This window comes from Lacisediminimonas profundi (genome assembly GCF_008831265.1).
Lineage (GTDB): Bacteria > Pseudomonadota > Gammaproteobacteria > Burkholderiales > Burkholderiaceae_D > Lacisediminimonas > Lacisediminimonas profundi.
In genome coordinates this window covers 401162-458457 of record NZ_VTTH01000001.1, presented here as the reverse complement: position 1 = coordinate 458457, position 57296 = coordinate 401162, and the positions used below count along the sequence as shown (strand labels likewise).

Here is a 57296-nt window from a genome sequence, read left to right as displayed (position 1 = left end):
AAGGCACGCGCAACGAAGTCGTAGGCGCCGCCGGGAGGGGCGGATGCAATGATCTTGATCGGCTTGGACGGGTAAGCATCCTGTGCCAGGGTGGATACAGGGATACTGGTGACGGCCAGGAAGGCCGCCGCCATGGTGACGAAGCGGGGTGCTCGGTGTCGCATGGTGTCTCCTCTATTGGATTTTTCGCTTTTGTGCTGCAATCCTTTCTTGTCCCTGGCTATGGCTGGCAGGTCCTGACCCGCACCACGGCAGAGCATGTTGGCGAGTGTAAGACTTGTCGCACAAATGTGCTAGAAAAATTGTTTTCCCGTGCGAGAGTCGCTGGCTGCGGGGGCGGATCGGCAGCACGATTGCTGCCCGGCTGCAGCGATTGCAGGAAGGGTATTCGATGCGGGCGCCCGTTTAAACCCGGGAGGGGAATCCGGGATCGGGATGGCGGTGGTGATGGAGTGGTTTGGTGGTTTGGTGGTCTGTGGCTTACGGGTGGTGTGGCTGGGTTTGATGGCTGTGGTTGTGAAGCCGGGAGACACCCCGGCGGGTGTGTTCCTTTCTTTTAGAAAAAGAAAGGAACCAAAGAAAAAACGTCAAAACCCACTTGGCCAACGCCCGCCTCGATAGGCAACCAGACTCGGATGTTTGGGCTAATCCAGTGCGACGTTCGCGAGAGATGATCCCTCGGCTGTGGGCCGCTTACCTAATCAGCCAACCCCATGAAGTGTCTTATACCGATGCCCAGCGCACCGTTGACTCTTAATGGTTTTCGAAGCTTCAAATTGGCGATGGAGGGGATCTGTTCAGGGATGGCAGAGAACGCCAGAGAATCGCAAAAAATCCCCTGAAAATGCCACTCCCGCTGACAATCGAACCTCAAGCGCCAATTAGCGGCTTCGAAAACAATTGGGAGTCAACGAGCGGTGGTGTGCGGTCGGCGGCATTGAAGCGGGTTGGCTGATCCCGGTCAGAAGCGAACGTGCGGCAGGACCTTCCTCTCGAACGTCGCAATGGTTCGGCCCAGACATCCGAGTCTGGTTGCCTATCGAAGCGGGCGTTGGCCAAGTGGGTTTTGACGTTTTTTCTTTGGTTCCTTTCTTTTTTTAAAAGAAAGGAACACACCCGCCGGGGTGTCTCCCGGCTTCACAACGACAACCATCAAACCCAGCCAAACCACCCGTAAGCCAAAAGCCGCAAAACCACCAAACCACGGCCATTGCTCATCAATCGCATATGCGCATATGGGGTCCGCATATGGGGTCAGGTCTTGATATGTACCGAACAGTTGTGCAGTAAAAGCAAGACCTGACCCCACCATTGCGATACGGCTAATGACCAGCCTTCAGGTGGGAGCCACCTGGCCTCACTTGATCAGATACTGTTCCTTGTCTTTCCCTGCAATCCAGCGCGGTGGCTTGCCACGGCCAGTCCATGTGTCGCCGCTCTCCGGATTGCGATATTTCGGCTTGACGGTCCCGGTAGCGCCAGGCTTGCGCGCTTTCCTTGATGGCGAAAGGTCGTCCATCGTAATGCCGTACTGGCTCATCTTTTCTTTGATTTCATCGATGGCGCTTTGAATCTCCGACTGGCGCACTTGCTCCGCCTCGGCCTGGAGTTTCTTGATCTCGGCTTGAAGTTCGTTGTAGCTTTTCATTGGTTTTTCTCCAGTGTGTTTCTAAAAGGAAATTACAACATCCCAGCATTGGATATTTGATATATATCGATACGATCGCTGATATCGTGCACGGCTTACCTTGTATCAGGATTGGATGGCGGAGAGTATAAGCATTAATACTGATGGGAAGCTGAATAAGTATCAATATACAAACGGCCGAATACCGCCCCGATGATTTAAACACGGAGCAAGTACGGGAATCAAGTTTGAATGCAGGGCGAGTCAGCGCAGAGCAGGCGGCTACTTGGCTGGATGAATCAATGCAGTTTGTTTTACCGGAATCGTTCCAGCAACGCGGGCTGATTCACCCGGCCGTCGAATCTTTCCTTGGCACGTTTCAGATAGAGCGCCTTATCCTCGCTACTGACCGCCTTGCCGTCCTTTTCCCAGTCGACCTCGACCAGCACGCTCTCGGGCGCATAAACCAGGCCCTGCTCCTGCAGCGCCAGCACGGTCAATTCGACGTCAGCGTAATGCCGGCCATATCCGGGAAAAAAGAAATCGCCGCCGTAGAGTTTCGTGGCCCAGTCGCGCCGTGCCAGGCCGAATGCGGCCAGATGGCCGTGCCATTTGCCGTCGTTGAACGACGCCAGCACGCCACCCTTTTTTTCCAGCGCGGCCAATGCGATCGACAGCCATTGACGGCCGGGAAAGGCATCCTGCGCCACATAGCAGAACCATGGGCTGGAACTGTTGCGAAACGCGGCGTTGACCAAGGCCACGAAGCCGGCCCGGTCGCTACCGCTGTCCTCGCCGTCACCGCCGTCCTTGTCCGCCCCAGTCGTGCCGCCTTTCTTGCGCTGCGCCGGCAGGCGCTGGTCCATGCCCTCGTCATATACGCCCAGCAGCAAGCCCTCGGTGCCAGCGCGTTTCGACATCAGTTGCGCCGTGCGACGCGCCTCCGCCGGCTTGGTGAACGGCATCACCACCAGCACGCCGTCCGTCTCCCAGCGCCCGGTGCGCAAGGCATGGGAGGAGACGAACTCGATGCGCATCAGCCGAACTTGATGTCGGTAGGCGTGATCGCGCGCAGGTACTTCTGGCACCAGGCCTTGCCGTTCATCTGCGACAGGTAGAGATTGCGGTAGTTGACCCAGCAAGCGGCCAGCCAAGGCGATTTGGTGCGGTGGGCGACATCCTTCATTTCGCGCAGCAGCTTCAGGTGGACGTTCATTTCGCGCTCGCGCTCGGGCAGCGCGATCTTGAAGCCCTTCAGCCCTTTCCCTTCCGTCTTCATGAACACCGGGAACAGCCGTTCCACGATGAACGGCAAATAAGTTGCACCGCGATGCAGGCCGCGGTCGTCGGCCATGGTCGAATGCAGCAGGCTGCGCGCCTCGGGCGACAGCTTCCTTTCTGCCAGCGTCAGCACCTTGCGCACGAAGGTCAGGTACTTGCTCCAGAACGCCGGCGACGCGATGAAATAATTCGCAGCCGAACAGGAGTTGGAGGTGGAGATGCTGCTCAGCTCGTCTTCCGGCAGTCCCACCGCCTGGAACAGGGCCCGCGACAATGCCAGGAAACGCGGATGGGTGGTTTCACCCTGGGTCCACATGTTGTGGTACAGCGCCTCGTTGTGAGGATAGGGATTGCAGTAGTAGACATCCATGCCCGGATTTGCCTGCACCGCCTTGATCAGGTCGGCGCCGCTCATGCCGGTCTTTTCGGAGAATCGCCAGGAGAGCGCGCCCCACAAGGTGGCGCCCTTTACGTGCTCCGAGCGCGCCAGCCGCTCGAAGACGTCGAACTCCATCGCCTCGGACTTGACGCCGGAATTGTTCAGCGCGGCGAATGCCGGATCCAGCAACTCCTTCTGCCAGGCTTCGAAGTAGATCTGGAAAATCCGGATCGGCGATTGCAGGGAATTTGCTGGCCGGGCGGCGAGGTTTTTTTCCAGCTTGCTGCCCGCCTTGGGCGGCGTAGCGGATGGCGGTATTTCGGTGGCCGGAGGCAAGGACGCTGCCTTGCCTGAGGCTGGCTTGCGCGCAGGCTTCGCGACAGCCTTTGCTGCGGGCTTTGCTGCCGCCGTGGCGACCGGGCCTGGACCGGCCGTAACGCCGGTGGCAGACTTCTTCGCCGCAGGCTTTGCCGCGGGTTTCGCGATGGCTTTCCCTGCCGGCTTACCGGCTGGCGCAATGACTGTCTCAACTGCTGGCTTCGCTGCCGGCTTTGCGGGCTTCTGTGCGGGCTTCACTGCGGACTTTGCAGCAGCCTTGGGTGCAGCCTTCGCTGCCGGTGCAGGGGATGCCGCATCGTTGGCCGCCGCCGTTGCGGCCGGAGGCAGGGAACGCGCTGCCACGCTCTTCTTGACAGCTGCCTTCTTCGCTGCCGCCGCTGGCGCCTCTGCTGCCGCCATCACCTCCTTCGGCGCCTCGGGCACCGGGGACAAGGGTGCTTTGGCGGTTCTCTTTGCAACTGGCGCTTGCGGCTTTCGCAAAGCGACCACGTTGGAAGCAGGTGGCGGCGATTTCTTGCTCATGAAGGATCCGAAAAGTGAATGATTACCAACGTGGGATCATACCCGATCGGATTCGGGAATTGGAGGCATCCGGTGCCGGCGTACTTCAATGGCGGCGTCCGTTCGTGCTTAACGCACTTGCGGCGTCGATTGCCGCGTCGATTGCGCCAGCCTCAATCCGGTGAATTGCCAGCGCGCGCCCGCCGGAAAAAAATTGCGGTAGCTCCTGCGCGCATGTCCCGGCGGCGTCGCGCAGGACGAGCCCCGCAGGACATACTGGTTCACCATGAACTTGCCGTTGTACTCGCCGATTGCGCCCCCGGCCGGCCGATAGCCGGGGTAAGGCGCATAGCTGCTGCTGGTCCACTGCCAGCGGCTGCCGTACAGGTCCTGGAACGACGGTTCATGCAGCGCGGCCGCATGCTCCCACTCGGCTTCCGTCGGCAAGCGTGCGCCGCACCACCGCGCGCAAGCATCGGCTTCGTAATACGAGAGGTGATTTACCGGCGCGTCCGGTTCCAGTAGCTGCAGTCCACGCAGCGTGAATTCATTCCATCCGCCCGCCTCGTCACGGCGCCAGTAGAACGGCGCATGCACACCGAGCGAGCAGCGCCATTCCCAGCCCTCGGATAGCCAATGCCGGGGGTCGTCGTAGCCGCCGGCCGCGATGAATTCCAGATACCTGGCATTGCTCACCAGCCCACGTGCCAGCATGAAAGGCTCGACGAATACACGATGGCGCGGCCCTTCATTGTCGAAGCCGAAGCCCCGGCCGTCATGGCCCATTTGCGACACCCCACCTTCGAAGCACAGCCACCCCGGCTGCGAGCTGGCTGGCGGCAGCGGCTTGCGCTCGTCGCTGGCTGGATCGAAGGCTGGAGGACCGGCTGAAGGAGCGGCTGAATACAGGGCAGGATACAAGGGACTCATCGAGAACAGGTGCTTGACGTCGGTGAGCAGCAATTCCTGATGCTGCTGTTCGTGATGCAGGCCCAGCTCGACCAGCGCCGCAAGCCGGGCCGCCCGGCCCGCTTGCACGCCCCCGATCAATCCTGCCATCCGCCGGTCGACGTTGTCGCGATAAGCCAGCACTTCGCGCAATGCCGGACGCGTCAGCAAGCCGCGCTGGGCGCGCGCATGGCGGTCGCCGACGCCGTTGTAATAGGAGTTGAACAACATGCGAAAGGCGGGATGAAAGGGCCTGAAATCCTGTTCGAGTTCTTCGAGAATGAAAATCTCGAAAAACCAGGTCACATGCGCCAGGTGCCACTTGACGGGACTGGCGTCCGGCATCGATTGCGCACAGCAGTCCTCCTCGGACAAGCCTGCGGCAAGCGCGACGCTGTGGCCGCGCACGGCCTGGTACCGCGCAAGCAACTGGTCCGGCGTGTGGATTGGGTGATCGCTTTCAGCCATGTGTGATCGTCCGCATTGAATTTCGGCCTTGATTTCAGCCTGCCGCAGGTGACGCTTCGCCGTTCAGCCGGCGCGCGCGTGGCACACCATGAACCATTCGCGCGGGTCGGTCCAGCACTGCACGCTGGAAAATCCAGCCTCGTGCAGCAAGGCCACGAACGCCTCGCGGCTGTATTTGTAGCTGTTCTCGGTGTGAATCCGTTCGCCGCGATCGAAACGGCGCAAACCGCCATTCCAGCGCACGATCAGATTGTCCTTCGCTTCCAGATGCATCTCGATCCGGCCCTGCCCTTCATTGAACAGCGCGCGATGCTGCCAGTCATTCACGTGAAAATCGGCGTCGAGCAAGCGGTTCACGTTGTTGAGCACGTTCAGGTTGAAACAGGCGGTCACGCCGAGTGCATCGTCGTACGCAGCCCGCAAAACCGTGCTCTCCTTCAGCAGGTCGACACCGATCAGCAGGCTGCCATTGCCGGAACAGGCCCGCCGCACGCGAGACAGGAAAGCCACTGCCTCCTGCGGCGTGAAATTGCCGATCGACGAACCGGGATAGAAGAACAGACGTGGCCCTGGAGGCACCTCCGCCGGCAGCTCCAGCGTGGATGAAAAATCGATGCCGACGCCGAGCATCGCGGTCGACGGGAACTGCAATTGCAGGCGCCCTACCGCCTGCTTCAGGAAACTTGTGGAAATATCGACCGGCACATAGCACGAAGGCTGCAGAACGCCGAACAAGGATGCCGCTTTCTCGCAATTGCCAGCGCCAAGGTCAACCAGCACGCGGCCGCTTCCAGCCGCTTCGGCGATTTCGTCGCGCCAGCCCTTGAAGATTCCGGCCTCGGTGCGGGTCGGGTAATACTCGGGAAGTTCGCAGATCGCGTCGAACAGCTTCGATCCGAGCAAGTCGTAGAAATGCTTGGGCGCGATGACGGCGGACTGCGCGGACAGGCCGGCGGCCAGCTCATCCCGTATTGCAGCTTGGTCCTGTACTGCTATCTGGATGAATCGGGCCATAGGCATGATTATTTAAGTAGTTCCAGTATCGGGGCCTGCATCGCCGCATCGTCCCACTCGGCTTCACCGACCAGCTGATAGCGCAGCTTGCCGTTGCGGTCGATCAGGAAGCTGGCTGGCAGCACCCTGACCCGCCATGCCTTCGAAACCGCGGAGTCGTCATCGCGCAGGATGGCAAAATCGACCGGCGTGGTGCGCAGGAACTGTTCGATGCGCTGCCTGCCCTCGCCGAGGTTGACGCCAATGACCTTGAATCCACGCGCTGCGAGCTTTTTCTGCAGGCGGTTCATGGACGGCATTTCTTCCCTGCACGGCTCGCACCAGGTCGCCCAGAAATTCAACAGGACGACCTGACCCCGCAAGGAATCCAGATTGACCGTGCGACCGGCAAGATCGTTCAGCGAGAGTGGCAACGGCGCCTGACCACCTGGGGTCGAATAGGCCTTCCATTCGGAGCCTGCCAGCGCCGGCAATGCCATGCTGCAAGCAAATGCCGCCAGCATCGCGCGCGCCAGTAAAGCCTTCATCCAATCACCCGTCATGAACTTTGTGCTGCGCTTACGCAAGGATCTCGCGCGCGCTCATCTTGTAGATGAAGTGGTCCGGATCGAGGCTGTCGAGGCGCATCAGATTGCCCTGCTCCAAGGCTTCGGCGTTGGGATACATCAGGAAGCCCACCGGGCCTTTGACCGCGCCCGGCAATTTCAGGTCATGCGCGTAGTTGTATGCCAGCCAGTTCATTTCCCACGAGCCGAACAGGCGCTTGCGCGCAGCTTCGACCTTGGCATCGCCCAGTGGCAGGCCGCCATTTTCTTCCAGCACCACCTTGCGCACGTCGGCCGGATCAACCGGCACCCAGCCCGTTCCCTCCAGGTAAAACTCGGCGCGGCAATGCTGGGCGCGGGTGATGTCGCCCGACTTGCCAAGCGATTTGTAGCCCAGCTTCGAATCGGCCACGCGCACGCCATACACGTCCCGTGCCGGGATGCCGGCTGCGCGGGCAAGACCGACGAACAGCGCATTCAGGTCAGCGCACTTGCCTCCCAGGCTGCGGTTCTCCAGCATGAATTTGATATCGCCAACGCCGCAGCCGCGCACCTTGGCGTCGCGGTAGGTGTTGTCGACGATCCACTCGTAGATCGCGTGTGCGCGGTCGAGGTCATTCTTCTGGCCCTTGGTGATATCCATCGCCGTTTGCTTGACGATGCCGTCCAGCGGCAACAATTCGGTGGCGGACAGGTACAGGCTGCGTTCCGCCTTGCCGAGCTTCTCGCCGGTTGGCTTGCCGGGCGTCACGGCGCGGTCGCGGGTGCTGAAGCGCGAGACCAGTTCGACGACCGGCGTGTCGGATTTGCCGAACTCGGCCACCAGGATGCCGGCGCCGTAACGCGCATCCTTGACGATGCTGGCACGGCCGCTGCCTGCCTCGAAACGGTTGGAAATCACTTTCTGGTAGCCGGCATTTACCGAGGGAACCGGCAACCATACGCGTGCCGGGCCGGTGCCGACCAGCTCAACCCGCGTGCTCACTTCGAAAGTGCGCCATCCCAGCTCCTGTGCGCGCGCAAATGGAACTATCGATGCGGCCGACAGCGCGGCGCCTGTTTTCAGGAAGGAACGACGATCCATATTCATCTCTTTATTTGGGGGCGGAGGAAGGCAAGGAAGTCAAACGGCGGGAAGCGAAGCCGGACTTCCACTAAACTGGCGAAGTTTACTCCATCCCCCGCGCCCTCACACGGCACCCCGCTTACTCCATGCAAGCTTCCCCGCCGCCCAATCCGGCCATGACGCCCACACTGCCCGCCCTGCAATGCACAGGCCTGCGCAAGCAATACGGCCAGCGAACCGTTCTGGCGCATCTCGATTTCAAGCTGATGCCCGGCGAATACGTGGCGATCATGGGCGAATCGGGCGTGGGCAAGTCGACGCTGCTGAACCTGATCGCAGGCCTCGACGCACCGGATGCCGGCCAGCTGCTGGTGGACGGTGTCGACCTGGCGGCAAGCGACGACGACAGTGCCACGCTGCTGCGACGGCAGAAGCTGGGATTCATTTTCCAGGCCTTCCATATCCTGCCCCATCTGACGCTCCAGCAAAACGTCGCCTTGCCGCTGGTGCTCAATGGATTGCCGACCGGGCGCGCGGCAGAGATGCTGGCGGCAGTGGGCCTGGCTGGAAGGGAACATGATTTTCCGCGCTCCTTGTCCGGTGGCGAGCTGCAGCGCGTGGCGATCGCCCGCGGGCTGGTGCACCGGCCGCGCCTGCTGCTGGCCGACGAACCGACCGGCAACCTCGATCCCGATACCGCGCACGACATACTTTCGCTGCTGCGCGACGAAATTCGCGCCAGCGGCGCCTCGGCCATCATCGTCACCCATTCCCCGGCTGCGGCCAGCACGGCCGACCGCGTGCTGGTATTGCGCCGCGACGGGCTGCACCAGCAAACCCCGGCATGAAGGCATGAAGGCATCATTGCTCACCCGCTGGCTGCTGCTGGGCGAACTGCGCGCCCATCCGGTGCGCTCGCTGGTGGCGCTCGCCGCCATCGCGCTGGGCGTGGCGCTTGGATTTGCGATCCACCTGATCAATGCTGCCGCATTCAATGAATTCAGCGCGGCCATCAAGACCGTGTCCGGCACGGCCGATTTGCAGGTGCGCGGGGCGCAGCCATTTTTCGATGAGCAGGCCTACCCGCGCCTGGCTCGCATGGCCGGCATCGGCCAGGCCAGCCCGGTGCTGGAAGTGGATGCCGCGCTGGCAGATGCCAAGGGCACGCTGAAGATCGTCGCCACCGACATCTTTCGCAGTGCCGCCATTGCGCCGGACCTGATCGGCGTGCCGGCCGCGGACCGGCCTTTCGACGGCTTGATGGATGACACCGTCTTCCTTTCTCCCGCTGCGCTGGAATGGCTGCAGCGCGGCACCGGCGATTCGCTGGCGCTGCGGGTGGGAAGCGAAACCGTGACGCTGCGCATAGCCGGCACGCTGACCCGTGCGCGCGCCGGCCAGCGGCTGGCGGTGATGGACCTCGGCGCCGCGCAATGGCGGCTGGGACGGCTCGGCCAGTTGTCGCGCATCGATCTCAGGCTGGAACCAGGTGTGGATCGCGAACAGTTTCGCGCCCGGCTCCAGCGCGAGCTGGGGAACAAACTGGGGAACGAGCCGGGCAACACGCTGCTGGTAACCGAGGCCAAAGACCAGGAGGACCGCACTGCCCGCATGTCGCGCGCCTACCGCGTCAACCTGAACGTGCTGGCGCTGGTGGCCTTGTTCACCGGCGCTTTCCTGGTGTTCTCGACGCAGGCGCTGTCGGTCATCCGCCGTCGCAGCAACTTCGCCCTGCTGCGGGTGATGGGCTGGACGCGCCGCCAGCTGATCCGGCAAGTGCTGCTGGAAGGCGCGTTGCTCGGCGTCGCCGGTTCGCTGCTCGGGCTGGCCGCCGGATACGCCATGGCGGCAGCGGCCCTGCATTTTTTCGGCGGCGATCTTGGCGGCGGCTATTTTCCGGGCGTGCGTCCGCAGCCAGTATTCAGCATCGCCGCGGCACTGGTGTTTTTCTGCGCCGGCACCGGGGTTGCCCTGCTCGGCAGCGCGGCGCCGGCATGGGAAGCGGCGCGCGCCCGGCTGGCGCCGGCGCTCAAGGCCGGCAGCGAGGACAGTGCGCTGGCCCGCCTTGCCACCCCCTGGCCCGGCCTGGCTTGCCTGCTGGCCGGCGCGCTGCTGACGCAAATGCCACCGGTCGCCGACTTGCCGATTTACGGCTACCTGGCGGTGGCGCTGCTGCTGATCGGCGCGATCGCATTGATGCCGAGGATGGCGGCGGCCGTGTTTGCCCGCCTTGCCGCGTGGCCTCGGCGCGCAGTACCCATGCTGGCGCTGAACCGCTTGGCGAACGCGCCCAACCAGGCGTCGATTGCCTTGGGCGGCGTGCTGTCGAGCTTCTCGCTGATGGTGGCGATGGCAATCATGGTCTCCAGCTTCCGGGTATCGGTGGACGACTGGCTGCGCCATCTGCTGGCGGCCGACCTGTACGTGCGCTCTTCCGGCGGCGAAAGCGCCCTGCTCGGCCCACAGCAGCAAAAGCTGATAGCCGGCGTGCCGGGCATCGCGCAGGCCGGATTCCAGCGGGTGACGCAGCTGGTGCTCGATCCTGCGCGCCCTTCGGTGGCTGTGATCGCGCGCCTGATCGACGATGCCGACCCGGGCAAGTCACTGCCGCTGACCGGCAAGCAGCTGGACGGGTTGGCGCCAGGCGCCGTGCCGATCTGGGCGTCGGAGGCGATGGTCGACCTGTACGGATATCAAGTCGGGCAGAGCGTGACCCTGCCGCTGGGCCAGGGCAATGAAAAATTCGTGGTGGCAGGAATATGGCGCGACTACGCGCGGCAAACCGGCGCCATCCAGATGCGGCTGCCGGATTACCAGCGCATTACGGGCGAACAGCAAGTCAACGACGCCGCACTCTGGCTGCTACGCGACGCAAAGATGGAGGCAGTCCAGGCCGGCCTGCGCGCGCTGCCTTTCGGCGCCACGCTGGAGTTGACAGCGCCGGCAGAAATCCGCGCCATCAGCCTGCGGATTTTCGACCGCAGCTTTGCCGTAACCTATCTGCTGGAAGCGGTCGCGATCATGATCGGCCTGTTCGGCATCGCCGCCACCTTCAGCGCCCAGGCCCTGGCACGCGCCCGTGAGTTCGGCATGCTGCGGCACATCGGTTTCACCCGCCGGCAGATATTGCATCTGCTGGCGGCGGAGGGCCTGCTGCTGACCGCAATCGGCGTGACGGTCGGCTTCGTTCTCGGCTGGTGCATCAGCCTGATCCTGATTTTCATCGTCAATCCGCAATCTTTCCACTGGACCATGCAGTTGCACATGCCGTGGGGCTTGCTGGGCGCCGTGACCGCGGTGCTGCTCGCCAGCGCCGCAGTCACGGCACTGGCGTCAGGGCGGCTGGCAGTGGCCGGCAGTGCAGTGCGCGCGGTGCGGGAAGACTGGTAAGCGCAAAATGGGCAGCATGAACACAATCAGGATGAACACCTCGAAGGCATTGGCAGCGGTACTGGTGCTTGGGCTGAATTTGTGGCCCGGCCTTCCCGGCCCCCTGGCCGGCGCCCTTGCCGCGCCGGTCGAATTTGCGGCGGTAACACCGGGCAAGCCGCTGCAGTTCCCGGCGGATTTCGGCGCCCACCCGGATTTCCGCACCGAGTGGTGGTACGCCACCGGCTGGCTCAAGTTGCCGGATGGCACACCGATCGGTTTCCAGGTCACCTTTTTCCGCTCCCGCACCGAACACGCGCCGGAGAATCCCAGCAAATTCGCGCCGAAACAGTTGATCATCGCCCATGCCGCGATCTCCGATCCGCGCACCGGCAAGCTGCTGCATGACCAGAAAAGCGGCCGCGAAGGCTGGGGGCTGGCCTACGCCAGGACCGGCAATACGGATGTGCGCGTGGATGACTGGAGCTTCGTGCGGCAGGACGACGGGCAGTATCAGGCCCTGATCAAGGGTCGGGAATTCAGCTTTGCGCTCAAGCTCGCGCCGACGCAAAGCGTGATGCTGCAGGGGGAACAGGGATACTCCCGGAAGGGTCCGCAGACGGCCCAGGCCAGCTACTACTACAGCAAGCCGCAACTACGCGTAACGGGCACGCTTACCCGCGCCGGACAGGCGGTGAGCGTCAGCGGCGATGCCTGGCTTGACCACGAATGGTCGAGCACGGTGCTGGACGAGCGCGCTGCCGGCTGGGACTGGGTCGGCGCCAACCTCGACGACGGCAGCGCACTGATGATGTTTCGCATCCGTGGCAAGAATGAGGGCAAAAGCGGTGACAAGAATGGTGGAAAAAACCGTCCCAAAGGTGCCGGGAAAAACGGTCCCAAAGACGGCGAGCAAATCTGGGCGCATGCCGTGCTGCGCGACGCTGCGGGCCGGGTGACCCGTTTCGATCCGGGGCAAGTCAGCTTTACGCCGCTGCGCAACTGGCGCTCGCCGCGCACCGGCGCAAGCTATCCCGTTTCCGCAGTTTTCCGTACCGGCGACACCGAATGGCGGCTGAACCCGCTGCAGGACGACCAGGAACTGGATTCGCGCGCGTCGACCGGCTCGGTGTACTGGGAAGGCGCTGTAACAATCGAAAAGAATGGCAAGCCGGCTGGCCACGGCTATCTGGAACTGACTGGTTATGAAAAGGCGATGAAGCTATGACAAGCGGGACAGGCGGGACAGGCGGGGCAAGCGGAACAAGGGGCACTACGGGCACTACGGGCACTACGGGCACTACGGCCACTACGGCCACTACGGCCACTACGGCCACTGCGAACAATATAGCCGCCATGGACGCTGGCGGAGCTGGCGGCACTGGCGGCAGCCGCCCGAAGGCCGCACTGGGCACGCTTGCCGGGCTGTTGCCTTTCCTGCGGCCCTACCGACGCCAGTTCGTGCTGGCCGGCATCGCGCTGCTGCTCGCAGCCGCAGCCACATTGAGCATCCCGGTCGCGTTCCGGCAGATGATCGACCTGGGCTTCGGCGATGCCGCGCGCCGCAACGCCGGGCATATCGACCTGTATTTCATCGCGCTGTTCGGCCTGGCTGCGCTGCTGGCAATCGCCACCGCTGCACGGTTTTACATGGTGTCGTGGCTAGGCGAACGGGTCACGGCCGATATCCGCAGTGCGGTGTACGGGCATGTAATCACCCAAAGCCCGGTGTATTTCGAAACCACGCAGACCGGCGAAGTGCTGTCGCGCCTGACCGCGGACACGACGCTGATACAGGCAGTGGTCGGCACCAGCATTTCGATGGCGCTACGCAATGCGCTGTTGTTTGCCGGCGGCATGGTGATGCTGTTCATCACCAGCGTGAAGCTGTCGTCCATCATCCTGGTGCTGCTGCTGGCGGTAGTGCTGCCTATCGTGATGTTCGGCCGCCGGGTGCGCAAGCTGTCGCGCGATTCGCAGGACCGGATTGCGGATGCGTCGGCGCTGGCCGGTGAAATGCTGAATGCGATGCCGACCGTCCAGGCCTTCACCAGGGAACGGGCCGAGTCGCAACGTTTCTCGCGTGCGGTGGAGCAGGCTTTCACCACGGCGATCGAACGCATCCGCGCGCGCTCCATGCTGACCGTGATCGCGATCCTGCTGGTATTTGGCGCCATCGTGTTCGTGCTGTGGCTGGGTGCCCATGCGGTATTGCAAGGAACGATGACAGCCGGCGAACTCGGCCAGTTCATCCTCTACGCCACCATCGTGGCCGGGGCAATCGGCGCACTGTCCGAGGTGGTGGGCGAGGCGCAGCGCGCGGCCGGCGCCACCGAACGCCTGCTCGAATTGCTGCATGCGCAGTCGGCCATCACATCGCCGTCACAACCCGCGGCGCTGCCCAGCGCCACCGAGCGCGGCTCGTCGCTGGCGCTGGAGCAACTCAGCTTCCACTACCCCTCGCGGCCCTTGCAAGCGTCACTGTCGGCGCTTTCGCTGGAGATCGCCGCCGGCGAAACAATCGCGATCGTCGGACCTTCCGGTGCCGGCAAGACCACGCTGTTCCAGTTGCTGCTGCGTTTCTACGACCCGCAGCAGGGCCGGATCCTGCTCAACGGCACCGACATCCGCAGCCTGGCGCTGCATGACCTGCGCTCAGCCATCGGCGTGGTGCCGCAAGACACCGTGGTGTTTGCTGCCAGCGCAATGGAAAACATCCGCTATGGCCGCGCCGGCGCCAGCGACGCCGAGGTGATAGAGGCCGCAAAAATGGCGGCCGCGCATGAATTCATTGAGCGCCTGCCGGAGGGCTATCAATCCTTCCTGGGCGAGCGCGGGGTGCGGCTGTCCGGCGGCCAGCGGCAGCGCATTGCAATTGCCCGCGCGCTGCTGAAAAATCCGCCGCTGCTGCTGCTCGACGAAGCAACCAGCGCGCTCGACGCGGAATCGGAGCGGCTGGTACAGGCTGCGCTGGAAGCGGCAATGGTCGGACGCACCACCCTGGTCATCGCCCACCGGCTGGCAACGGTGCAGCGCGCCGACCGTATCGTCGTGATGGACGACGGGCGCATCGTGGAAACCGGAACCCATGCCGAACTGGTCGCGCGCGGCGGCCTGTACGCAAATCTCGCCAGCCTGCAGTTCGGCACGCACGCCTAGCAGCCTGCCAAGGCGCGACCGGCGCTTGCATCAAACGCTACAATACGCGCTACTTCAGGAATTACTCATGCGCCAATACCTCGACCTCGTCCGCACCATCCTGGATACCGGCAGCTGGCAAGACAACCGCACCGGCATCCGCACCATCAGCATGCCGGGCGCGGCCATGCGCTTCGACCTGCAAGCCGGTTTTCCGGCCGTCACCACCAAGCGGCTGGCCTTCAAGTCAGTGGTCGGCGAACTGGCCGGCTTCCTGCGCGCGTCGCGCAGCGCGGCCGACTTCCGCGCGCTGGGCTGCAAGGTGTGGGACCAGAACGCGAACGAGAATCCCGACTGGCTGGCCAACCCATACCGCGAGGGCCTGGACGACCTCGGGCCGGTGTACGGCGTGCAATGGCGGCAATGGCCAGGCTACAAACTGATTCCGCAGACGCAATCAGCACGCATTGTCGATGCTGAAAATCGCGGTTACCGGGTGATTGGGCCGGTGGTGGACAATGGCGAGCAGAAGGTCCTGCTGTACAAATCGATCGACCAGTTGCGCGAGTGCCTGGACACGATCATGAAGAACCCGTCCAGCCGGCGCATCCTGTTCCATGGCTGGAACTGCGCGGTGCTGGACGAGATCGCGCTGCCGGCCTGCCATCTGCTCTACCAGTTCCTGCCCAACGCCACCACCCGCGAAATCTCGCTCTGCCTCTACATTCGCAGCAACGACATCGGCCTGGGCGCGCCCTTCAATCTGGCCGAAGCGGCGGCACTGCTGCACCTGGTCGGCCGCCTGACCGGCTACACGCCGCGCTGGTTCAGCTATTTCATTGGTGACGCGCACATCTACGAGAATCATCTCGACATGCTGAACGAGCAACTGACGCGCGATCCCCTCCCCTTGCCGCGCCTGCAGATTGATGCGCGGGTGCCGGATTATCGGGAGACGGGAGTGTATGCGCCGGAATGGCTGGAGCAAATCGAGCCGGGCGACTTTTCGCTGGTGGATTACCAGCACCATGCGGCGCTGACTGCGCCGATGGCGGTGTAGGGGGAGCCACGAATGTCGCTCCCCCATCCCCACCCTCCTCTTTGAAGGGAGAGTGGGGCCTGCGACGAATTAACCGCCGCTGGCGTCGATCTTGATGCCCTGCTTCTTCACCACGTCCTGCGCACGCTGCAGTTCGCCACGCATCTCGGCGGCAAATTCAGCCGGTGTATTGCCAACGATCTCCGATCCGCTTGCTTTCACGCGCGCTTGCACCTCGGGCGAATTCAATGCCTTCACGGCGGCGTCATGAATCTTGCGTACGATGTCTTCCGGCGTCTTGGCCGGCGCGATCAAGCCGTACCATGCAGGGTCGTTGACCATTTTCAGGCCCAGTTCGGCGAAGGTCGGCACATTCGGCAGGCTTTCCAGGCGCTTGGGCCATGCGACCGCGATCGGACGCAGGCGGTTGTTCTGGATGAAGCCGAACGATGATGGCAGGTTGTCGAACATGACTTCGACCTGGCCACCCAGCACGTCATTGAGCGCAGGACCGGCGCCACGGTACGGGATGTGGACCATGAAGGTGCCGGTCGAGGCCTTGAACTTCTCGCCCATCAGGTGGCCGATGCCGCAGGTGCCCGAGGTTGCATAACCATACTTGCCGGGGTTCTTCTTTAGTACCGCGAGGAGCTGCTTGTAGTCCTGCGCCGGAAATTTGGGATTGACGACCATCACGTTCGGCGTGCGGGCCAGATTGGTGATCGCCACGAAATCCTTGACCGGGTCATAGGGCAGCTTGGGATTGCATGCAGGGTTCACCGCTTGCGTGGAAACGGTTGCCATGCCGATGGTGTAACCGTCCGGATCAGCCTTGGCGATCGCCACGGCGCCGATGCTGCCGCCACCGCCGCCGCGGTTGTCGATGATCACCGGCTGGCCGAGTTCGCGGGACAGGCGATCGCCCACCGCGCGGCCAATGATGTCAGTCGTACCACCCGGCGGAAAAGGAATGATCAACCGGATCGGCTTGGTCGGATAGGATTGGGCAGATGCCGCGGTCGTCGCCATGATGCCGGCGAGAAACGAAGCAAGGAGAAGTGCGGCTTTCAAGATAAAACCTCCATAAAAAATCGGGCTAAGCAAAAACGGGCTCTACAATACGCACGCATCCATCACTTAACAATATCGGTTATCACGTGTTATCCGATAGTTAGCGAAAAATCAGCATGACAGCGCCCCCACTGACCATTGTCGTTGCCGTCGACAAACAAAACGGCATCGGAATCAACAACCAGCTGCCGTGGCACCTGCCCGAAGACCTTGCCCATTTCAAACGCCTGACCAGCGGTCACGCGATCCTGATGGGCCGCAAAACCTTCGAGTCGATTGGACGGCCGCTGCCCAACCGGCGCAATATTGTCATTACCCGCAATCCGGACTGGCGGCATGAAGGCGTGGAACGGGCGGACTCGGTCGAACAGGCGATTGCGCTGTGCGGGCAGGACGGCGGCTTCGTCATCGGCGGCGCGGAAATTTTTACCGATTCGCTGCCACTGGTACAGCGCCTGGTTGTCACCGAGATCGACGCATCGTTCGATTGCGATACATTTTTCCCGCCTATCGACCAGGCGCAATGGAAAGAAACGGCGCGCGAGCGCCAGCATTCCGAAAAGAGCGGACTCGATTTCGCCATCGTCACTTATCAAAGAATCTAAAACCAAAGAATCTGAAAGGGAGAAGCGCTATGTCAGGAGCAGGATTTCACGTGCACGGACCGCATGACCACGCGGTCGAGCACGCAGGCCACACGACCGACAGTTTCTCCGGCAAGATCGCGGTCATCACCGCGGTGCTGGCCACCGTTGGCGCCACTTTCGGATACATGGCCGGGCTGACCCAGAACGACGCTGCCATGTTCAAGAACAATGCCGCCATCAAGAAAACCGAGGCGTCCAACCAGTGGAACTACTACCAGGCCAAGTCAAACAAGCAAAACCTTGCCGAACTGGCCATGGCGTTGCCGGGTGTAGACGTCGAGAAATACCGGCGCGAGGTAACGCGCTACAAGGAAGAGAAGGAGGGCATCAAGAAAGATGCCGAAAAACTGGAAGCGGTTTCGCTGGACTGGGACCGCAAATCCGATGGGGCAATGCATCTGCATCATCGCTGGGCGCTGGCGACAACGGCCGAACAGGTTTCGATCGCGCTGGCGGCAATCACCCTGCTGACCCGCAAGCGCTGGCTCGAATATGCCGCATATGCCGTGGCCCTCGTTGGCATTGGACTGGGCGTGGCCGCCTGGCTGCACCTGTAGTGAATTGACTACCGCCGGCCGGTTCAAGCGGCCGGCGGAACGCACCTGCCCACAGCACCCCCGATATCTGCGAAAATCCCGCTTTCCTCAATTTTTGGCGCGCAAGCGGTTGGTGGCGACACGACTGTCCCAGGCGTCTCCCGTCCTGCCTTTTCAGGAGACCTCATGAAATTCCGCTTCCCCATCGTCATCATCGACGAGGACTTCCGCTCCGAAAACACATCCGGCCTGGGCATACGTGCGCTCGCCTCCGCCATGGAGGAGGAAGGCATGGAGGTGCTGGGCGTGACCAGCTATGTCGACCTGTCGCAGTTCGCCCAGCAGCAGTCGCGCGCATCCGCTTTCATCCTGTCCATCGACGATGAAGAATTCGGCGGCGGTTCGCCCGAGGAAACCGAGTCCGCGCTGAAATCGCTGCGCGCCTTCGTTGCGGAGATCCGGCACAAGAACGCCGACATACCGATCTACCTGTATGGCGAGACCCGCACCTCGCGCCATATTCCCAACGACATCCTGCGCGAACTGCATGGTTTCATCCACATGTTCGAGGACACGCCGGAGTTCGTGGCGCGCCACATCATCCGCGAAGCCCGCTCCTACCTGGACGGACTGGCGCCGCCCTTTTTCCGCGCGCTGGTCCATTACGCGCAGGACGGTTCCTACTCCTGGCATTGCCCGGGACACTCGGGCGGCGTGGCCTTCCTGAAATCGCCGATCGGACAAATGTTCCACCAGTTCTTTGGCGAGAACATGCTGCGCGCAGACGTCTGCAACGCGGTGGAAGAACTGGGCCAGTTGCTCGACCATACCGGGCCGGTCGCGGCCACCGAGCGCAATGCGGCACGCATCTTCAATGCCGACCATTGCTATTTCGTCACCAACGGCACCTCGACCTCGAACAAGATGGTGTGGCATTCGACGGTGGCGCCGGGCGACATCGTCGTGGTCGACCGCAACTGCCACAAGTCGATCCTGCACGCGATCATCATGACCGGCGCGATACCGGTATTCCTGATGCCGACTCGCAATCATCTCGGCATCATCGGCCCGATCCCGCTGGAAGAATTCAGCATGGAGAACATCCGCCGCAAGATCGAGGCCAATCCGTTCGCCCGCGAAGCGGCCAACAAGAAGCCGCGCATCCTGACCATCACGCAATCGACTTATGACGGCGTGGTCTACAACGTCGAGACTCTCAAGGACATGCTGGACGGCGAGATCGACACCCTGCATTTCGACGAAGCCTGGCTGCCGCACGCGACTTTCCACGACTTCTACAAGGACTTCCACGCGATCGGCAAGGACCGGCCGCGCGCCAAGAAGTCGATGATTTTCTCGACCCAGTCGACCCACAAGCTGCTGGCCGGCCTGTCGCAGGCGTCGCAGATCCTGGTGCGCGAGTCGGAGACCGTCAAGCTCGACCAGGACACCTTCAACGAGGCCTACCTGATGCACACCTCGACCTCGCCGCAGTACGCGATCATCGCCTCATGCGACGTGGCGGCGGCGATGATGGAACCGCCCGGCGGCACGGCGCTGGTGGAGGAAAGCATTTTCGAGGCCCTCGATTTCCGCCGCGCGATGCGCAAGGTCGACGAGGAGTGGGGCAAGGACTGGTGGTTCCAGGTCTGGGGGCCGGATACGCTGTGCGAAGACGGCATCGGTTCGCGCGAGGACTGGATGATCCGCGCCGAGGACAACTGGCACGGCTTCGGCAAGGTGGCGCCCGGCTTCAACATGCTGGATCCGATCAAGGCCACCATCGTCACGCCGGGCCTGTCGCTCGACGGTCATTTCGGCGAGACCGGCATACCGGCGTCGATCGTCACCAAATACCTTGCCGAACACGGCGTCATCGTCGAAAAAGCCGGCCTGTATTCCTTCTTCATCATGTTCACCATCGGCATCACCAAGGGCCGCTGGAACACGCTGCTGACCGCGCTGCAGCAGTTCAAGGACGACTACGACAAGAACCAGCCGATCTGGCGCATCCTGCCCGAGTTCGCCGCCGCCAACCTGCGCTACGAGCGCATGGGCCTGCGGGACCTGTGCCATCAGATCCACGACATGTACAAGGCCTATGACGTGGCGCGACTGACGACCGAGATGTACCTGTCGGACATGCAACCGGCGATGAAACCGTCCGACGCCTTTGCCAAGATGGCGCATCGCGAAATCGACCGGGTGCCGATCGACGAACTCGAAGGCCGCGTCACCGCCATCCTGCTGACGCCCTACCCGCCCGGCATTCCGCTGCTGATCCCGGGCGAGCGTTTCAACAAGACCATCGTCGACTACCTGAAATTCGCGCGCGACTTCAACGAGAAGTTTCCCGGCTTCGAAACCGATGTGCATGGACTCGTCACCCGCGAGGTGAATGGCAGGCGCGGGTATTTCGTGGATTGCGTGAAGTAAACCACGAGAGACAAGACCGCGAGTGACAAGAGCACGAGGGCCTGCAGTCTTTCGGCTGCAGGCCCTCGCGTCAATCGGACTGGACAAGATGGCCGGGCCCGGTTCGAGCCCGGCAGGTCAGGTCTTCGGCAGCGTCACGCCGCGCTGGCCCTGGTACTTGCCGCCGCGATCCTTGTACGAGGTCTCGCACACTTCGTCGCTCTCGAAGAACAGCACCTGGGCGCAGCCCTCCCCCGCATAGATCTTGGCGGGCAGCGGCGTGGTGTTGGAAAACTCCAGCGTCACATAACCTTCCCATTCGGGCTCGAAGGGCGTGACGTTGACGATGATGCCGCAGCGAGCGTACGTCGACTTGCCCAGGCAGATCGTCAGCACGCTGCGCGGGATGCGGAAGTACTCGATGGTGCGCGCCAACGCGAACGAATTGGGCGGGATGATGCAGACGTCGCTCTTGATGTCGACGAAGGAATTCTCGTCGAAATTCTTGGGGTCGACGATGGTCGAATTGATATTGGTGAATATCTTGAATTCGTCGGCGCAGCGGATGTCGTAGCCATAGGACGACGTGCCGTAGGAAACGATCCGATGGCCATTTTCCTCTCGCACCTGCCCCGGCTCGAAAGGCTCGATCATGCCGTGCTGTTCCGCCATGCGGCGGATCCATTTGTCGGATTTAATGCTCATCTTGGATTAGCTATGGGTGAGGAACAGCCGAATTCTACGCGAATTGGCTTGCCGGCTACCGAATGAAGCGTTGGCCATCGTGGCGGCGTGGTTTCGGCTTCACCACGGCTTGACCACGGCGTCATCGCTCCATCGCCTCCCAGACCTTCTGCAGCCGCTTCACCGACACCGGCATCGGCGTGCGCAACTCCTGCGCAAACAGCGAAACCCGCAACTCCTCCAGCATCCAGCGGTATTCGTTCATCTTCGGATCGCCATGCCGCGATTTGAGCGCACGTTGCCAGGGCGCAGCGGCCTGGGCCCAGTCCGCCATCAGCTTCGCATCGCGCGCCGGATCGGCGCGCAACTTGTCGATGCGAACCGCCAGTGCCTTCAGATAGCGCGGGAAATGCGCCAGCTGCACATAGTCGTTGTCAGCGATGAAGCGTTTTGTCATCAGCGCCTGCAGCTGCGACTGCATGTCTGCAGACGCCAGCGCGTGGCTCTTCACGCCCTGCAGCTTTTTCGGCAGCGTATGGTAGTCCGCCAGCACCTGCCCCACCAGCCGGGCCAACTCATTGACCAGCAAGCCGAGCCGTGACTTACCCTCCTCCTTGCGGGTGGAAAATTCATCGGCAGTGCGCGGCAGCGGGTCTTGCAGGCAGGCGCGCGACAAGGCGGCGTCGAGGATCTGGTCGCGCAATTCCTCCTGCGAACCAAGGCCCATGTACTGCATGCCCATCTGCTGCAGGTTGGGAATATTTTTTTCCAGGTATTTCATCTGCTCCTTGAGTTGCAGCGCAAACAAGCGCCTCAGCCCAAGCAGATGTACGCGAGCCGCTTCGGCAGGATCGTCGAACACCTCGAGATCGCAATGCGTCTTGCGGTCCACCAGCGCCGGATAACCGACCAGGCTCAGCTTGCCCTTCTGGATTTCCAGCAGCTCCGGCAGTTCGCCGAAAGTCCAGGATGTCAGGTTCTGGTATTGGCCGGGCTCGGATGGCGCCGCTGCCGGACGTGGCGGCGCAGCGTGCCGGCCTTGCTGGCCCGGCTGCGGCGCTGGCGCGGTGGCTGCCGCTTCCGGAGCCACCGGAGCCACCGGAGCCACCGATTCATCCGCCAGCTTCTGGAACTGCTTCCTCGCCTCGCCGCCAAGCTCGGCCTGCAGCGATGCCAGGTTGCGTCCCATGTCGAGCTGGCGGCCGTGCTCGTCGATCACCTTGAAATTCATGAAGTGATGCGCAGCCAGCGTCTCCAGCTTGAAATCGGTGCTGCGCAGCGCGATGCCAGTCTGTTGGCGCACATCGTCCATCAGCACGTCCAGCAACTCGCCCCGGCCAAAGCGGTTGTCCTGCTCCACGCGGTCAAGGAAGCCGGCGGCATAGTCGGGCAAGGGCACGCAGTGGCGGCGCAGCTTCTGCGGCAGCGACTTCAGCAGCAGGTGCACCTTTTCCTTGAGCATGCCCGGCACCAGCCAGCTGGCCCGCTCGGTCGATACCTGGTTCAGTGCATACAAGGGCACCGCCAGCGTCACGCCATCCCGATGGCTGCCAGGCTCGAAATGATAGGTCAGGGCCATGTCGACGCCGGACATCCGCATCTGCTTGGGGAACAGGTCGGTGGTGACGCCCGCGGCCTCGTGCCGCATCAGGTCTTCGCGGTTCAGGTATAGCAGCTTCGGCTCTTTCGCCTGTGCCTGCCGGTACCACTTCTCGAAGTCGACCGTATTGTGAATGCCGGCCGGAAGCTGCTGGTCGTAGAACGCGGCAATCAGCTGCTCGTCCACCAGCACGTCGACCCGGCGCGACTTGTGTTCAAGATTTTCGATCTCGCGCACCAGGCGCTGGTTGTGGGCAAAGAATGGCAGGCGAGTCTCGAAATCGCCGCCCACCAGCGCATCCTTGATGAAGATGTCTCGCGCATCTTCCGGATCGATGGCGCCGTAGTCTACGCGGCGCTGGCTGTACACCACCAGCCCGTACAGCGTGGCCCGCTCGTAGGCGGAAACCTGGCCGGCCCGTTTTTCCCAGCGCGGCTCGTTCCAGGATTTTTTCAGCAGATGCCCGCCGATGCGCTCCAGCCACTGTGGCTGGATCTGGGCGATGGTGCGTGCGTACAGCCGCGCAGTGTCGATCAGTTCGGCCGACATCACCCATTTGCCGGCTTTTTTCGACAGCGAGGAGCCGGGCCAGATATGGAACTTGATGCCGCGCGCGCCCAGGTAATGCGGCTCGTCTTCAGCCTTGAAGCCGATATTGCCCAGCAGGCCGGTCAGCAGTGCAAGATGCAATTGTTCGTAGGTCGCCGCCGCCTGGTTCAGGCGCCAGCCCTGCTCGCGCACCAGCGTCAGCAGCTGGGTGTGGACGTCGCGCCATTCGCGCAGGCGCAGCTGCGACAGGAAATTGGCGCGGCAATTGTCCTGCAACTGGCGATTGGTTTTCTTGTGCTCGATCGCTTCCTCGAACCATTTCCAGATTTTCAGGAAGCTGTTGAATTCGGATTTGTCGTCGGCGAACTTCTTGTGCGCATTGTCGGCGGCGGCCTGCGCTTCCATGGGCCGGTCGCGCGGGTCCTGCACCGACAGCGCGCTGGCAATGATCAGCACTTCGGTCAGGCAGTCGTGGTCGCGCGCGGCCAGGATCATGCGGCCGACGCGCGGGTCGAGCGGCAACTTTGCCAGCTCCCGTCCGCTGGCGGTCAGGGCATTGAGTTCGTCAACCGCGCCCAGTTCTTGCAGCAACTGGTAGCCATCCGCAATCGCGCGCCCCAGCGGCGGCTCGATGAACGGAAAGGATTCGACTTCGGCCAGCCGCAATGCCTTCATCCGCAGGATGACCGCGGCCAGCGACGAGCGCAGGATCTCCGGCTCGGTGAATTTCGGCCTTTGCAGGTAATCCTTCTCGTCGTACAGCCGGATGCACACGCCCGCCGCCACCCGGCCGCAGCGGCCGGCACGCTGGTTGGCGGCCGCCTGCGAGACCGGCTCGATCTGCAACTGCTCCACCTTGTTGCGGTAGCTGTAGCGCTTGACGCGGGCGGTGCCGGTATCGACCACATAACGGATGCCGGGCACCGTCAGCGAGGTTTCCGCCACATTGGTGGCGAGCACGATGCGGCGGGCGTTGGAAGGCTTGAACACCCGTTCCTGCTCCTGCGCGGAGAGACGCGCGAACAGCGGCAGGATCTCGACATGCGGGGGGTGGTGCTTGCGCAAGGTTTCGGCGGCATCGCGGATTTCGCGCTCGCCGGGCAGGAATACCAGCACGTCGCCAGAGCCCACGCGCGCCAGTTCGTCGACTGCGTCCGCCACCGCGTCCATCAGGTCGCGCTGTTCCCGGCCCTTGGCGGCAAAAGTCGTGGGGGGTTTGCCGTCAGAGGCGACCCGATCCTGCTCCACCGGCCGGTAGCGCACCTCGACCGGATACATGCGACCGGACACTTCCACCACCGGCGCCGGTTTCCCATTGCTGGCGAAATGGCGGGCGAAGCGGTCGGCGTCGATGGTGGCCGAGGTGATGATCAGCTTCAGGTCGGGCCGGCGCGGCAGCACCTGCTTGAGGTAGCCAAGCAGGAAGTCGATGTTCAGGCTGCGCTCGTGCGCCTCGTCGATGATGATCGTGTCGTACTGGCGCAGCAGCGGATCGTTCTGCGTCTCGGCCAGCAGGATGCCGTCCGTCATCAGCTTGACCCATGCGCCCTTGTGCAGGGTGTCGTTGAAGCGGACCTTGTAGCCGACCAGCTCGCCGGGCGGCGAATTCAGTTCCTGCGCAATCCGCTTGGCAGTGGACGAAGCGGCAATCCGGCGCGGCTGGGTGTGGCCGATCAGTCCATTCTGCCCCCGTCCTATCGACAGGCAGATCTTGGGCAGCTGGGTGGTCTTGCCCGAGCCGGTTTCGCCGCCGACGATCACCACCTGGTGGCGCATCAGTATTTCGGCAATCTCCTGCCGGCGCGCGGAGACAGGCAACTCTTCCGGAAAAACGATTTCCGGAAGTGGATTGCGCAAAGGAGGAGGAGAAACCGGGGCAGCGGCATGGCCGGCACGCGCCGCCTGCCTGGCTTGCCCGGATTTTTTCTGATGTTCAGGTGCAGACATGGCTGGGCGAATTATAATGCGGCGGATGGAAAACCCGGTTCAATTCGTCCAATGGCTGCGTTCGGTCGCGCCCTACATCCACGCCTTCCGGGGCAAGATATTCGTGGTGGCGTTCCCGGGCGAGCTGGTGATGGCCGGCGCCCTGCCCGTGCTGGCGCACGACCTTTCGCTGTTGCACGCGCTCGGCATCAAGGTCGTGATCGTGCATGGATCGCGCCCGCAGGTGCAGGAACAGCTGGCGCTGCGCAATGTGCAGACGCGCTTCCACAATGGCGTGCGCATCACCGACGCGGCAGCGCTCGAATGCGCCAAGGAAGCCGCGGGCGAGTTGCGGCTCGACATCGAAGCCGCATTCAGCCAGGGTTTGCCGAACACGCCGATGGCGCATTCGGCAATTCGCATCATCTCCGGCAATTTCGTCACGGCCCGTCCGGTCGGCATCATTGGCGGCGTCGACCACGAGCATACCGGCCTGGTGCGCAAGGTCGCATTCGAAGCCATCCACCCGATTCTCAATGCCGGCGCACTGACGCTGCTGTCGCCGCTCGGCTTTTCGCCAACTGGCGAAGTCTTCAACCTGACCATGGAAGACGTGGCGCTTTCCGCCGCTGTCGCGCTGCGCGCGGACAAGCTGATCTTCATCACCGAGACACCGATGATGACCGACCAGGCCGGCGCCGAGATCCACGAACTGTCGCTGCACCAGGCGCGGGCCATGCTGTCCGAAGGCGTGCTGCCGCCCGACCAGTCTTTCTACCTGGACCATGCAACCAAGGCCTGCAGCGGCGGCGTGCCGCGCGCCCATATCGTGCCATTCGCGCTGGATGGGTCGACCTTGCTTGAGCTGTTTACCCACGACGGCGTCGGCACCATGGTGTCGTCGCAAAACCTGGAGAGCCTGCGCGAAGCGACCATCGAGGACGTTGGCGGCATATTGCAGCTGATCGAACCGCTCGAAGCGGACGGCACCCTGGTCAAGCGCGGGCGCGAACTGCTGGAACGCGAAGTCAACTATTTCTCGGTGATCGAGCACGATGGCGTGATTTTCGGCTGCGCGGCGCTGTACCCGTTCCCGGAAGAAAGAATGGCCGAAATGGCATGCCTGACGGTGAATCCCGATGTCCAGGCGCAGGGCGACGGCGAGCGGCTGCTCACGCATATCGAGAACCGCGCGCGCGCGGCGGGCTTTCGCCGCCTGTTCGTCCTGACTACCCGCACGGCGCATTGGTTCCTGAAACGCGGCTTCGTCAGCGCCTCGGTCGACCAGTTGCCGCGCGACCGTCAACGCATCTACAACTGGCAGCGCAAGTCGCTGGTCCTGATCAAGAACCTGTAAGCGGCCAGGCGGCAATGCCGCCGGCCATCATGAACATCAATCGGAGAAATACATGGCACGCATGGTCCAATGCATCAAACTGAACCGGGAGGCCGAAGGCCTGGATTTCCCACCTTATCCCGGCGAACTCGGCAAGCGGATTTACGAAAGCGTATCCAAGGAAGCCTGGGCTGCCTGGCTCAAGCACCAGACCATGCTGGTCAATGAAAATCGCCTGAACCTGGCTGACGTGCGCGCCCGCAAATACCTGGCCACGCAGATGGAGAAGCATTTCTTCGGCGAAGGCGCAGATGCTGCGCAGGGTTATGTTCCGCCGACGGAGTAAGTATCCCGCCATTGCCAACGGCGCGAGGCTTGGTCCATGACTGCCAGGACAACATTCGCCGCCGAATGTTAAATCCCGACTAATACCTCCTGGACCAGAAGCCGGTCTCTCCTACACTCCCGTCGTCGGCAATCCGTGCCGGCTAAACGCAAGACAGGAGAAGCAGGAATGAGGAAGTCGATTTTTATCGTTGCCGCCGCGCTGACGGCCCCGTTGTTCACCGGATGCGCATCCATTGTCAATGGCAGCAACCAGGCACTTTCGGTCGAGTCAAGGAACGACAAGGGCGAGCCGGTGACAGCAGCCATCTGCCGTCTCGAGAATCCGAAAGGTATTTTCTACGTCACCACACCAGGAACCATCACTGTTCCGCGGGCGAACGACAACCTGCATGTCAAATGCGAGAAGGATGCGCAGGCACCGGGCATCGCCAGTGTGAAATCGAGCACCAAACCCATGGTCTTTGGCAACATACTGTTCGGCGGCCCGGTTGGCGCGGTGATCGACGTGACATCAGGCGCAGCGTATGAATATCCGGGCCTGATCACTGTCGTGATGGGACAAACAGTCGTGCTCCCGGCCCAGACCGCGCCCGAGGCTCCGAACCAGGCATCGCCCGCCACGAACGCACAGGCAGCGAACAATCAGGATTCGAACGCCAGCTTGCTGGTACAGTAGCCGGCTCCGGCCTCAACCGAAGCTCAGCGTCTCCACCCCATCCTGCCTGCCCAGCAGGCAGACGCTGGCCCCATGCCGTGCAAACAGCCCGTTGGTAATCACGCCGACGATGTTGTTGATTTCATCTTCCAGCGCAACGGGGTCGGCAATCTGCAAGCCATGCACGTCGATGATGTAGCCGCCGTTATCGGTGACCAGCGGCTGGCCGTCCCTGATCCGCAGCACCGGCTTGCCGCCCAGCGCCGCCAGCTTGCGGCCAACGACAGCGTGCGCCATCGGGATCACTTCGACCGGCAACGGAAACTGGCCGAGCATGTCGACCAGCTTCGATCCGTCTGCGATACAGACGAAGCGGCGGGCCACCGAGGCCACGATCTTTTCCCGCGTCAGCGCGGCGCCGCCGCCCTTGATCATCGCGCCTGTGCGGGTGATCTCATCGGCGCCGTCGATATATACAGGCATGTCTTGCACATCGTTCAGGTCCAGCACCGCGATGCCATGCGAGCGCAGCCGCGCAGCCGTTGCTTCGGACGATGCCACTGCGCCGCGTATCCGGTGCTTCACCTTGCCCAGTTCGTCGATGAAGAAATTGGCGGTGGATCCGGTGCCGACGCCGATGATTTCGCCGTCCACGATGTAATCGATCGCGGCGCGCGCGACTGCCTGTTTCAGTTCGTCCTGGGTCATGGGGAGAGTCTTGAGAGAGTGATATGCAAATGGACGCCGTCGGGAACGCGTCCGGAACGCCTATTTTAGCCGAGCCGGCAGGTCAGGTAGGACACACCTGGGTTTTGCCGCATTCCTGCAGGCCGGAAGTTGCGACTACAATGTGCGCTCGCATCCGCGCTGCGACACTGCAGCCGGCGCCCTAATTCACTTTTCAGGAGCAGTGCCATGTCCGGCCTCAGGCCCTTCCACCTTGCGTTCCCCGTTCATGACCTCGATGCCGCGCGCGCGTTTTACGGCGGCGTGATGGGCTGCCCCGAAGGGCGCAGCTCCGATGAATGGATCGATTTCGACTTCTACGGCCACCAGATCGTCGCCCACCTGGCGCCGCAGGCAAACAAGCAACGCGACTCCAACCCGGTCGACGGCCATGACGTGCCGGTGCCGCATTTCGGCGTGGTGCTGACGATGGCGCAGTGGGAAGAGCTGGCCGAGCGTGTGCGCGCCGCAGGCATCAAGTTCCAGATCGAGCCCTATGTGCGCTTCAAGGGAATGGTGGGCGAGCAGGCGACCATGTTCTTCTACGACCCGAGCGGCAATGCGCTGGAATTCAAGGCATTCCAGGATCTCGGGCAGTTGTTCGCCAAGTAATCAAGAATGGATGGGGTCAGGTCTTGACCCCCTATTCTGAAGTTCATCAGTCCTTGGCACCCAGTGCCGCTGCCTGCCGCGCCAACTCCGTAATCCGCCCCCAGTCCCCCGCCTGCATCGCATCCTTCGGCGTCAGCCAGGATCCGCCCACGCAAGCGACGTTCCCGCATTTCAGGAAATCCGGCGCACTCGCGACCGTGATGCCGCCGGTTGGACAAAAAGTCACGTCTGGCAACGGCCCGGCTAATGCATTGAGCATGCCGACGCCGCCCGCCGGCACCGCCGGGAACAATTTCAGCTGGTAAAAGCCCAGCTCGCGCGCAGCCATCACCTCGGATGGGGTCATCACCCCCGGCAGCAAGGGCAGGCCGCTGCGCCTGGCCCCTTCAGCCACAGCCGGCGTCAAGCCCGGCGAAACCGCGAACACTGCCCCGGCATCGAGCGCGGCAGCGAAATCGTCGGCACGGGTGACGGTACCGACCCCGACAATCGCCTCCGGAATCGCCGAGGCGATCGCGCGGATCGCGGCCAGGCCATGCGCGGTACGCAAAGTCACTTCGAGCACACGGATGCCGCCAGCGACCAATGCGCGCGCCAGCGGCAGGGCATGCTCCGGATTGTCGATCTGGATCACCGGTATCACCGGCGATGCACGCATCATCTCAAGCAGGTTCATCCTGTTTCCTTTCATACGGTGCGGACGAGGGTATCTTCATTGTCGCCAGGCGGCGTATCGGCGGGCAAGGCAGCATCGTCGTGCGCCAGCGGGTTCGAGACTGGCGGAAGTCCGAACGTGGCAGCCCCCTCTTCCGCCGTGCTCACATTATTGCGAAACATCGCAAACAGTTCCCGCCCCATGCCGACCTGATGAGCGCCAAGATTGCCCGCCTCGATCCCCCGAGCCTGCCAGGTCGCATCGTCGACCAGCGCCTGCAACACGCCCTGTTCGCCGTCCACACGAATCAGGTCGCCATCGCGCACCCGGCCGAGCGCGCCGCCTGCCAGCACCTCGGGGCTGACGTGGATCGCCGCCGGCACCTTGCCCGACGCCCCTGACATCCGTCCATCCGTCACCAGCGCGACGCGGCGCCCGGCGTCCTGCAGGCTACCCAGCGCCGGTGTCAGCGCGTGCAGTTCGGGCATGCCGTTGGCGCGCGGGCCCTGGTAGCGCAACACCGCGACGAAATCGCGATCCAGCCGGCCCTCCTGGAACGCATGCAGGAATGCTTCCTGCGAATCGAATACCACCGCCGGCGCCTCGACCACCCGGTGCTCAGGCTTGACCGCGGAAACCTTGATCACGGCACGCCCGAGGTTGCCGGTCAGCAGGCGCAGTCCGCCCTCGGGCGAGAACGGCCGGTGGTGGGGACGCAGCACCGTTTCGTCGCCACTGCTTGCTGCCGCCGGCTTCCACACCAGCCGACCGTCATCCAGGAAAGGCTCGGCGCAATGCGCGCGCAGTCCCTTGCCGAGTATGGTCGTGACATCCTCGTTCAGCAGGCCGGCGTCGAGCAGTTCGCGGATCAGGAATCCGGGACCGCCCGCGGCCTGGAAATAATTGATGTCGGCATCGCCATTCGGGTAAATGCGGGTCAGCTGCGGCACCACGGCCGACAGGCAGCTAAAATCATTCCAGTCGATCACGATCCCCGCCGCCCTGGCAATCGCGACCAGGTGCAGCGTGTGGTTGGTGGAACCACCGCTGGCCAGCAAGACGACCATGGCGTTGACGATCGCCTTTTCGTCGACCACCTTCCCGACCGGCGTCCAGGACGGCCCGGTGCCGCTGATCTCCACCGCCCGCCGCGCCGCTTCGGCAGTCAGCGCATCGCGCAAGGGCGTGCCGGGCATGACGAACGCGGCCCCGGGCAGATGCAGACCCATTGCCTCCATCAACATCTGGTTGCTGTTGGCGGTGCCGTAGAAAGTGCAGGTTCCGGGCGCATGGTAGGACTGCGCCTCCGCCTCCAGCAATTCCTCGCGGCCAATCTTGCCCTGGGCATACAACTGGCGGATGCGCGATTTTTCCGGATTGGAAAGGCCGCTGGGCATGGGGCCGGCGGGCACGAAAACAGCAGGAAGATGGCCGAAATGAAGCGCACCGATCAAAAGCCCGGGAACGATCTTGTCGCAGACGCCAAGATAGAGTCCGGCGTCGAACATGTTGTGCGACAGCGCGATCGCTGCGGCCATCGCAATCGTGTCGCGCGAAAACAGCGACAGCTCCATGCCTGGCTGCCCTTGTGTCACGCCATCGCACATGGCGGGCGTGCCGCCGGCAAACTGCGCCACGGCGCCCGCTTCACGCGCAGCCTGCTTGATGATGGCAGGGAAACGTTCAAAGGGCTGGTGTGCGGAAAGCATGTCGTTGTAGGACGACACGATGGCGATCGATGGCTGCTTCTGCTCACGCAAGCGCAACTTGTCGCTGGCCGGGAACGCGGCGAAGCCATGCGCGAGGTTGGTGCAGCCGAGCGCGCCGCGCTGCACTCCCTGATGGCGTGCAGCATGCAGGCGGATCAGGTAGGCGTTGCGGGTGGGTGCGCTCCTGCGGATCACCTCCCCGGTCACGGCTGCCACGACGGAATTCATGCCCATGATTTGCCTCTCAGGAAATTTCAACTCATTAATTTGGTAAATATACTACATGTAGTTTGCCGAATTATTATCCATGGACAATCCCAATAATAAAAAGATGTAATACCAAAGTTACGTAGTATTTTTTCTTTTCATGTTGTACAGTAAATGCGATATTCCTTACCTTCACTCACACCGCTACAGGACGACCCCGAATGACTCCGGACATTACCGGCGGCGGCGCGTGGCAAGCGCTGCTGGACCGCAGCCAGGCTGCCCGCTCGTCGCAGATGCGCGATCTTTTCAAGAGCGATCCGCAGCGTTTCAACCGCTTCTCGCTGGCGGCCGCCGGACTGTTCCTCGATTACTCCAAGAACCGGCTGGATGCCGGGACGCTGGACTTGCTGTTGACGCTGGCGCGCGAACGCGGCGTTGAGGAGCGGCGCAACGCCATGTTCGGCGGCGGCAAGATCAACTCGACCGAAAAACGCGCCGTGCTGCACACTGCACTGCGAGCACCCCGGACCAGCCCCGCCGCCGTTGACGGTCAAGCGGTGGCGGATGAGGTGCATGCCGTGCTGGACCGGATTCGACTGTTCACCGAACGCGTGCGTTCCGGCGAATGGCTCGGCCATACCGGCAAGCCAATCACGGATATCGTCAACATCGGCATAGGCGGCTCGGACCTGGGGCCGAAAATGGCTAGCCAGGCGCTTCGGACGTACCACCATCCACGCCTGCGCTGCCACTTCGTTTCCAACGTCGACGCGCACGACCTCGACGCCGCCTTGCACCAGGTCGACCCCGCAACCACCCTGTTCGTGATCGCCTCCAAGACCTTCACCACGCAGGAAACAATGATGAACGCGCGCTCGGCCAGGGCCTGGTTCCTGCAGCACGGCAACCAGCAGCAACTGGCCAGGCATTTCGTCGCGGTATCGACCAATATCCGCGCCGTCGAGGAGTTCGGCATCGACAGCGCCAACATGTTCCCGTTCTGGGACTGGGTCGGCGGCCGCTATTCGGTGTGGTCCGCGATCGGCCTGAGCGTCGCCCTGATGATCGGCTACGAAGGCTTTCGTCAGTTCCTTGATGGCGGCTTTGCCATGGATCAGCATTTCATTTCGGCACCACTTGAAAAGAACATGCCAGCGCTGCTCGCCCTGGTCGGCATCTGGAACCGCAACTTCCTGCACGCTGCGTCGCAGTCGATCGCGCCCTACCATCAGGATTTGCGCTACTTTCCGGGCTACCTGCAACAACTGGAAATGGAAAGCAACGGCAAGCGCGTGACGCTGGACGGCAAGACGGTGACGCACGCAACTTGCCCGGTGGTCTGGGGCGACGTCGGCACCAACGGACAGCACGCCTATTTCCAGTTGCTGCACCAGGGAACCGAAACCATACCGGTCGACTTCATCGCAGCGTTGCGCCCCGCGCACGGCATTGATGGACATCACAGGGTCTTGCTGGCCAACTGTTTTGCGCAGTCCGAAGCGCTGATGCTGGGCAAGACCGCGGCCGAGGTCGAAGCGGAACTGAGCGGCCAGGGGTTGCCGCCCGAGCAAGTGGCAGCACTGGTTCCACACAAGACATTCCCTGGCAACCGGCCGAGCAACACCATCCTGCTGGATGCACTCACGCCCGCAAGCCTGGGCGCACTGGTCGCGCTGTATGAACACAAGACCTTCGTGCAGGGAGTCATATGGGGCGTCAACAGCTTCGACCAGTGGGGCGTGGAACTGGGCAAGGTGCTGGCAAAGAATATCGAAGCGGAATTGAACAGCGACCGCGGGTCGCAATCACATGACAGTTCCACCTCCGGGCTGATTGCAATGGCACGCGATGCCGCGCGCAGCCTGGGCTGATAAACAAGAAGCAAACCGACAGCGAAAAGATTGATGACATGGCTGCTTTACTGAACGATTTCGACCTGGTGTTGTTTGGCGGCGGGGGCGACCTTGCGATGCGCAAGCTGCTGCCCGCTATCTACGCACTGTCCGGCAACAAGGTCTGGCCGGCCGGCGCCCGCATCATTTGCGTCGGGCGCCACGACTGGACGCGCGAGCAATACCTGGAGTCAGTAGAGCAAAACGCCCGCCCGCACGTGCCCGAGGGCGCCTGGACCGACGAGCGGTGGCAGGCATTCCTGTCGCGTTTTTCCTATGTGTCGATCGATGCATCCGACCCCGGCAGCTACCGCAACCTGGCACAAGCGCTGCGCCCCGGGCAGGACATCACCCGCGTGTTCTACCTTGCGACCCCGTCCAGCCTGTTCGCCACGATCTGCCAGCACCTGGCCGATAACGGACTGGCGACGCCGCAGTCGCGGGTAGTGCTTGAAAAGCCTCTCGGCCGCGACCTGGACAGCGCGCGCCAGATCAATGCCCAGGTCGGCCGGGTGTTCGACGAATCGCAGATTTTCCGCATCGACCACTATCTGGGCAAGGAGGCGGTGCAGAACCTGCTGGCACTACGCTTCGGCAATATCCTGTTCGAACCGCTGTGGCGGCGCGAGTGGATCTCGGACGTGCAGATCACGATCGCCGAACAGATTGGCGTCGGCAACCGGATGGGATATTACGAGCCATCGGGCGCCCTGCGCGACATGCTGCAGAATCACCTGCTGCAACTGCTTTGCATCGTCGCGATGGAGCCGCCGGAATCGGTGACCGCCGACGCAGTGCGCGACCAGAAACTGAAAGTGCTGCGATCGCTGCGCCGCTTCACGCCGCATACGCTGGTGCAAAATGTGGTGCGCGGGCAGTATCGAAGCGGACATGTGAATGGCGTGCCTGTGCCGGGCTACCTGCACGAGCCGGATGCCAACCCGCATTCACGCACGGAGACCTTCGTCGCCGTGCGGGCGGAAATCGATACCTGGCGCTGGGCCGGCGTGCCCTTCTACCTGCGCACCGGCAAGCGCATGGCGGATTCGCTGGCGGAAATCGTGATCCGCTTCAAACCGATCCCGCACTCCATCTTTGCCCAACCGGCCAGCAGCTTCCAGCCCAATTCGCTGGTGATCCGGCTGCAGCCGAACGAAGGCCTGCACCTGAACCTGATGGCGAAAACGCCCGGCGACGGCATGCGCCTGAAGCCGGTCGATCTGGAACTGGACTTCCGCGAAACCTTCAAGAAGCCGCGCATGGAAGCCTACGAACGCCTGCTGCTGGACGTGCTGCGCGGCCACCTAACCCTGTTCATGCGCAGCGACGAACTGGAACAGGCATGGGAATGGGTCGAGCCGATACTGCGATTCTGGGACCAGGACGAAAACGAGCCCGTGCCGTATGCATCCGGAACCTGGGGACCCGCTGCCGCCAGCGCCTTGATCGGACGCGACGGTTTGCAGTGGCGGGAAGAAGCCTTGCCGGAAGTGTGATCGCACGATGCTGCTAGACGCCATCCGTACGCAATTCGACACGCTGTCCCGCTCGGAACAGAAGGTCGCGCTGGCGGTACTGGACAACCCTGCCCTGACCCTGTCGGAAAACATCACCGCGCTGGCGCGCTCGGCGCAGGTGTCGGAGCCGACCGTGGTGCGTTTCTGCCGCGCGCTGGGCTACGAAGGCTGGCAGGATTTCAAGCTGCGCCTGGCGCAGGGCCTGGCGCTGGCGCCGCCCGAAGCTCTGGATGCGCCGCTGCCGGACGACCTGGCCGCAGACCTGGTTTCCAAGATCTGCACCCGCTCGATCAATGCGCTGCTGGACTTGCGCAACAACCTCGATCCCGATGCGATCCAGCGCGCGCTGGACATTCTGGCCAAGGCGCGCAAGATCGAATTCTATGGCCAGGGTTCTTCCGGCATTGTGGCGGCCGATGCGCAGCACAAGTTCTTCCGCTCCGGCATACCGACCGTCGCCTACAGCGATCCGCATGTGCACAGCATTGCCGCGGCCTTGCTGGCCAAAGGCGATGCGGTCGTCGCCATTTCCCAGCGCGGCACCAGCACCTCGGTGATCCGCAGCGTGCAACTGGCGCGCAAGGCAGGAGCCGACGTCATCGTGCTGGCCCCGCGCGGCACGCCGCTGGCGGCGCTGGCCAGCGTGCTGATCGCCATCGATATCGGCGCGGACAACGACCCGTACACGCCGATATCCGGACGCCTGGCGCATCTGGCCGTGATCGACATGCTGGCGGTCGGACTGGCCCTGCGTGGCGGTCCCGAGCGACGCCGCAAGATGCTGGCAGCCCAACGCTCGCTGCAACGCATCGACATGCACATGGACGCCTTCACTGCCTCGCCCTCGCGCACGCGAGCACGCAGCCGCTGACACGCAACCGCTGACCCGCTGCTGCGTGAGCGGCCACTGCCTTACAATAGAGGAACCTTTCCTTTATCGCCGCCCATGCCATGAATCAGCTGGACCAACTGAAGCAATTCACCACCATCGTTGCCGACACCGGCGACTTTCAATCGATACAGGCATTCACCCCGCGCGACGCGACGACCAATCCGTCGCTGATCCTGAAGGCCGTGCAGAAGGAGGAATACCGGCCGCTGCTGGAGCAGGCGGTACGCGACCACGCTGGCAAGGGTACGGCGGAGATCACTGACCAGTTGCTGATCCTGTTCGGCCGCAAGATCCTGGAACTCATTCCCGGGCGCGTGTCGACCGAGACCGATGCCCGCCTTTCGTTCGACACCGCAGCCACGATAGAAAAAGGCCGCTCCCTGATCGCACTGTACGAAGCCGCCGGGATCAGCCGCGAGCGCGTGCTGATCAAGATCGCGTCGACCTGGGAAGGCATACGCGCAGCCGAGGTGCTGGAGAAGGAAGGCATACGCTGCAACATGACGCTGCTGTTCGCGCTGCCGCAGGCGATTGCCTGCGCAGACGCCGGCGTGCAACTGATCTCGCCGTTCGTCGGCCGCATCTATGACTGGTACAAGAAATCGACCGGCACGGACTACACGGGTGCGGACGACCCCGGCGTGCAATCGGTGCGGCGGATCTACAACTACTACCGCAAGTTCGGCTACGGCACGGAAGTGATGGGCGCGAGCTTTCGCAACACCTCGCAGATCCTGGAACTGGCGGGTTGCGATCTGCTGACCATCAGTCCGGAACTGTTGAAGCAACTGGCCGACACCGCTGGCGCGGTATCGCGCAAGCTGAGCGTGGAAGAAGCGCAGGCCAGCGACCTGAAAAAGCAGACGCTGGACGAAAAGCATTTCCGCTTCCAGCTGAACGAGGATGCCATGGCGACCGAGAAGCTGGCCGAAGGAATACGGGCGTTTTGCGTGGACTCGATCAAGCTGGAGGGATTGGTCGAGCGCCTGCGCTAGATCAACGTGCCGATGACGGCGCAGGCGTCGGAGCCGGTGCAGGCGCCGAAGCAGCAGCCGGCGCCGAAGCCGCAGCAGGCGCCGCTTTTTCCTTGCCACCGAACCACGGGTTATTGAAGCTCAGGTACCCGAGCAGGAACAGTCCAAAGGCAATAAGTATCTGGTTCCAGTTTAATTTCATCGTCGTCTCCGTATTTTATTTTGAAGCCGGCAGCGCTATGTTGCGCGCCGGTCCAGCATGGCGCGGGCAATCGTCCCCGCGTCCACATATTCAAGTTCACCGCCCACCGGCACGCCGCGCGCAAGCCGGCTGACCTTCAGCCCGCGCGCCTTCAGCATCTCGCCGATGTAATGCGCGGTCGCCTCGCCTTCGCTGGTGAAGTTGGTGGCAAGTACCACTTCCTGCACGACCCCGTCTGCCGCCCGCTCGAGCAGCCGATCCAGGTGGATATCACGCGGGCCGATGCCATCGAGCGGCGACAGGCGCCCCATCAGCACGAAGTACAGCCCCTTGTAGGTCAGGGTCTGCTCGATCATCAACTGGTCGGCCGGCGTCTCGACCACACACAGCAGCGTCGCATCGCGCTCGTTGCTGCTGCATGTGTCGCAGATTTCATTTTCGGTAAACGTATTGCAGCGCTGGCAGTGGCGCACGTGCTGCACCGCCTCGGTCAGCGCGCGGCCAAGCTGCTGCGCGCCGTCACGGTCGTGCTGCAGCAGATGGTAGGCCATGCGCTGAGCTGACTTTGGCCCGACGCCAGGCAGTCGCCGCAACGCTTCAGTCAGCGTATCGAGGCTGGATGTGGATTTCGGCATGCCGCCTCTTGCTTTCGTCGTGCTTTCGTCTTGCCAGTTGCTCAGAACGGCATCTTGAAGCCGGGTGGCAGCGGCATGCCGGCCGTCACGCCCGACATCTTTTCCTGGGTCGTGGCTTCGGCCTTGCGAACCGCATCATTGAATGCGGCAGCGACCAGGTCCTCCAGCATGTCCTTGTCTTCTCCCACCAGCGAGGCGTCGATAGCCACACGCTTGACGTCATGCTTGCAGGTCATGATGACCTTCACCATGCCGGCGCCGGACTGCCCCTCGACTTCGATCGATGCCAGCTGGTCCTGCATTTTCTTCATGTTGTCCTGCATCGCCTGCGCCTGCTTCATCAGGCCAGCCAATTGGTTCTTCATCATCATGTGCTCCTTGTTTTGTTGATCTGGATGGCGATCAGTTCGGACGGACCGAGCCGGGCACGACGCTGGCGCCGAATTCACGCATCAGGGTCTGCACGAACGGATCGCTCTGTATTTTTTCCTCGGCGTCACGTTGGCGCTGCTCGCGCTCGGCGGTGGCGAGCGCGCTGGCAGTCAGCCTGACTGGGCCAATTTCGGTAGTCAGCTGCACGCGGCCGCCCAACTGCGCCGCGAGTGCAGCCTCGAGCTTGTCGGGACTGCCGGCGGAACGCAGGGTCTCGACCGGAATGCGCAGATGCAGTGCCAAGCCGCCTTCGCCGCCCTGGCACTGCAACAGCTCGCTTTGCAAGGCCAGTTGCTGCACCACGCCGCGCAGTGGCAGTGAAGCCGCAAGCGACGGCCAGTCCCCGTTCCAGCCGGGAATCGCGACCGGTTCGGTCGGCCTGGCAGGTTCAACGGGCTTGGCCGGTGCGCTCGTGCTTTCCGGAGTTGTATCGACAGGGACTGCGGCCGGCATCGCAAGCGGCGCCGGCCGGGCGACCGGCTCCGGCACCGCCACTTCGAAAGTTTGCGCAGACTCATCTTCCCATGGCGGCCCGGCTTCCCAAGCCGACGCGGGTTCGCTTACGGCCATTGCCGGTGCCGCGGGCTGCGGTGTGAACTGTGGAGCGGGCTGCGGTGCTGGCGGTACCGCGGCAGGTGCAGTCGGGCGCTGCATCGTCATTGAGCGCACCCCGCCGCGTGCTGCTTCCAGCGCGGCGCGCGCGGGACTGATCCCGGAACGGCCTGCCGCGGCCGGGGCCGATGGCGCGACAGGAACGGCAGGAGCGACGGGAGTTGCAGCCGGCGCGGCGGGCGCGGCCGCCGGAGCAGCAGGCCGAGCAGCGACAGCGGGCGCGGATGGTACGGGTACGGATGGCCGCGCTGTTCGCGGAGCCGGCGGCGACGCCTGCCCGGCGTCCTCCCCAGGCTTGAACGCCAGCATGCGCAGCAAGGTCATCGTGAATCCGGCGTATTCGTCCGGCGCCAGGCCAAGCTCGTTGCGTCCGTGTACCACGATCTGGTAATACAACTGCACTTCGTCGGCGTCCATCAGCCCGGCCAGGCGAAGAATGTCTTCACGTTCGGGCAAATCTTCCGGCAGCGCTGCGGGAACCGTCTGCGCCAGCGCGACCCGGTGCAGCAGCGAGCCGAGATCCTGCAAGGCGGCATTATAGGAAAGGCTGCGCCCCGCCATTTCGTCCGCCACGGCCAGCAGTCCGCTGCCATCGCCGGCGGCCAGCGCATCCAGCAGCCGCACCAGATACGACTGGTCGAGCGCACCCAGCATGCCCTGCACTGCCTCCAGCGTCACCTTGCCGGCGGAATAAGCAATCGCCTGATCCGTCAGCGACAGGGCATCGCGCATCGACCCCTGCGCACCCTGGGCCAGCAATCGTAATGCCCCGGTGTCGAATTCAATGCCTTCCTGGCCGAGGATGTCGTCGAGATGGCCGACGATGTGGCCGGGCGGCATCTGCTTCAGATTGAACTGCAGGCAGCGCGACAGCACCGTGACCGGAATTTTCTGCGGATCGGTGGTGGCGAGGATGAACTTGACGTGCTCGGGCGGTTCTTCCAGCGTCTTCAGCATGGCGTTGAAGGCGTGATTGGACAGCATGTGCACTTCGTCGATCATGTAGATCTTGTAGCGCGCATTGGATGGCGCATATACCGCCTGCTCCAGCAATTGCGCCATTTCGTCCACGCCGCGATTTGACGCCGCATCCATCTCTATATAGTCGACAAAGCGGCCGGCATCGATCGCCGTGCAGGCGTCGCAGACGCCGCACGGCTGTGACGTCACGTCGCCAGTGCCGTCGGGCCCCTGGCAATTGAGCGCCTTGGCAAGAATGCGCGACAGCGTGGTCTTGCCGACACCGCGGGTGCCGGTGAACAGCCAGGCGTGATGCAGGCGCTTCTGGTCGAGGGCGTGCGTCAGCGCGCGCACGACGTGCTCCTGTCCAACCAGGGTCTCGAAACTTCTGGGGCGGTACTTGCGGGCGAGGACTTGATAGGACATGGAGGCTGCCGTGGAAGACAAATGCGTCCTTCGCATTTTACCCGAGTGAGGACAGCGGCAGACAGCGATCGTCTGCGCCGTTTCATTGCAAGACCGCAGCAACAGGGGAACAATGGCAAGGAACGCACGCCGGCACGGATCCGGTTGGCGAATATGCAAGGACACCGGACGCAGGAGGTGAACGAAATGCAATGGCCTACCCACGAAGTATCCAACCAGGCGCCAGTCCTGCAGGATATCAATTTGTACACTGGCGACCTGGCGCTGCGTGAAGGATTGGGCAGTATGCTCGGCGCAGAGCGGCACGCGGACCTGGCACGCTTGGGCGCGAGCCTGGGCAGCGCGGAGGTATTCGAACGGGCCGATGCGGCAAACCGGCATCCACCCGAATTGCATGCCTTCGATTGCAACGGCAATCGCATCGACCGGGTCGAATTCCACCCCGCCTGGCATGCGCTGCTGTCGCTGCTGCGGCACGAAGGCATGCAGGCGCGCGCCTGGCTGCAACCGGGAGCGGGCGCCCATCTCGCCCGCGCTGCCGGTTATTTCCTCCACGCACAAGTCGAATCAGGCTCGCTGTGCCCGATCACGATGACCTTCGCCGCGGTACCGGTGCTTCAAAAGGAGCCGGCGCTGTTTAGCCAGATCGCCGGCAAGCTGGCGTGTGCCGAACATGATCCGCGCGACCTGCCGCTGGAGCAGAAGTCTGCGATCCTGGTCGGCATGGGCATGACTGAAAAACAGGGCGGTTCGGACGTGCGCAGCAATAGCAGCATTGCGCGCCCGCTGGCGGCGCAAGGACGCGGACAGCCCCACCTGATCACCGGTCACAAGTGGTTTTTCTCGGCGCCGATGTGCGATGCGCATCTGGTGCTGGCCCGCACCGCCCAGGGCCTGTCCTGCTTCTGGGTTCCACGCTGGCGACCGGATGGCAGCAAGAATGCGGTATTGGTCCAGCAACTGAAGGACAAGCTGGGCAACCGCTCCAATTCGAGCAGCGAGGTCGAATTCCAGGACGCATGGGGGCTGATGGTCGGCGACGAAGGGCGCGGCATACCAACCATCATCGAAATGGCGAACAGTACCCGCGTTGATTGCGTTATCGGCAGCGCCGGGCTGATGCGCCATGCCCTGGTGCAGGCAATCCATCATGCGCGGCACCGTTCTGCATTCGGCAAGCCGCTGGTGCAGCAAGCCCTGATGCGCAATGTACTTTGCGACCTGGCGCTGGAAAGCGAGGCGGCGACGCACCTGATGCTGCGGCTGGCCGCTTCGCTGGACCGCCCGGATGACCCGCTGGAACGGGCCTGGCGCCGGGTGCTGACGCCGGCCGCGAAGTTCTGGATCTGCAAGCGCGCCATCGAATTTACCGGCGAGTGCATGGAGGTGCTGGGCGGCAACGGCTATGTCGAGACTGGTCCGATGGCGCGCATGTACCGCGAAGCGCCGGTCAATTCGATCTGGGAAGGATCAGGAAATGTGATGTGCCTGGACGTGCTGCGTGCGATCGAGCGTGAACCGGAAGGTTTCACGATGCTGCTGGAATCACTGGCCGACAGCGCCCGGCAGCAGCCGCAGATGGCGGGCCTGCTTGGCCGCGTGAAGCAGGCGCTGGATTCCGGGCACGCGCTAGAAGCGTCAGCGCGCCGCTTCGCCCAGGACCTGGTCTTGCTGGTGCAGTGCAGTCTGATGATGCAGCATGCGCCGGCCACGATCGCCGATGCATTCATAGCAAGCAGGGTGGATGCAGCCAATGGCCGGGTCTACGGAACGATGCCGGCGGGACATGCAGAGGAATCGATACTGGAGCGGGCCTGGCCGTCTTGCTGACGCGGAATGGCGTTTCCGGGATCGGAAGACTGCGCGAAACGCATCCGGCGCGCGGCGCGGATGTGGAAAAGTCGCGAAAAGAGCGCGGAGGAAACCCGAAAAAAACAGGAGAAAAGTGAAAGGGGCGAGCCTTGTCTGCGGCACTTGCGGGAAATGGCTGTGGCTGCTTCGTTCCCGACCTGACCAGGTTGACCATGCCGTAATGCGCAGGGGCCCGCCTTGGGACGAATTTTAACAGCAAAGGACAAGGACTGCGGCCTTTCGCACATCCGGCACGCGCATTAATGATGGCCAGGAACCTGGCGAGCGGGTCGAGATCCGGGCCGGGCAGCGCAAGCCTGCGCAGTACGATGAGCACCGGGGCTGCAATATCGGCCCGCGCATCAGCTTCTCGCCGGCGTGCTAGATTCCCAACGACTCCCACATCGAATCCACCCTTGCCTTCACCTCGTCCGACATGGCAATTGGCGTCCCCCACTCGCGGCTGGTTTCTCCCGGCCACTTGTTGGTCGCATCGATTCCCATCTTGCTGCCCAGGCCGCTGACCGGCGACGCGAAGTCCAGGTAGTCGATCGGCGTGTTATCAACCAGCAAAGTGTCCCGGCTCGGATCGACTCGGGTGGTGATGGCCCAGATCACCTCTTTCCAGTCGCGCGCGTTGACGTCTTCATCGACCACGACGATGAATTTCGTGTACATGAACTGGCGCAGGAAACTCCACACGCCGAACATGATCCGCCGCGCATGGCCGGCATAGGATTTTTTCATTTGCACCACCGCCATCCGGTAGCTGCAGCCCTCCGGTGGCAGGTAGAAGTCGATAATTTCGGGATACTGCTTTTGCAAGAGCGGTATGAAGACTTCGTTCAGCGCCAGCCCCAGGACGGCAGGTTCATCGGGCGGCTTGCCGGTATAGGTGGAGTGGTAGATGGGGTCGTGTCGCGTCGTGATGCGGTCGATCGTGAAAACCGGGAAGCTCTCCTGCTCGTTGTAATAACCGGTATGGTCGCCGTAGGGTCCCTCGAGCGCATGCTCGTAGCCGCTCGGATGCGAAGGGTCCGGGTAGATATGACCCTCCAGCACGATTTCCGCCGATGCCGGCACACGCAGTTCGCTGCCCAGCGCCTTCACCAGTTCCGTGCGGCTGCCGCGCAGCAGGCCGGCGAACTGATACTCGGAGAGCGTGTCCGGCACCGGCGTCACTGCGCCAAGCATGGTGGCCGGGTCGGTGCCGAGCGCGACGGCGATCGGGTAAGGCTGTCCCTTGCGGCTGAGGGCATGGTCACGAAAATCCAGGGCACCGCCGCGGTGGGCAAGCCAGCGCATGATCACCTTGTTGCGGCCGATTACCTGTTGGCGGTAGATGCCCAGGTTCTGCCGCTTCTTGTTGGGCCCGCGAGTAATGACCAGGCCCCAGGTAATCAGCGGAGCGATATCGCCGGGCCAGCAGTGCTGGATCGGCAGGCGCCCCAGATCGACGTCATTGCCTTCCCATACGACTTCCTGGCAGCGGCCGCTGCGTAACTCGCGCGGCGCCATGTCCCAGACCGATTTCACCAGCGCGCCCATGCCCATCACATCGCGCAAGCCCTTGGGCGGCTCCGGTTCCTTCAACGTGGCCAGCACCCGGCCGATCTGGCGCAAGTCGGCAATGCTCTCCGCCCCCATGCCCAGTGCCACCCGGCGCGTGGTGCCGAACAGGTTGCCCAGCACCGGCATGTCGTGCCCGGCCGGATGCTCGAACAACAGCGCCGGACCACCCTGCTTGAGGGTCCGGTCGCACACTTCCGTCATTTCCAGATGAGGCGAAACCGGCTGTTGCACCCGTTTTAACTCTCCAATTGTTTCCAATTGAGCAATAAAGTCCCGCAGATCGGCGTATTTCATGTTTTTTGCGCTGTTTCAAAATCCCCTGGCGGGCATTCGGTAATTATGACAAGTAATTGATTTCACGGCGGTTTATTACATTGCCGCGACAAAGTCAGACATAATAGTAATTATTTTTACGTTTGATAGTATTGACGCGTTATTTAAGACCTCACTACAATTCGCCCAACTTGATGAGGGAAGGTTCCGAATGCCGGGCCTGCAGTAACCAGCCTGATCAATTCACGGAGTCGCGGGGCTCCATATTTTAAGGATTGTTGTCACGAGGCGTCAGCCTCCTCCCCCGTAACGTTCGTTGGATGTCCGCCCTGCAAACACAGGCGTCGAGGCAGCAACGAAAACGGCGTCCGGTCCTGTTGCGCTGCGCGCACAGTCGGACGATATCTGGTTCGCGACATTGCAGACTCTTCCCTGCCCCGGCCTGCCGGCGGCTCGATGGATTTGCTGTGCTGCGAAATTTCAGGAGGTCCTAACGTGAAACGCTTTATCAATTCGGCACCCGCCTGGCTGCGCAACCGCGCCGGGAAGCATGGTGCCCGGGCGGCGCTTGTCAGCGTTGCCGGCGGATTGGGGACAGCCCTGCGCCATAGCCTGCGTCATGGCCTGAGTGTGGCCGGCATTGCCGGGATCGCTGCTTTCGGCGTGCTGTATTTCAATCCGCATCTGGCCGAGGACATCATCGCCTTGTCGCCGTTTTCGTCCGAAAGCATGGACGAAGCGCTGGCCGGCGGCGATGTTTCCGGCAACGTCATGGCGGCGCCAGTCGCGCTGGCTGTCATGGCGCCCGCCCCGATCGCAGTTGCGCCGGTCAAGGCAGAGCCTGCCCGGCCCGTGGAATCAACGCCGCTGATCGCCAAAGCCGTTCCCGGCCATCCTGAGCAGCAGCGCGTCACGAACTGGATCGCCCGGCGCTACCGGGTCGCGACCGACGCCGCCAACATGCTGGTCGGCGCCACCTATGCGACGGCGCGCGAGATCCATCTCGACCCGCTCCTGATCCTGGCGGTGATCGCAATCGAATCGCGCTTCAATCCTTTCGCGGAAAGTCCGGTCGGCGCCAAGGGCTTGATGCAGGTCATGGCCAACGTCCATCGGGACAAGTTCCAGCCGCTCGGCGGCGTGCAGGCTGCGCTGAACCCGATCGCCAACATCAAGGTCGGCTCCAGCATCCTGAAGGAATACGTGAAGCGCACCGGTTCGCTCGAAGGCGGCCTGAAGGCTTATGTCGGCGCCGCGGATAACGAAACGGATGCCGGATATGGCTCGAAGGTAATCGCCGAATACAACAAGCTCAAGGAAGTGGCGCATGGCAGCAAGCCGGCAGCCAAATCGCTTCCAGCGCCCGGTACGCCAAAACGCGAGCAGCGCACGCAGGAGGCCCGCAACGGCAGCGAGATTGGTTCGAAGGGCGAGCCGGCGTAATCTGATCCCCGACGCTGCAAGAAAAAATGGAGCCAGTGGCTCCATTTTTTTGTCCGCAACGGCTTTGTCCCGTTCTTATTCCAGCTCGGCCGGATCGGATTCAAGCAGACGCGGCTTGCGAGTATCGAAGAATGCCTTCATCCTCGCCACCGCCGCATACAGGTTCTCCATGGACGTGGCATACGAAATGCGCAGGTATCGGCTGGCCGTGGACGGCCCGAAATCCAGCCCGGGCACCAGCACCACTCCAGCCTCGTTGAGCAACTCGATCGAGAGACGGTCCGCGTCGTCGGACCAGCGGCTGCAATCTGCATATACATAGAAAGCGCCGTCCGGCATGACCGGCACGTCGAAGCCAAGTTCCTTCAGCGCCGGCACAAGATAGTCGCGGCGACGTTGAAACTCGTTCCTGCGCTCCTCATGCAAATCGAGCGAATCCCGGGTGAAGCAGGCGACCGCCGCGTGCTGGGCAATGCTGGACGCGCAGATAAAAAAATTCTGCGCCAGCTTTTCTATCTGTTCGACCATCCATGGCGGCACCACCAGCCATCCCAGCCGCCAGCCTGTCATGTTGAAATATTTGGAGAAGCTGTTGATGACGATCACGTCCTCGCCCAGCGACAGCGCGGTGACCGGCGGGTGGTCGTAACTGAGGCCCTGGTAGATCTCGTCGACGATGGTGAAGCCGTTACGTGCGCGCACCGCCTCGACGATGCTGCGCAATTCGCCGTCCGGGATGCTGGTGCCGGTCGGATTCGATGGCGATGCCAGCAGCACACCGCGGGTAGCCGGGGTCCAGTGCTGCTCCACATCGGACGCCGTCAACTGGAAGCGCTTGGACGGCCCGCATGCCACCAGCTTCGCAACCCCATCGAATGCCGCGACGAAATGCCGGTTGCACGGATAGCAAGGGTCGGGCATCAGCACTTCGGTTCCCGGCTCGACCAGCGCGGCGCAGGCCAGCAGCAAGGCTGCCGATGCGCCGGCGGTGACGACGATGCGCGACGGATCGACCTGCACCTGATAATGCTTCAGGTAGTAATGCGAGATTGCCTGGCGCAGCGCCGGGATGCCGTTGGCGGGGGTGTACTGCATGCGACCATCGGCCATTGCATGGGCAGCCGCGGCAATCACGTCCGGCGCAGCGGTAAAATCGGGTTCGCCTATGCCCATGTTGATGATCGACCTGCCATCCGCCTCGAGGGCGGCCGCCATCTTGGCCAGCTCCATGACGTGGAAAGGCGCAATATTCTGCAGCCTCCCGGCCAGTTCAGGATGAATCATTTCCAGCCTCCCGCGCTTGTCGCCTGCTTGTCGCCTGCTTTTCACCGGCCTGCGTTGATTTCCGTGTTGCGGATCCTTGCGGCCAGCTTGTCGAGCACGCCGTTGACGTACTTGTGACCGTCCACGCCACCGAAGGATTTGGTCAGTTCGACCGCCTCGTTGATCACCACCCGGTACGGAATCTCGATGTGATTTTTCAGTTCGTACGCCCCAATCAGCAGGGCCGCAAGCTCCACCGGCGAAAGCTGGTCGAGGGGGCGGTCGATCAGCGGCGACAATTCCGCACGCAACTCGGTCTGCTGGTTGATCGTGTTGTATAGCAGCGCATGAAAATGGCCGCTGTCGGCTTTTTCGAATCCATGGGCCTGGCGAATATGGGTGTCGATGACAGCGATATCCTCATGATTCAGGAGCCACTGGTAGATTCCCTGCAAGGCAAACTCGCGCGCCCGATGGCGCGGCGTGCGGTTCTTGTTGGGATTGGCGTGAGCCGTTTTTTCAGTCATGTCTATCCTTCAGGATTGCGTTTCGACGGCCACCGGAATTCGGCCGGGGTCAGCTCTGCCTGCCGAGCCTTTCCTGCCAAACCTTGCCTGCGGAGCCTTTCCTGCTGAGCCCTTCCTGCCGAGTTTTCCCGGCCGAACTATCCCGGCCGGGTATTGCCGGCCGGTGACGGCAACGGGACTGCCGTCGCTATTCTTCGTCGTTTCCGGCCAGTTCGTCCATCGCGTAGGCGAGGTTTGCCATCTCGATCGCGACCCGTGCCGCATCGGTCCCCTTCTCCACCATCCGCACCTCGGCCTGCTCGTCGGTTTCAGTCGTCAGCACGGCGTTGGCGATCGGAATGCCGAAATCGAGCGCCACACGGGTGATTCCGGAACCGGACTCGTTCGAGACCAGTTCAAAGTGATAGGTTTCACCACGGATCACGGCGCCGATTGCAACCAGCGCGTCGAACTGCTCCGTCTCGGCCAGTTTCTGCAGGGCCAGCGGGATTTCCAGCGCCCCAGGGACAGTGACATGCAGGATGTCGCCATCCTCGACGCCAAGCCGCTTGAGCTCCGCCAGGCAAGCCGAGAGCAGGCCATGGCAGACATCGGCATTGAATCGCGCTTGTACCAGGCCTATGCGCAGGCCATTTCCATCCAGGTTTGGCTCGTATGTTCCGACTGTCATTGCGTTTCCTTGGTTCTGTTATTGCTCAGGGCTGGACTGGTAGCCGGTGACTTCGAGGTCGAAGCCGGTCATTGATGGCATTTTGCGCGGATTGGCGAGCAACTTCATCTTGCCCACGCCGAGGTCCTTCAGAATCTGGGCGCCGATGCCGTAGGTGCGCAGGTCCATGCGGGCGGCACGCGCCGGCGGCTTGACGTCGGGCGTGCAAAGCGCCTCGAACTGCGCGAACAGCTGTTCCGCCGACTCTTCGCAATTGAGCATGACCATCACGCCGCGCGGTGCTGCCTGGATTGCCGACAGCGCAGCAGCCGCATTCCAGGAATGGGTGGTCGCGCTGGTTTCGAGCAAGTCGAGTATCGAGACCGGCTGGTGCACGCGCACCACGGTTTCTTCGTCGGTGGATATATCTCCATGCACCAGCGCCAGGTGAGCGCAACCGCTTGGCTTGTCGCGATAGGCGATCGTACGGAAAGCGCCTTGGGCGGTATGCATGACCCGCTCGCCGACGCGCTCGACCATGCTTTCGTTCCGGCTGCGGTAGTGGATCAGGTCGGCGATGGTGCCGATCTTGAGGCCATGCTCGCGCGCGAATTCGATCAGGTCCGGCAGGCGCGCCATGGTGCCGTCGTCCTTCAGGATCTCGCAGATCACGGAAGCCGGCGTCAGCCCCGCCATCTCGGCCAGGTCGCAGCCTGCCTCGGTATGGCCGGCGCGCATCAGCACCCCGCCCTTCTGCGCCTTCAGAGGAAAAATATGGCCGGGCTGGACGATATCCGACGGCTTGGTGTCGCGCGCAACGGCAACCTGCACGGTCCGTGCGCGGTCGGCCGCCGAAATGCCGGTGGTCACGCCCTCGGCCGCCTCGATCGACACGGTGAAATTGGTGCCGTAGACGGTACCGTTGCGGCTGGTCATCATCGGCAGGTCCAGCTGTGCGCAACGCTCCGGCGTCAGGGTCAGGCAGATCAGGCCACGGCCGAAGCGGGCCATGAAATTGATCGCTTCCGGCGTGACGAATTCGGCTGCCAGAACCAGATCGCCTTCGTTTTCGCGGTCTTCCTCGTCAACGAGGATGACCATGCGACCGGCGCGCATCTCGGCGACGATCTCTTGAGTAGTTGATATGGGCATGGGAAAGACTTCCTGGAGAGACCGCTATTCTAAATGATTTAGCTGATTCCCCGGCCACTACCCGGCCCCGGACCGTGAGCATGAAGCCCGAGGCCATGATCACTTGCGATCGATGACGGCCCGCAACTGCCGGGGCTCGATGTCGGTATTGACCTGCACCCACAGCGGCAGGTGGTCCGACATCTGGAAAGTGAATTTCTGCTTGTCCAGCCCGGGAAACAGGGGGGCGTGGTTGCCGCAATAGAAATCCAGCACGCCGCCCTTGTTCGTGAAATTTTCCGGATACCGGGGCAGGTGAAGTATCTGGTCGTAGCGTTTATCCCTTTCCAGGTTCGATCCGAATTCATCCTTCAACAGTGCGGTCGGCACCCGCAGCCCTTCCGATGTGATGGCGTCGAACAAGGGACTCTTGCGGGACGGGATATTGAAGTCACCCATGACGAAAATATCAGGCTCGGCCCAGGAGCGCCGGCCTTTTTTCAGCAGCGCGACCTTGTCGGCGACCCACTGCGCCAGCCCCTGCAACTCCGGCACGCGTCCATCCTCCGAATCGCCCCAGCGGATATGCGTGGTCATCACGACGAAGTCGAAACTGCCGGATTTGAACGAAGCGACATAGGGCGGCCGCCACCAGTTCATTTCGGGAATCCATTCAGTGCCTTGCTTGCGGCGGCGAGCAAATGCGGCTGACGCCATGCCGTTGAAAGCGACCTGGCGCTTGTCGAACAGGTATGCGACCCGCTCCCGGTTGCCGCCGCTGTCGAGGATGGCATCCGAATAGACCGCCTGCCAGTAGGGCCCGAGCACTTCCAGCACCCGCGCCAGGTCGCGCAGGTCATCCCGCAGTTCGACCACGCCGATCAGGTCGAACTGCCCCAGCACTTCGGCAATGTAGTGAACTGCAGCCCTGGTGCGCGGCGTCTTGCCGAATTCGCGAATATTCCAGGTCGCCAGATTGAAGGATTCGTCGAGCCTGGACGAAGGGACGTTGGCGGCTTCTATACGTTCCTTGAGGACGAGCAGTCCTTTGGCGATATCCGTGGAGACGGTTCGCAGCTCCGTTACGTGACGCATGCGGCCTCATTTTTCTTGTTATCGGCCTGCTTCCTTCCCGGTCCCCGCAGCCAGGGTCAATAAGTTTGTGACATTTTTGACAAGTGTACACTGTCTTTGAACCGCAGCCCATGCCGTCCAAGGCCGCGCAGGCTGAATGGCTTGATCGAAAGATTGCTCCAGGATCCAACGCTGCGCGACAGGCAAACGGACTATTCCCAAGCCTCCGGAAGCGGAGCATAATGTACATTATTTTGTACAATTTTTAGAGGTGGCGTGATGGCATTCTCCGCAAGCGATGTTGTTCCCCTCTCGCAGGCACGGGCCACGCTCTCCGATCTGGCAGAGCAAGTGAAAGCCGGTGCCGAAAAAATCATCACCAAGAACGGCGAAAGCTACGTCGCCCTCATCGACGCCCAGCGGCTGGACTACTACCATCAACTGGAGCGCGAACGCATTCACCTGCTCATCATTGACGACGCCAGCAAGGGCTTGGATGACGTGACCGCAGGCAAGGTCAAAGATGCGCAGAGCGCCCTCAGCGCAATGAGGCGCCGTCGTATCGCGAAGCAGCAAGGCTGAACCCGGTGGCAGGAAAACACCTCGTCAAGCTGACCGCCAACTTCGAGCGAAATCTCGAAGAGGCTGAAGCCTTCCTGCTTGAAGCCGATGCCCAGCAGGCATTTGCTGCGCTGCTGGACGAACTTCTGGAGACGGTCATCCCGAATCTGGAACGATTCCCCGGCATGGGGCAGCTGTTCATTGAGAGGCCGGCACGGTCGGTGGAAGTCAGCATTGGCATCGACAAGCTAAAGCGCAAGCTCAAGGCCATCGGCAATGGTGGGGAGGTACGCGAATACGTGTTGTCGCATTACCTGCTGCTCTTTGCGCGGTTCGATGAGACGATTTACCTGCTGTCGATCCGGCACCATCGGCAGCTCTCATTTGATTTCCAGTCGCTGTGGCCGACCACATGACAAAGGTCGAGATGGCCCACAACGACACTGTTAGCGGAGGACAAGGACGATGCACGTGCTTGATGAGCAGCACGAAAAACCAGCCTAATCCCGTCCCGCAAACTTCTCCTGCCACCCCGCAAACTCCAGCGGCCTGATTCCGAACCGGACCGCATTCCCCGAATGCAATGCCTTGAATTCCGCCAGGACCAGCGCGACGAAATGAGTCCTGTCAGCCGCAGCCACCGCGGCCGGCAGCCTGGAACGCACGGCCGGCTCGGTGGCGGGTTCGCCGCTGCGCACGATGGCGGCCACCACTTCGCCCAATGCCTGCCTGTAGCGCAGGCGAAAGATGTCCGGCGGCACGAGGTTTTGTTTTACCGCGACATACTGCTGGCATGAGCGTTCATAGGCCCACACAAAAACATCACGCAGCAGCTCTATCCGGTTCAGCTCGTACACGCCGATCATGGCATTCACATAGGCCTGCTGCGGAACGTCGATGAAGGACAAAGGGCAAAGATTGTGGCGAATGAAGGGAATATTCGCAGCCACGCGCGACACACGTTTGTTGACGTCCTCGAAGGGTTGCAGGTACGGCAGGTGCACCATCAGGAAAAACGCCTGCTCGAAAGGGTCGTGAATTTCCGCTGCCATCTGGATGACAATGCCCAACAGCTCTTCGAGCCGTTGCGGCAAGGCGATCGGCAAATACACGCTGCCGCCTATACCCACCGCATGATTGCGGATACGCCCGCAACCGGCGGGGTCGGCCAGCAGGCCGTCTGACAGCAAGGCGTGCAGGGCGATAATGGTGTCAACAGTCAGGCCCGCATGCTCGGGATCGCGCACCAGATATTCGATGGCATTTTTATGGTTCAGGATCATCTGGGTTTCCAGGGAATCCTTCCCTTCGGCAACCTGGCCGAATTCGATCAGCCGCGCCGTATCGAGACGACTGTAGGTGTTGCCCTCCAGTTGCGAGGATGCCCAGGACAGGTCGATCAGCAAGCGGTTGAGGATATCGCGCGCAAAAGTGCCCGCCGGCGCCTGCTCGGCGGACGAGCGGCCCAATACGCGCAGTTGGTCGCGCAGGCGCTGCGGTAAATAGGCGGTTACGTTGGGGTGATACTGCTCCAGGAATTCCGTCTTGTAGCCGACCGGCTGGCGCAACTGGCGCGGCTGGCGAACATGCGCTTCGATTTCAGCCCCCTCCGGCGAGGTGGGAATATGTACATCGGCCAAAGCACCGTACACCGCATCTGCGGGTTCCTGGACAGCGGCTTCAATGACCCGCGGAGTTCGAAGTTCGCGAAGGTCGCTGAGGTAGCGCAGCGAACGGCTCACGCCAGTTGTCCGGATACGCTTTTCCTCAACCAGAAGCGCCAGCCGGCGCTGCAAGGTGCGGCGCGGCAAGCGGATCCCCGGCGCATGCAGGAGAGCATCCATACCAATACCCTCCGGATGTTCGGAAATCAGCTCGACGAGTCGGTCGAACTCTTGTTGTGGCGTAACTTTTGGCATGGATTCCGAGGCTTTTTTGGTTGCCGCCACATTATCGCGCCGAATAAAGTGGCGCGCAAATGAATTTGCGCCACTTCCTCGCTAAATTGCGCGCCAAATAAAATGGCACGAAAAAATGGCGCACAACCCAAGCCTGGATCGGCCTCAGCTCGCAGCCTGATAGCTCAGCATCCGCTCTACATAGCGTGCAATCAGGTCCACTTCCAGATTGACGCGCGAACCGGTCCGCAGATGCTTGAGCGTGGTGGATTCAATCGTGTGCGGGATCAGGTTGATTGAAAACTCGCATTGGTCAGCACTGTCGGTCACCCGGTTCACCGTCAGCGAAACCCCGTTGACCACGATCGACCCCTTGTAGGCCAGATACTTGGCCAGCTCGCGCGGCGCGGCGATCACCAGTTCGTGCGACTCCCCGACCGGTTCCAGCTTGCGTACCGTACCGAGTCCGTCGACGTGTCCAGAAACCAGATGGCCACCCAGCCGGTCCGCCAGCGTCAGGGCTTTTTCAAGGTTCACTTCCCCCGGCTGGTCCAGTCCCGCAGTCCGGTTCAGGCTCTCGCGCGAAACGTCGACATCGAAAGTCGACGCAGTCTTGGAGATGACCGTCATGCAGGCGCCATTGATGGCGATGGAGTCGCCCAGGGCGACGTCATCAAGCGGCAGCCCGCCCGCATCCACCGTCAGCCGCAGCCCTGCGTCAGGGCCAGCGCCGAAAGGCTGGATTCTTGAAATATTGCCGACAGTGGCGACGATACCGGTAAACATGGGTGTGCTTCCTTAGTAATGAAATCGGGCGAGAACGCGCAGGTCGGGGCCGACGCGCGATACCTCGTGCCAGGCCAGTCGCTGCACCTGCTCCAGGCTGTCCGGCGCGGCCAGGTCAAACAAGCCTTGCGCATCGCCGATGACGCTCGGTGCAAGATACAGCAGCAATTCATCCGCGCACTTCTCCCGGATCAGTGATCCGTTGAGCTTGAAGCCGGCCTCGGCGTGCAGTTCGTTGATACCGCGCCGGCCGAGTTCGAGCATCAGCGCCGGCAGGTCGACCTTGCCCTGCGCATTAGGCAGCATCAGCACCTCGTGGCCGGCATCACGCAAGCGTGCTTCCTTTTCGGCATCGGGGCGGGCGGCGACAATCCAGGTGCCGCCGCCCTGCAGCACTTTGGCCTGCAGGGCGATTTCAAGCCGGCTGTCGATGACGATGCGGCGCGGCTGGCGCGGTGTCTGGATGGCGCGCACGTTCATTTGCGGGTCGTCTTCCTTGACCGTGCCGATGCCGGTAATGATGGCGCAGGCGCGCGCCCGCCACCAGTGGCCGTCGTCTCGTGCCTGCGGAGATGTGATCCATTGGCTGCGGCCATCATGCAGCGCAGTCTTGCCATCCAGGCTGGCGGCAGCTTTCATGCGCAGCCATGGGCGCTGCCGCTGCATGCGTGAAAAGAATCCGATGTTGAGTTCGCGCGCCGCGTCAGACAAAACGTCCTGGCGCACGTCGATGCCGGCGGCGCGCAGCAGAGCCATGCCCTGCCCGGCCACCAGTGGATTGGGATCGCCGACCGCCACCACCACGCGGGCGACGCCGGCAGCGACCAGTGCATCCGCACACGGCGGCGTGCGGCCGAAATGGCTGCAGGGTTCCAGCGTGACATAGGCAGTGGCGCCGCGCGGATCATGGCCGCGCTGGCGCGCATCGGCCAGCGCCTGCACTTCGGCATGCGCCTGTCCGGCCGGCTGGGTGAAGCCCGCCCCGATCAGTTCGCCATTGCGCAACAGCACGCAACCAACCCGGGGATTGGGCGTGGTGGTGAACATGCCCTGCTCTGCCAACGACAGCGCGTGGCGCATTGCATCTTCGTCATTCTGGAATTTCATGCTGATGTGCTGAAAGGGGAAAGGTGCCAGGAAAGGTTCCAGGCAGACGGCATTCTATCAACACGCCATTGGCTCGTCCCGCAATGGATGAAGGACCGGCTGGATGAAGGAGCTGCTGGCACATGCAGACATTCAGCAACGGCCATCCGCTCCCGGCTCGCACACCCGGACCCGCCCCAGCATGTTGAGCACGATCTTTCGCTGCACCGCCCCGGACACCAGCAATACATGCCCGGTCTGCAAGGGCCGCCCGCTTGCCTGGAACTGCAGTGGCTTGCCGCCGAAGCTGATGCTCGCCCGGATTGCATCGCTCATCGGTCCATAGGATTGGAAACGCTGCTCGGTGGCGTCCAGGATCCTGTTGCCGTTGGCGTCCCTGGCCAGCACCCACCCCGGATTCCAGTTGCCGGCTTGCAGCGGCAAGACGTCGACTGCAAGGCCGCGCCGCAAGGCTTCGGCCCGGGCCCGATGCAACGAGACCATCCATTCACTGACTGCCGCTTTCAGGGCCTGGCTGCGCATCATGTCCTGCCAGTTCGGCATTCCCGCGCTCAGCAATATCGACACAATCGCCAGCACCGCCAGCAACTCAAGCAGCGACAAGCCGGTGCATGGGCGGATCCGATGCATCACGCTCACTGCCAGCACCGCGCCGGATCACCCTCGGCGCCACGTCCACCCCGGCTATCCAGGCTCAGCGTGCCACATAGCTCGTCCCTGGCGCCGGTGTTGACGGCATCGGTCGCCGGGCGCGCCTCGACCCGCACGCAAGTCCTGAGCGTCTCGCCATCGCAAGCGGAGGCTGACAATTCATAGGCGCTGCGCTGCGGACCTTCTGCCGAATGCCAGCGGAAACCCTGCGGGTCGGAACGTGAAAACCCGGCATAGCTGTTGTTGAGCGTGTAATACCGCTCCTGCTGCTGCATTGCCTGCAGCAGTGCGGCCCGCCCCTCGCTGCGACGGGTCTTGCCCATCAGGCCAGAGAAGGATGGATAGGCAAGGGCCGCCAGGATGGCCGCCACCGCGACCGCGATCAGCAACTCGATCAGTGTGAAGCCCCTGCCAGACTTCCATTCATTGACGTCCACGCGCTTCCTCCTGCATCTGCTTCCAGTTGAAAATCTCGCGCCAGCTGAGCCGCCCGGACGGTCCCCGTTCCGCCTGCCGCGCATCGGGCACGCGACCCGCGGCGCCTGGCTCCTGGTACAGGATGGAATGAACGCGGTTCGATTCGCGCCGCCCGAATGCGTCCACCTTCCCGGACTCGTTTCGCGACTGCAAGACCAGCGGTGAGCGCAACAACGCCGGTGCCATGCGCAAACCGGTTCCGGCCGAGCCCGACAGCCCGCTCAGCACGTCCAGATTCCACACGCGGCTATCGGCCGGAAGGCAGGGGTCCCCTGGCGCGATGACACTTGCAGCCTGCATGCGCCCGGCGGCAAGCACCGGTGCGGCGAGCACGCGCTCGCCGCGGGCAGGCAGGTCAAGGAACCAGCCGCGGATCTGCTCGCCATAAATGAAAGGCTCGCCGGTGACGCGATAGCCGCTACCGTCGGCACGGGCACGGCGCGGCGCCAGCGACGCGCGCGTTGCAGGTATGCGGAGTCCGGGCCGGTCAAGCACGGCATACAGCGATTCGATGCGCGCAGAACCCGGTGCCGCATCCGCGTGCTCCAGCATCTTGCCGGTACCGAACAGGACGATGTAGCCGCTGCCGCTGGCGTGGACAACGCGCGGCGCCGAGGTCACCGGCTGCGCCTGGCCGTCTCCATTTAGCGCACGAAACAGCAAGGCCACTTCAGCCCGGAAACCAGAGTCGGTGCTGCGATCCGGCGTAAAGCTGAAACGCCAGAGGTTGCCGGCGATATCGCCGGCGTATGCGTGCAGCAGCCGGCCGTCATTGCCCGTCACCAGCGCGGGCGGACCCAGGTGCCGGGACGCCGGCACGCCGTCGGCTGCGGCCGTGATCCGGAAATAATTGAGGCCTTCGGACCACTGCTGGTCAGCTGGCTTGTCCAGTGCAATCAGGAACATGGCGGCGCTGCTGTTGATGCCGCCCTGCGCCAGAACGAATTGCCCCTCGCCCACGCCGTTCCCGGTCCGTTTGCGAATGCCGATGCGCACGACATGAGGCGCACCCAGGACGTGCCCCATGGCGGCATCGTCCGCTTCGGTAAATTCGAATATCGCTCCCGTTGCGCTGCCGAAGGATCGGATGTCCGACACATCGAGCGCAAACACCCCGCGCCCGCCGCGTCCGAAGCTGCCTGCCAGTACGGTCCGGGCCGAACCGGCGACATCTGCGCGGCCTATCGCCAATCCGCCGTCGACGAAAGCCTGGTGGGCCTGGCCGGGCGCCGTCAACGCCGGAATCTTGTGCAGCAGCGCGGCGGGCAGGTAGGCGAACAGTTCTGATCCGCTGGCGGCATCGAACGCATGCAGCAGGCCATCGTTGGCGCCGGCGAACACGGTCGCGGCCGCGTTGGCATTGAGGTCGGCGCCAGCAGCCGCAGGAACCAAGACGAGATTCGCGTTGACGACGTCGCCCATCAATTGCAGGCGCGGGCGCAAGCTGCCGCCCTTGCCCTCTTCGACCTGGCGGTCGCCGCGCATCCACGCCACCCGTTCGACCCCGCGGCCGTCCACGCGTCCGGTGGCAACCGAAGTGCCGAGCAGGCGCTGCTGCGCGGCAGACAACGCATCCCATTGCAGCGGGATGGTGGCGATACGAGCTTGCGCATCGGCGCCCAGCGTGTAGATTCGCCTCGCGCTGGCAAGTGGAATCGAAGACTCCCATTCAGCCGGCGACGAGTGCGAGATCGTGCCGTCCGGCGCGTGCGTGATGCGATAGCGGCGCAGGCCGCCGCTCCAGGTGCGCGTCTCGTGAGCCGCGAGGTACAGGTCGTCGCCGTGCGCCAGCGCCACCGCTGCAGCAGGCGGGATGGCGGCGGCTTGCACATCGGCCGCGATCCCGGCGAACACGCGTCGCAGCGCGGCCAGCAATTGCTCGCCATCGCTGGTAGCGTGATAGCGCTCAGGCATGCCACCGATAGTCCCGTGCCATTCAATACGCCCGTCAATGATGCGCCTGCGAAAAGAGGTCGGCACGCTGCTGCCTGCGCCTGCGCCAGCGGCATCGACAGCGGCTTCGGCAACCGCATCGACTGCGGCCGGCCCAGTAGCCAGATGCAACACGACGTTTAACTGGCAAGCGGCGATGATCGGG

50 protein-coding genes and 1 other RNA gene (2 of these 51 running past the window's edge) are annotated in these 57296 nt (G+C 62.8%); 20 read left to right on the top strand and 31 right to left on the bottom strand.

The features are described from left to right. From FVE66_RS02060 to FVE66_RS02025, 8 genes are all read right to left on the bottom strand, one after another. Window positions 1-164: the 5' end (the start) of a Bug family tripartite tricarboxylate transporter substrate binding protein gene (locus tag FVE66_RS02060; RefSeq protein WP_151445716.1), read on the bottom strand. The gene continues 823 nt to the left of window position 1, outside the view; only the first 164 of its 987 coding nucleotides appear in the window; the start codon lies at window positions 162-164; its stop codon lies beyond the left edge, outside the window. Between the two features lie 1193 nt (window positions 165-1357). Next, window positions 1358-1648, bottom strand: a complete 291-nt coding sequence (locus tag FVE66_RS02055; RefSeq protein WP_151445715.1) for an H-NS histone family protein — start codon at window positions 1646-1648, stop codon at window positions 1358-1360. Window positions 1649-1941: 293 nt separating this feature from the next. After that, window positions 1942-2664 carry a glycosyltransferase family 2 protein gene (locus tag FVE66_RS02050; RefSeq protein WP_151445714.1) on the bottom strand — a complete coding sequence of 241 codons (723 nt, stop codon included), beginning with the start codon at window positions 2662-2664 and terminating at the stop codon, window positions 1942-1944. Next, complete coding sequence (locus tag FVE66_RS20580) at window positions 2664-4148, bottom strand: hypothetical protein (protein ID WP_151445713.1); 1485 nt, start codon at window positions 4146-4148, stop codon at window positions 2664-2666. Before FVE66_RS20580 ends, FVE66_RS02050 begins: the two co-directional genes overlap by 1 nt. A gap of 108 nt (window positions 4149-4256) precedes the next feature. Next, window positions 4257-5543, bottom strand: coding sequence for an ergothioneine biosynthesis protein EgtB (gene egtB, locus FVE66_RS02040; protein WP_151445712.1), 1287 nt, complete (start codon window positions 5541-5543; stop codon window positions 4257-4259). A 63-nt stretch (window positions 5544-5606) separates the two neighbouring features. Next, complete coding sequence (gene egtD / locus FVE66_RS02035; RefSeq protein WP_338325370.1) at window positions 5607-6563, bottom strand: L-histidine N(alpha)-methyltransferase; 957 nt, start codon at window positions 6561-6563, stop codon at window positions 5607-5609. Window positions 6564-6565: 2 nt separating this feature from the next. Continuing rightward, window positions 6566-7099, bottom strand: a complete 534-nt coding sequence (locus FVE66_RS02030; RefSeq protein ID WP_151445711.1) for a TlpA disulfide reductase family protein — start codon at window positions 7097-7099, stop codon at window positions 6566-6568. Window positions 7100-7115: 16 nt separating this feature from the next. Continuing rightward, window positions 7116-8192: a transglutaminase-like domain-containing protein gene (locus tag FVE66_RS02025; protein ID WP_277753148.1), complete on the bottom strand. Its 1077-nt coding sequence runs from the start codon at window positions 8190-8192 to the stop codon at window positions 7116-7118. 122 nt (window positions 8193-8314) lie between these two features. On the opposite strand from FVE66_RS02025, the gene FVE66_RS02020 reads away from it, so the two are divergent. The 5 genes from FVE66_RS02020 (at window position 8315) to FVE66_RS02000 (ending at window position 15735) form a co-directional block, all read left to right on the top strand. Next, window positions 8315-9016, top strand: a complete 702-nt coding sequence (locus tag FVE66_RS02020) for an ABC transporter ATP-binding protein (protein WP_241672970.1) — start codon at window positions 8315-8317, stop codon at window positions 9014-9016. 4 nt (window positions 9017-9020) lie between these two features. Then, complete coding sequence (locus FVE66_RS02015) at window positions 9021-11558, top strand: FtsX-like permease family protein (RefSeq protein ID WP_151445709.1); 2538 nt, start codon at window positions 9021-9023, stop codon at window positions 11556-11558. 16 nt (window positions 11559-11574) lie between these two features. Continuing rightward, complete coding sequence (locus tag FVE66_RS02010) at window positions 11575-12765, top strand: lipocalin-like domain-containing protein (protein ID WP_241672969.1); 1191 nt, start codon at window positions 11575-11577, stop codon at window positions 12763-12765. Window positions 12766-12893: 128 nt separating this feature from the next. After that, window positions 12894-14696 carry an ABC transporter transmembrane domain-containing protein gene (locus FVE66_RS02005; RefSeq protein WP_151445708.1) on the top strand — a complete coding sequence of 601 codons (1803 nt, stop codon included), beginning with the start codon at window positions 12894-12896 and terminating at the stop codon, window positions 14694-14696. Window positions 14697-14763: 67 nt separating this feature from the next. Continuing rightward, entirely contained in the window at window positions 14764-15735 is a 972-nt protein-coding gene (locus FVE66_RS02000) for a thymidylate synthase (RefSeq protein WP_151445707.1), read from the top strand. 69 nt (window positions 15736-15804) lie between these two features. Here FVE66_RS02000 and FVE66_RS01995 read toward each other — a convergent pair whose 3' ends face one another. Next, window positions 15805-16743 carry a tripartite tricarboxylate transporter substrate binding protein BugE gene (locus FVE66_RS01995; protein ID WP_151446372.1) on the bottom strand — a complete coding sequence of 313 codons (939 nt, stop codon included), beginning with the start codon at window positions 16741-16743 and terminating at the stop codon, window positions 15805-15807. Between the two features lie 158 nt (window positions 16744-16901). Between FVE66_RS01995 and FVE66_RS01990 the strand changes: the two genes are divergently transcribed. From FVE66_RS01990 to FVE66_RS01980, 3 genes are all read left to right on the top strand, one after another. Further along, window positions 16902-17390, top strand: coding sequence for a dihydrofolate reductase (locus tag FVE66_RS01990; protein WP_151445706.1), 489 nt, complete (start codon window positions 16902-16904; stop codon window positions 17388-17390). Between the two features lie 29 nt (window positions 17391-17419). Further along, window positions 17420-17989: a DUF4337 domain-containing protein gene (locus FVE66_RS01985; RefSeq protein ID WP_151445705.1), complete on the top strand. Its 570-nt coding sequence runs from the start codon at window positions 17420-17422 to the stop codon at window positions 17987-17989. Window positions 17990-18154: 165 nt separating this feature from the next. Then, window positions 18155-20404, top strand: coding sequence for an arginine/lysine/ornithine decarboxylase (locus tag FVE66_RS01980; protein WP_151445704.1), 2250 nt, complete (start codon window positions 18155-18157; stop codon window positions 20402-20404). A gap of 117 nt (window positions 20405-20521) precedes the next feature. Here FVE66_RS01980 and dcd read toward each other — a convergent pair whose 3' ends face one another. Both dcd and hrpA read right to left on the bottom strand, forming a co-directional pair. After that, complete coding sequence (gene dcd, locus FVE66_RS01975) at window positions 20522-21088, bottom strand: dCTP deaminase (protein ID WP_151445703.1); 567 nt, start codon at window positions 21086-21088, stop codon at window positions 20522-20524. 121 nt (window positions 21089-21209) lie between these two features. Next, the gene (gene hrpA, locus FVE66_RS01970) at window positions 21210-25163 is read right to left on the bottom strand and encodes an ATP-dependent RNA helicase HrpA (RefSeq protein WP_151445702.1); all 3954 of its coding nucleotides are present in this window, start codon (window positions 25161-25163) and stop codon (window positions 21210-21212) included. 25 nt (window positions 25164-25188) lie between these two features. On the opposite strand from hrpA, the gene argA reads away from it, so the two are divergent. From argA to FVE66_RS01955, 3 genes are all read left to right on the top strand, one after another. Continuing rightward, window positions 25189-26499, top strand: coding sequence for an amino-acid N-acetyltransferase (gene argA, locus FVE66_RS01965; RefSeq protein ID WP_151445701.1), 1311 nt, complete (start codon window positions 25189-25191; stop codon window positions 26497-26499). 52 nt (window positions 26500-26551) lie between these two features. Beyond that, a complete protein-coding gene (locus FVE66_RS01960; protein ID WP_151445700.1) occupies window positions 26552-26824 on the top strand; it encodes an oxidative damage protection protein in 273 nt (90 codons plus the stop codon). Window positions 26825-26992: 168 nt separating this feature from the next. Beyond that, complete coding sequence (locus FVE66_RS01955; protein ID WP_194164341.1) at window positions 26993-27502, top strand: hypothetical protein; 510 nt, start codon at window positions 26993-26995, stop codon at window positions 27500-27502. 12 nt (window positions 27503-27514) lie between these two features. On the opposite strand, the gene rpiA is transcribed toward FVE66_RS01955, so the two are convergent. Next, the gene (gene rpiA, locus FVE66_RS01950; protein ID WP_151445699.1) at window positions 27515-28189 is read right to left on the bottom strand and encodes a ribose-5-phosphate isomerase RpiA; all 675 of its coding nucleotides are present in this window, start codon (window positions 28187-28189) and stop codon (window positions 27515-27517) included. 207 nt (window positions 28190-28396) lie between these two features. Here rpiA and FVE66_RS01945 point away from each other — a divergent pair, with 207 nt between their 5' ends. Beyond that, on the top strand, window positions 28397-28819 hold the full coding sequence (locus FVE66_RS01945; RefSeq protein ID WP_151445698.1) for a VOC family protein: 423 nt from the start codon (window positions 28397-28399) through the stop codon (window positions 28817-28819). Between the two features lie 46 nt (window positions 28820-28865). Here the strand turns inward: FVE66_RS01945 and eda are convergent, their stop codons facing one another. Together eda and edd are read right to left on the bottom strand one after the other, a co-directional pair. Beyond that, window positions 28866-29495: a bifunctional 4-hydroxy-2-oxoglutarate aldolase/2-dehydro-3-deoxy-phosphogluconate aldolase gene (gene eda / locus FVE66_RS01940; protein WP_151445697.1), complete on the bottom strand. Its 630-nt coding sequence runs from the start codon at window positions 29493-29495 to the stop codon at window positions 28866-28868. 11 nt (window positions 29496-29506) lie between these two features. Next, a complete protein-coding gene (edd, locus tag FVE66_RS01935; RefSeq protein WP_151445696.1) occupies window positions 29507-31417 on the bottom strand; it encodes a phosphogluconate dehydratase in 1911 nt (636 codons plus the stop codon). A 194-nt stretch (window positions 31418-31611) separates the two neighbouring features. Between edd and pgi the strand changes: the two genes are divergently transcribed. From pgi to tal, 4 genes are all read left to right on the top strand, one after another. Next, window positions 31612-33264 carry a glucose-6-phosphate isomerase gene (gene pgi, locus FVE66_RS01930; protein ID WP_151445695.1) on the top strand — a complete coding sequence of 551 codons (1653 nt, stop codon included), beginning with the start codon at window positions 31612-31614 and terminating at the stop codon, window positions 33262-33264. Between the two features lie 38 nt (window positions 33265-33302). Next, window positions 33303-34781 (top strand): glucose-6-phosphate dehydrogenase, encoded by a 1479-nt coding sequence (gene zwf / locus FVE66_RS01925; RefSeq protein ID WP_151445694.1) that lies wholly within the window; start codon window positions 33303-33305, stop codon window positions 34779-34781. Between the two features lie 7 nt (window positions 34782-34788). After that, a complete protein-coding gene (locus tag FVE66_RS01920) occupies window positions 34789-35673 on the top strand; it encodes an SIS domain-containing protein (protein WP_151445693.1) in 885 nt (294 codons plus the stop codon). A gap of 80 nt (window positions 35674-35753) precedes the next feature. Further along, the gene (tal, locus tag FVE66_RS01915) at window positions 35754-36689 is read left to right on the top strand and encodes a transaldolase (RefSeq protein ID WP_151445692.1); all 936 of its coding nucleotides are present in this window, start codon (window positions 35754-35756) and stop codon (window positions 36687-36689) included. A 1-nt stretch (window position 36690) separates the two neighbouring features. Here tal and FVE66_RS20310 read toward each other — a convergent pair whose 3' ends face one another. The 4 genes from FVE66_RS20310 to FVE66_RS01895 are packed head-to-tail and all read right to left on the bottom strand — an operon-like array spanning window position 36691 to window position 39935. After that, window positions 36691-36870, bottom strand: a complete 180-nt coding sequence (locus FVE66_RS20310) for a hypothetical protein (RefSeq protein WP_194164340.1) — start codon at window positions 36868-36870, stop codon at window positions 36691-36693. Between the two features lie 35 nt (window positions 36871-36905). Continuing rightward, on the bottom strand, window positions 36906-37505 hold the full coding sequence (gene recR / locus FVE66_RS01905; RefSeq protein WP_151445691.1) for a recombination mediator RecR: 600 nt from the start codon (window positions 37503-37505) through the stop codon (window positions 36906-36908). Window positions 37506-37546: 41 nt separating this feature from the next. After that, a complete protein-coding gene (locus FVE66_RS01900; protein ID WP_151446371.1) occupies window positions 37547-37873 on the bottom strand; it encodes a YbaB/EbfC family nucleoid-associated protein in 327 nt (108 codons plus the stop codon). 34 nt (window positions 37874-37907) lie between these two features. Beyond that, window positions 37908-39935, bottom strand: coding sequence for a DNA polymerase III subunit gamma/tau (locus tag FVE66_RS01895; protein WP_151445690.1), 2028 nt, complete (start codon window positions 39933-39935; stop codon window positions 37908-37910). Window positions 39936-40121: 186 nt separating this feature from the next. On the opposite strand from FVE66_RS01895, the gene FVE66_RS01890 reads away from it, so the two are divergent. Further along, complete coding sequence (locus FVE66_RS01890) at window positions 40122-41765, top strand: isovaleryl-CoA dehydrogenase (RefSeq protein WP_151445689.1); 1644 nt, start codon at window positions 40122-40124, stop codon at window positions 41763-41765. A gap of 120 nt (window positions 41766-41885) precedes the next feature. Here FVE66_RS01890 and ffs read toward each other — a convergent pair. After that, window positions 41886-41984, bottom strand: an RNA gene (gene ffs / locus FVE66_RS01885) — signal recognition particle sRNA small type. 183 nt (window positions 41985-42167) lie between these two features. Then, the gene (gene ubiD, locus FVE66_RS01880) at window positions 42168-43652 is read right to left on the bottom strand and encodes a 4-hydroxy-3-polyprenylbenzoate decarboxylase (protein ID WP_151445688.1); all 1485 of its coding nucleotides are present in this window, start codon (window positions 43650-43652) and stop codon (window positions 42168-42170) included. 474 nt (window positions 43653-44126) lie between these two features. On the opposite strand from ubiD, the gene FVE66_RS01875 reads away from it, so the two are divergent. Next, window positions 44127-45074 carry a transglycosylase SLT domain-containing protein gene (locus tag FVE66_RS01875; protein WP_241672968.1) on the top strand — a complete coding sequence of 316 codons (948 nt, stop codon included), beginning with the start codon at window positions 44127-44129 and terminating at the stop codon, window positions 45072-45074. Window positions 45075-45149: 75 nt separating this feature from the next. On the opposite strand, the gene FVE66_RS01870 is transcribed toward FVE66_RS01875, so the two are convergent. The 5 genes from FVE66_RS01870 to FVE66_RS01850 all read right to left on the bottom strand — a co-directional run bounded on the left by FVE66_RS01870 (window position 45150) and on the right by FVE66_RS01850 (window position 49739). Further along, window positions 45150-46358 carry a pyridoxal phosphate-dependent aminotransferase gene (locus tag FVE66_RS01870; protein WP_151445686.1) on the bottom strand — a complete coding sequence of 403 codons (1209 nt, stop codon included), beginning with the start codon at window positions 46356-46358 and terminating at the stop codon, window positions 45150-45152. A 41-nt stretch (window positions 46359-46399) separates the two neighbouring features. Then, window positions 46400-46864 carry a transcription antitermination factor NusB gene (nusB, locus tag FVE66_RS01865; RefSeq protein WP_151445685.1) on the bottom strand — a complete coding sequence of 155 codons (465 nt, stop codon included), beginning with the start codon at window positions 46862-46864 and terminating at the stop codon, window positions 46400-46402. Window positions 46865-47051: 187 nt separating this feature from the next. Continuing rightward, window positions 47052-47534 (bottom strand): 6,7-dimethyl-8-ribityllumazine synthase, encoded by a 483-nt coding sequence (gene ribH, locus FVE66_RS01860; protein ID WP_151445684.1) that lies wholly within the window; start codon window positions 47532-47534, stop codon window positions 47052-47054. An 18-nt stretch (window positions 47535-47552) separates the two neighbouring features. Further along, entirely contained in the window at window positions 47553-48665 is a 1113-nt protein-coding gene (gene ribBA, locus FVE66_RS01855) for a bifunctional 3,4-dihydroxy-2-butanone-4-phosphate synthase/GTP cyclohydrolase II (RefSeq protein ID WP_151445683.1), read from the bottom strand. Between the two features lie 99 nt (window positions 48666-48764). Next, window positions 48765-49739 carry an endonuclease/exonuclease/phosphatase family protein gene (locus FVE66_RS01850; protein ID WP_151445682.1) on the bottom strand — a complete coding sequence of 325 codons (975 nt, stop codon included), beginning with the start codon at window positions 49737-49739 and terminating at the stop codon, window positions 48765-48767. Between the two features lie 258 nt (window positions 49740-49997). On the opposite strand from FVE66_RS01850, the gene FVE66_RS01845 reads away from it, so the two are divergent. Beyond that, a complete protein-coding gene (locus FVE66_RS01845) occupies window positions 49998-50300 on the top strand; it encodes a type II toxin-antitoxin system Phd/YefM family antitoxin (protein WP_151445681.1) in 303 nt (100 codons plus the stop codon). 5 nt (window positions 50301-50305) lie between these two features. Then, on the top strand, window positions 50306-50695 hold the full coding sequence (locus FVE66_RS01840) for a type II toxin-antitoxin system RelE/ParE family toxin (protein ID WP_151445680.1): 390 nt from the start codon (window positions 50306-50308) through the stop codon (window positions 50693-50695). Between the two features lie 84 nt (window positions 50696-50779). Here the strand turns inward: FVE66_RS01840 and FVE66_RS01835 are convergent, their stop codons facing one another. The 6 genes from FVE66_RS01835 to FVE66_RS01810 form a co-directional block, all read right to left on the bottom strand. Beyond that, complete coding sequence (locus FVE66_RS01835) at window positions 50780-52123, bottom strand: Fic family protein (RefSeq protein WP_338325369.1); 1344 nt, start codon at window positions 52121-52123, stop codon at window positions 50780-50782. Between the two features lie 219 nt (window positions 52124-52342). Then, on the bottom strand, window positions 52343-52963 hold the full coding sequence (locus FVE66_RS01830) for a riboflavin synthase (protein WP_151445678.1): 621 nt from the start codon (window positions 52961-52963) through the stop codon (window positions 52343-52345). A gap of 12 nt (window positions 52964-52975) precedes the next feature. Further along, on the bottom strand, window positions 52976-54070 hold the full coding sequence (ribD, locus tag FVE66_RS01825; RefSeq protein ID WP_151445677.1) for a bifunctional diaminohydroxyphosphoribosylaminopyrimidine deaminase/5-amino-6-(5-phosphoribosylamino)uracil reductase RibD: 1095 nt from the start codon (window positions 54068-54070) through the stop codon (window positions 52976-52978). 132 nt (window positions 54071-54202) lie between these two features. Then, on the bottom strand, window positions 54203-54700 hold the full coding sequence (locus tag FVE66_RS01820) for a GspH/FimT family pseudopilin (RefSeq protein ID WP_241673032.1): 498 nt from the start codon (window positions 54698-54700) through the stop codon (window positions 54203-54205). Window positions 54701-54705: 5 nt separating this feature from the next. Further along, window positions 54706-55158 (bottom strand): type IV pilin protein, encoded by a 453-nt coding sequence (locus FVE66_RS01815; protein ID WP_241672967.1) that lies wholly within the window; start codon window positions 55156-55158, stop codon window positions 54706-54708. Beyond that, a protein-coding gene (locus FVE66_RS01810; RefSeq protein WP_151445674.1) for a pilus assembly protein crosses the window boundary here: on the bottom strand, window positions 55145-57296 show its 3' portion. The gene runs 1007 nt beyond the window's last position; the window shows 2152 of its 3159 coding nt (coding positions 1008-3159); its start codon lies beyond the right edge, outside the window — the gene reads right to left on this strand; it ends in the stop codon at window positions 55145-55147. The genes FVE66_RS01815 and FVE66_RS01810 overlap by 14 nt, the downstream gene beginning before the upstream one ends.

Bases quoted from the DNA above. Each gene is read 5' to 3' on its own strand.
- rpiA (WP_151445699.1), bottom strand. From the start codon at position 28,189: ATGACCCAGGACGAACTGAAACAGGCAGTCGCGCGCGCCGCGATCGAT.
- edd (WP_151445696.1), bottom strand. From the start codon at position 31,417: ATGGGCATGAATTCCGTCGTGGCAGCCGTGACCGGGGAGGTGATCCGC.
- recR (WP_151445691.1), bottom strand. From the start codon at position 37,505: ATGCCGAAATCCACATCCAGCCTCGATACGCTGACTGAAGCGTTGCGG.
- FVE66_RS02015 (WP_151445709.1), top strand. From the start codon at position 9,021: ATGAAGGCATCATTGCTCACCCGCTGGCTGCTGCTGGGCGAACTGCGC.
- tal (WP_151445692.1), top strand. From the start codon at position 35,754: ATGAATCAGCTGGACCAACTGAAGCAATTCACCACCATCGTTGCCGAC.
- FVE66_RS02030 (WP_151445711.1), bottom strand. From the start codon at position 7,099: ATGACGGGTGATTGGATGAAGGCTTTACTGGCGCGCGCGATGCTGGCG.
- FVE66_RS01830 (WP_151445678.1), bottom strand. From the start codon at position 52,963: ATGTTTACCGGTATCGTCGCCACTGTCGGCAATATTTCAAGAATCCAG.
- FVE66_RS01990 (WP_151445706.1), top strand. From the start codon at position 16,902: ATGACAGCGCCCCCACTGACCATTGTCGTTGCCGTCGACAAACAAAAC.
- FVE66_RS02025 (WP_277753148.1), bottom strand. From the start codon at position 8,192: ATGAATATGGATCGTCGTTCCTTCCTGAAAACAGGCGCCGCGCTGTCG.
- FVE66_RS01850 (WP_151445682.1), bottom strand. From the start codon at position 49,739: ATGCGTCACGTAACGGAGCTGCGAACCGTCTCCACGGATATCGCCAAA.
- ribH (WP_151445684.1), bottom strand. From the start codon at position 47,534: ATGACAGTCGGAACATACGAGCCAAACCTGGATGGAAATGGCCTGCGC.
- egtD (WP_338325370.1), bottom strand. From the start codon at position 6,563: ATGCCTATGGCCCGATTCATCCAGATAGCAGTACAGGACCAAGCTGCA.
- FVE66_RS01895 (WP_151445690.1), bottom strand. From the start codon at position 39,935: ATGTCCTATCAAGTCCTCGCCCGCAAGTACCGCCCCAGAAGTTTCGAG.
- eda (WP_151445697.1), bottom strand. From the start codon at position 29,495: ATGAACCTGCTTGAGATGATGCGTGCATCGCCGGTGATACCGGTGATC.
- FVE66_RS01955 (WP_194164341.1), top strand. From the start codon at position 26,993: ATGAGGAAGTCGATTTTTATCGTTGCCGCCGCGCTGACGGCCCCGTTG.
- FVE66_RS20310 (WP_194164340.1), bottom strand. From the start codon at position 36,870: ATGAAATTAAACTGGAACCAGATACTTATTGCCTTTGGACTGTTCCTG.
- hrpA (WP_151445702.1), bottom strand. From the start codon at position 25,163: ATGTCTGCACCTGAACATCAGAAAAAATCCGGGCAAGCCAGGCAGGCG.
- FVE66_RS01835 (WP_338325369.1), bottom strand. From the start codon at position 52,123: ATGGATGCTCTCCTGCATGCGCCGGGGATCCGCTTGCCGCGCCGCACC.
- FVE66_RS01945 (WP_151445698.1), top strand. From the start codon at position 28,397: ATGTCCGGCCTCAGGCCCTTCCACCTTGCGTTCCCCGTTCATGACCTC.
- FVE66_RS01845 (WP_151445681.1), top strand. From the start codon at position 49,998: ATGGCATTCTCCGCAAGCGATGTTGTTCCCCTCTCGCAGGCACGGGCC.
- FVE66_RS02000 (WP_151445707.1), top strand. From the start codon at position 14,764: ATGCGCCAATACCTCGACCTCGTCCGCACCATCCTGGATACCGGCAGC.
- ribBA (WP_151445683.1), bottom strand. From the start codon at position 48,665: ATGCCCATATCAACTACTCAAGAGATCGTCGCCGAGATGCGCGCCGGT.
- FVE66_RS01980 (WP_151445704.1), top strand. From the start codon at position 18,155: ATGAAATTCCGCTTCCCCATCGTCATCATCGACGAGGACTTCCGCTCC.
- FVE66_RS02010 (WP_241672969.1), top strand. From the start codon at position 11,575: ATGAACACAATCAGGATGAACACCTCGAAGGCATTGGCAGCGGTACTG.
- FVE66_RS01890 (WP_151445689.1), top strand. From the start codon at position 40,122: ATGCAATGGCCTACCCACGAAGTATCCAACCAGGCGCCAGTCCTGCAG.
- egtB (WP_151445712.1), bottom strand. From the start codon at position 5,543: ATGGCTGAAAGCGATCACCCAATCCACACGCCGGACCAGTTGCTTGCG.
- FVE66_RS20580 (WP_151445713.1), bottom strand. From the start codon at position 4,148: ATGAGCAAGAAATCGCCGCCACCTGCTTCCAACGTGGTCGCTTTGCGA.
- zwf (WP_151445694.1), top strand. From the start codon at position 33,303: ATGGCTGCTTTACTGAACGATTTCGACCTGGTGTTGTTTGGCGGCGGG.
- pgi (WP_151445695.1), top strand. From the start codon at position 31,612: ATGACTCCGGACATTACCGGCGGCGGCGCGTGGCAAGCGCTGCTGGAC.
- ubiD (WP_151445688.1), bottom strand. From the start codon at position 43,652: ATGAAATACGCCGATCTGCGGGACTTTATTGCTCAATTGGAAACAATT.
- FVE66_RS01995 (WP_151446372.1), bottom strand. From the start codon at position 16,743: ATGGCGACGACCGCGGCATCTGCCCAATCCTATCCGACCAAGCCGATC.
- FVE66_RS02020 (WP_241672970.1), top strand. From the start codon at position 8,315: ATGCAAGCTTCCCCGCCGCCCAATCCGGCCATGACGCCCACACTGCCC.
- argA (WP_151445701.1), top strand. From the start codon at position 25,189: ATGGAAAACCCGGTTCAATTCGTCCAATGGCTGCGTTCGGTCGCGCCC.
- FVE66_RS01985 (WP_151445705.1), top strand. From the start codon at position 17,420: ATGTCAGGAGCAGGATTTCACGTGCACGGACCGCATGACCACGCGGTC.
- FVE66_RS02055 (WP_151445715.1), bottom strand. From the start codon at position 1,648: ATGAAAAGCTACAACGAACTTCAAGCCGAGATCAAGAAACTCCAGGCC.
- ribD (WP_151445677.1), bottom strand. From the start codon at position 54,070: ATGAAATTCCAGAATGACGAAGATGCAATGCGCCACGCGCTGTCGTTG.
- FVE66_RS01820 (WP_241673032.1), bottom strand. From the start codon at position 54,700: ATGCATCGGATCCGCCCATGCACCGGCTTGTCGCTGCTTGAGTTGCTG.
- FVE66_RS02050 (WP_151445714.1), bottom strand. From the start codon at position 2,664: ATGCGCATCGAGTTCGTCTCCTCCCATGCCTTGCGCACCGGGCGCTGG.
- FVE66_RS01920 (WP_151445693.1), top strand. From the start codon at position 34,789: ATGCTGCTAGACGCCATCCGTACGCAATTCGACACGCTGTCCCGCTCG.
- FVE66_RS01900 (WP_151446371.1), bottom strand. From the start codon at position 37,873: ATGATGAAGAACCAATTGGCTGGCCTGATGAAGCAGGCGCAGGCGATG.
- FVE66_RS01960 (WP_151445700.1), top strand. From the start codon at position 26,552: ATGGCACGCATGGTCCAATGCATCAAACTGAACCGGGAGGCCGAAGGC.
- FVE66_RS02005 (WP_151445708.1), top strand. From the start codon at position 12,894: ATGGACGCTGGCGGAGCTGGCGGCACTGGCGGCAGCCGCCCGAAGGCC.
- FVE66_RS01870 (WP_151445686.1), bottom strand. From the start codon at position 46,358: ATGATTCATCCTGAACTGGCCGGGAGGCTGCAGAATATTGCGCCTTTC.
- dcd (WP_151445703.1), bottom strand. From the start codon at position 21,088: ATGAGCATTAAATCCGACAAATGGATCCGCCGCATGGCGGAACAGCAC.
- nusB (WP_151445685.1), bottom strand. From the start codon at position 46,864: ATGACTGAAAAAACGGCTCACGCCAATCCCAACAAGAACCGCACGCCG.